The following is a 56,410-nucleotide window of genomic DNA, read 5'->3' as shown; positions in this document are numbered from 1 at the left end:
GCCAGTTGATCGGTGCCCAGGGTCGCTTCATGGCCGGCCTGGAAGTTGAAGACATTCACCAGCGCAATAAAATGTACGCCGTGGTCATCGAAGCTGTACCAGCCATTGCCTTGGGTGCCCTTGCCGTAACGCTCCAGGTAGAGTTTTCCGCCACCCTCGTCAAGGGTGTCGTGCTCGCCCGGGACGTAGTGCACGGGGGACGGCAGCCCCTTGAGCAGTTGCGCGGCCGTGTCAAATTCCTCAGGTTTGGACAGGTGGGTGATATCGCCGGTATGCAGGATCAGCGACGGCGGTTTTGGCAGCGCGATGACCTTATCGATCGCCACCTGCAACGTCTTCACCGGTTCCGGATTGGCCTCCTTGTTGAAGCCGATATGCGAGTCGCTGATCTGCACGAAGTGGAAGGTGCTGGCCAGTGCCTTGGGGTCCGAGACGTTGCCCGACGCATCCAGGGCAAAGGCCCGGGGAATACCGCCGCTCAGGGCCCAGATGACCCCCGCCCCGGCCCACGCCGAGCATTTCAACAGTGTTCGGCGGTCGGGGTTGAGCGGGCCGTCGGTACGAAGCGGGTGTCTTGATTGAATGTCCATCGGTTTTCCCTCGCAGGCGAACTACAGTGATGGTGCTGACACGAGGTACAACCCTGCGAGACGGGTGTTTATTCCGGGTCGGAAAAATAAATTTTTTCAGGGAATAAAAGCGAACGCAGCACAGTTATAGGGGTGGGACAGTGCGGGAACCACTATGAAGCGATTTGAGGAACTGTTTGCGCCCCACCTGGACGCGGCCTACAACCTCGCGCGCTGGCTCACGGGTAACGACAGCGCCGCACGCGATGTCGTTCAGGAAAGCGCCCTGCGCGCCTTCAGATTTTTACACCGCTTCGCCGACGGCAACGCCAAGGCCTGGTTTCTGACCATCGTGCGCAACGAAAGCTACACCTGGCTCAAGGCCTCGGCCGGGTACCATTGGGTTGCTATCGGCGACGAGCTGTCCGAAGAGGACGCCGCGCTGAGCCACAGCCAGACCCCCGAGCTGCTGGCCATTCACATGGAAAATGCGGCGCTCATCCAGCAAGCCCTGTGTGCTCTGCCGCCGGCGTTTCGTGAGGTGATTGTTCTGAAAGAACTCGAAGAACTGCCCTACAAGGACATCGCCCTGGTGGTCGATATTCCCATTGGCACCGTCATGTCGAGACTGGCCCGGGCGCGCGCCATGCTCAAACTCGAACTGCTGAAGTTGCACGATCATGAATGAACTCGACTGCACGGCTTGCCAGACGTTGATGCATGGCCATCTGGACAAAGAACTTGACCCTGCGACAGCTGCGACAGTCGCCGGGCATTTGGCTGGGTGCGCCGAGTGCTCGCGGTTACACGATCAGGCGAGGGTGCTGATGCTCAGTGTGAAGCGCCAGGCGCCGTATTACACGGCCCCGGCGTCGTTGACGGCCAGTGTGTTCGCCGCTGCTACCCCGCCCTCAAGCATTGTCGAGCGTTGGCGAAAATGGTTAGCCCCGGTCTTTTCATCGGCGGCGCTGGCCTTGGCGTTGGTGCTTTATGTGGCAACGCCTGCCAGCGAGCAGCCATTAATGGAAGAGGCGGTCTCCAGTCACGTCCGCTCGTTGATGGGCGAGCATTTGAATGATGTGGTGTCGTCCGACCGCCACACCGTTAAGCCTTGGTTCACCGGCAAACTCGACTTCTCGCCACCGGTCGTCGATTACTCGGCACAAGGGTTTGTGCTGTTGGGGGGGCGGTTGGATTACTTGCAACACCAGGCCACGGCGGCCCTGAGTTATGGGCGGGCCAAGCACATTATCAACGTATTTATCCTGCCCGCGCCGGAGGCGGACAAGCCGCAACAGAGCCAGACGATTCGTGGCTTTAACGTGGTGTCCTGGCAAGCGAATCACATGCGATTTGTGCTGGTTTCCGATCTGGAAAAAGGCGAGCTGGAGGCGTTCAGCCAGTTGCTCAAGCCGTAGAACACACAAAATCTTGTGGGAGCGAGCCTGCTCGCTCCCACAAGGGAAAGCGTTCATTCAGTCAGATCTCACGCATGCTGCTTGCGGTACTCGCCCGGCGCTATACCAAACCGCGATTTGAACGCGGTGGAAAAGTAGCTCGAATCGGAAAAACCCCAGGAGTAACCCAGCACCGACAATTTCTGCTCGGTACGCGATTGGCGCAGGGACTCGGCGCACAAGTCCAGCCGACGATTTTTGATGTATTTCGCCACCACCAAACCCTTCTTGGCAAAAATCCGGTACAGCCCCCGCACCGACATGCCGACTTCCCGTGCCAGCCATTCCGGGCACAAGTCTTCAGAGCGAATGTGCGCGTCAATGCATTCGAGCGTCTTGCGAAAGATACGCTCGTGCAAATCGTTGCTGTCTTCGGCTTGACTGATGGCCGGGCGCAGCAGGCTGACAATTGCTTCCAGCGTCGCTTCGCTTTCCGGCAGGCTCAGGGTGTTTTGCTGCGCAGCATCGAGAATCAGGCGGTGAGAGAGCATTGCCATCGGCGACGTCGCAGCGATGCGGTGACCGCACCGGACCTGGTTGAAACGCAAGGATTGCTCAATCAACGGCGAGGGCAGAATCAGCGACAACTGCCGTGAGTTTTCACTGTAGGTGAAGTCGCTGGGGCGCGAAGCGTCGATCAGGGTGATGTCACCGGCGCAGAGCAACACCTTGTTGTCGCCCTGGGCCATGCCCGCCGTGCCGTCGAGTTGGAACACCGCAAAATATTTGCCGTCCTCGCCCGCAGCGACTTCCGCTGGCGTGCGGTACAGTCGCGCCTGGCAGGCGTCGACAAAACTGAGTTTCAACGCACCGCTGCGGTGCTCCCGGATCCGCCCGGAAAACCCGGTGCCCAGGGTTTGCCCATTGAAGGCGCCACAAATCTGGTTGATCTGATGGATCCACTGATCAAATCCATCACCGCGCTGTGCATTTGCAAAAATCATGTTGGGCCTCATGCAGGCTTATTTTTATTATCTACACCAATTCCCAGGTTCTCCCTAACCACTCCACTCCCACAACAATGGCGAATTACTTCAACCCGCCAAACCGTCGATAGAAACTTTCACCCACGTCCGGCAGTGGACCGTCGGCGGTTTCCAGCGCACTGTTCAACCATTCCTCGGCTTTGGCGTAGATCAGCCGGTAAATGTTGCGACACAACTGGCGTGCTGCCCGACCTTCCCAGTCGCCGGGCAGCAATTCGTCCGGCAGTTGCGGGTCGCGCAGCAGCAATTTTCGGTATTCATGAATAAGCAGGACCCGTGCCAGGAAGCAGTCGCACGGTTGCAGGTTCTCCTGCTCGCGAAGCGCTTGCCAGAGCGGTCGGAACAGCTTGATGAATTCGCTGTAGTGAGTTGCCAGCTCTTCGATGTTCCAGCTTTCCTTCACCTGCAAACGCAGCGCCTTGGACGCCAGGACGTCCTGCGCCGTGGTTTCGAAGACGATGGTCTCTTCCTGGACGCCGAGGTCGAGCAGGGTCGCGTTGAGGTCGTTGCGATCGCTACGTGGACACGCCAGCACTGCCGGCGAAATCGCACCAAAACCTTGCCACTCCAGTTCTTCGCGCACTTGTTTGCGCTTGTCCTGTGTCAGCTGCGTGAGCATTACCAGGCACCAGGAACCGTCCCACGCAGGCACGGTGGAGCTGTAGACGCGCTTGAACGCCTTGTCGAAACGCCGGCGACCGGTACCGGTCAGGCTGTAATAGCTACGACGCCCGACTTTCTCTGCGGTCAGCCAGCCTTCCTTCGTCAGGCGGAAAATCGACGTGCGAATCAGCCGCTCGTTGATGCCGATGGGCTCGAGCAATTGAATCAGGCTGCCCAGCCAGACTGTCCCGCCGTGGGGTTCGATGGCATCGCCATACAGCGTGATGATCAGCGAACTGGCGCGGATCGGCGTCTGTTCCTGGAAGCGGGTAATCAGTTGGTTCAAGGGTGTCAGGGACGACATGAGCGTACCGGGCTGAAAAAAGAAAAGGAATATACCGAATGCACGCCGCCCTGTGGGAGTGAGCCTGCTCGCGATAGCGGTATGTCAGTCACCATTGATGTTGAATGTCAGACCGCTTTCGCGGGCAAGCCCGCTCCTACAGGAGATCAGTGTTCAATGGGCGCTGCCTTTGGGGCGAAAGCCGCTGTCGCTGATGCGAGGGCGATCCGCTTCCGGCTCGGTCAACGGCTCGCAGACTTGCATCTGTTCAAGGCAACGCTTGGCCAGTTGTTGATATTCGCGGGTGCCTGCTTGCTTCCACGACACTTCTTCATCGCTGAGGCCGCGCTTGACGCTGGCAGGTGCGCCCATCACCAGTGACTGTTCAGGGCATTCGAACCCTGCCTTGACGAAGGCCGTCGCCGACACGAATGAGCGCGGGCCAATGCGTGCGTTGTCCATCACCACGGCGTTCATGCCCACCAGCGCGTCCGCGCCGATTCGGCAACCGTGCAACACCGCGCCATGCCCGATGTGGCCATTGCGCTCGACCACTGTGTCACTGTCCGGAAAACCGTGCATCACGCAGGTGTCCTGCAGATTGGCGCCCTCCTCCAGCACGATCCGCCCGAAGTCCCCGCGCAAACTCGCCAGTGGCCCGACGTAGCAATGGGGGCCGACGATCACGTCGCCGATCAGCACCGCGGACGGATGAACATAAGCAGTGGGATCAACCACCGGGGTCAAGCCATCGAGGCTGTAACAAGTCATGGGACTGTCCTTTAAACGCATTCGTAAAGCGATGCCGATACAGGGCCATTTTGTATCACATCGCTTTTGCCAGCACAAAGACAAAAATCCGTATCACTTAGCTCCGATTATGACGGGAGGCCTCGCGACACCTGTAAATCCGCCACAAAACCCAATAAAACCAGCGACTACTCAGTCACCTGTCTCTTATAGACACCTCTCTATTCAGATCAGCCGCCTGTCAATAAGACACATTAAATACGCTTTACTATTGTATTTACGTATCACGTTGTAGGTATACTCAGGCAAAACCGGCCCACCGCGCCGATCCAATAATGAGCCGGCATTGCAGCCGAGCACACACTGTGAGGGCATCCGCCATGCCTCTAACCCTTGCTGTCGAAATCATCGAGCCTGGCGTTCGCCTGATTACCCTGCAACGCCCTCAGGCATTGAATGCCTTGACCACCGAACTGCTCGGTGAGCTAGCCGATGAACTGAACGCCGCGCAAGCCGATCCCGACACCCGCGTCGTGGTCCTGACCGGCAGCCGCAAGGCCTTTGCAGCTGGCGCCGACATAAAGGAAATGGCCGAGCGCAATCTGGTCGGCATCCTCGACGACCCGCGCCAGGCATCGTGGCAAACCATCACCCGCTTCAACAAGCCGCTGATCGCCGCCGTCAACGGCTTCGCCTTGGGCGGTGGCTGCGAACTGGCGATGCACGCCGACATCATCATTGCGGGTGAAGACGCTCGTTTCGGTCAGCCGGAAATCAATCTCGGGATCATGCCCGGCGCCGGTGGCACCCAACGCCTGCTGCGTGCTGTCGGCAAATCCATGGCCATGCAAATGGTCCTGACCGGCGAGTCGATCGACGCCCGCCAGGCGCAGCGCGCCGGCCTGGTCAGCGAAGTGACCCAGCCAGAATTCACCGTCGAACGCGCTTTGCAAATCGCCCGCAGCATTGCCGGCAAAGCACCGCTGGCCGTGCGCCTGGCCAAAGAAGCGCTGCTCAAGGCCATGGACACCGACCTCGCTAGCGGCCTGCGCTTCGAGCGCCATGCTTTCACCGTGCTGGCCGGCACTCGCGACCGCGATGAAGGTATTCAAGCCTTCCAGGAAAAACGCACGCCGACCTTCATTGGCCAGTAATCACCCCGCCCTTTTTTAAAAAAAGCGAACCCTCCCAGAGAGCGCCATGACCATGAACTTCGAACACATCCTGTTTTCCATCGAGGCCGGCGTCGCCCTGATCAGCCTCAATCGTCCGGACCAGCTCAATAGCTTCAACGCGCAGATGCACGGTGAAGTAAAGGAAGCCCTGAAACAGGTCCGGCAGAACCCGGACGTGCGTGTGTTGCTGCTGACCGGTGAAGGTCGCGGCTTCTGCGCCGGGCAAGACCTCAGCGACCGCAATGTGGCGCCGGGCAGCGCTGTGCCGGATCTGGGCGAGTCCATCGAGAAATTCTACAACCCGCTGATCCGCCAGTTGCGCGACCTGCCGCTGCCGGTGATCTGCGCGGTCAACGGCGTGGCCGCCGGCGCTGGCGCCAACATCCCGCTGGCTTGCGACCTGGTGCTGGCGGCGCGTTCGGCAAGTTTTATTCAAGCTTTCTGCAAAATCGGCCTGATCCCCGATTCCGGCGGCACCTGGACTTTACCGCGCCTGGTCGGTATGGCCCGCGCCAAGGCATTGGCCTTGCTCGGCAATCGCTTGAGCGCTGAACAAGCCGAGCAATGGGGCTTGATCTACCGCTGTGTGGAGGACGCCGAACTGCGCGATGAAGCGCTGAAACTCGCCCAACACCTGGCCACCCAACCGACCTACGGCCTGGCCCTGATCAAGCGCAGCCTGAACGCCAGTCTGAGCAACACCTTTGATGAGCAGCTGGAGCTGGAAAAAGACCTGCAGCGCCTGGCTGGGCGCAGCGAGGACTACCGTGAAGGCGTCGGCGCCTTCATGGAAAAACGCAGCCCAAGCTTCAAGGGGCGCTGAGTCATGACTGCACTGAACATCAATGCTCGCATCGCCGTGATCGGCGCCGGGGCCATGGGCGCCGGGATCGCGCAAGTCGCGGCGCAGGCCGGCCACAGCGTGCTGCTGCTGGACAATCGCCCCGGCGCGGCGGCGCAAGCCATTGAAGGCATTGCCCGACAACTGGGCAAACGCGTCGACAACGGCAAGCTCTCGGCCGAATCGCGCTCGTCCACCCTCGCCCGGTTGCTGGCGGTGGAAGCCATCGAAGCGCTGGCCGATTGCGAGCTGGTGATCGAAGCCATCGTCGAGAACCTTGAGGTCAAACGCGCCCTCTTCCGCCAACTGGAAGAGATCTGCGGTGAGCGCTGCATTCTGGCCAGTAACACCTCGTCGCTGTCGATCACCAGCATCGCCGCGCAACTGAATCACCCACAACGCTTGCTCGGCCTGCACTTCTTCAACCCGGCGCCGGTCATGGCGCTGGTGGAAATCGTCTCGGGCCTGGCCAGCGATCCAGCCTTGGCCGCCTGCCTGTACGACACCGCCAAGGCCTGGGGCAAAAAACCGGTACACACCCGTTCGACACCGGGCTTCATCGTCAACCGCGTGGCCCGACCGTTCTACGCCGAGAGCCTGCGCCTGCTTCAGGAAGGCGCTGCCGACTGCCCGACCCTGGATGCGCTGATGCGCGATGCCGGTGGCTTCGCGATGGGAGCTTTCGAACTGACTGACCTGATCGGCCATGACGTCAACTATGCAGTGACCTGTTCGGTGTTCGACGCCTACTACGGCGACACGCGCTTCTTGCCTTCATTGATCCAGAAAGACCTGGTGGACGCCGGGCGTCTGGGGCGCAAAAACGGTCATGGCTTTTATAGCTACGCCGAAGGTGCCGAGCGGCCGCAGCCGACCACCCTCAGCAGCGAACAGAGCGTTAAAACCTGCGTCGTCGAAGGTGATCTGGGCATTGCCAATGCGCTGATCACGCGCCTGTGTGAACACAATATCGAAGTCATTCAGCGCGACGGCCAAGGCCTGCTGCGAGTCGGTGACGCGGTCATGGCGCTGAGCGATGGGCGCATGGCCTGTCAGCGCGCCAAGGAAGACGGGCTGCGCAATCTGATCTTGCTCGACCTCGCATTCGATTACGGCAACGCCAGCCGCATCGCGATCAGCTACGCGGCCGACATCGAGCCATCCGCGCTCGATCACGGCGTCGCGTTGCTGCAACGGGCCGGGTTCACCGTCAGCGCACTCAGTGACAGCCCGGCCCTCGCCGTGTTGCGCACCGTCGCCATGCTCGCCAACGAAGCCGCCGACGCCGTGCTGCAAGGCGTGGCATCGGCCGCCGACATCGATCTGGCAATGCGCGCCGGGGTGAACTACCCGCAAGGCCCGCTGGCTTGGGCGGATGCCGTTGGCCTGCCGCACGTGCTCAAGGTGCTGGACAACCTGCAAGCCGGTTACGGCGAAGAACGCTATCGGCCATCACTGCTGTTGCGCCGCCGGGTCGCCGAAGGGAGGACGTTCCATGACTAACCATGAGGCGATGAACCTGGCCAGCGATTGCGCAAACGCCCTGTTCAGCCGCGACACCGCCAGCCAGGCGATGGGCATGCGCTTGCTCGGGGCAACACCCGGCTGCGCCCGCGTAGAAATGGGCGTGCGCGCCGACATGCTTCAGGGCCACGGCACCTGCCACGGCGGCTACCTGTTTGCGCTGGCCGACTCGGCGTTCGCCTTTGCCTGCAACAGCTACAACGACGCCACAGTGGCCATCGGTTGCAGCATCGACTACATCGCCCCGGCACGCCTGGGCGACACCTTGACTGCCGAGTGCACCGAGCAAAGCCGTTCCGGCCGCACCGGCAACTACGACGTACGTATCGAAAACCAACAGGGTCAGTTGATCGCCCTGTTCCATGGCAAATCCTACAAAGTGCGCGGCTCGGTGCTGGCGCAGGAGACCCCGAATGAATGACGCCTTGATCATCGACGCGGTGCGGACCCCGATCGGTCGCTACGCCGGAGCCTTGAGCAACGTACGTGCCGACGACCTCGGCGCGGTGCCCCTGCGTGAACTGCTGCGTCGCCACCCGCAGGTCGACTGGACTGCCGTGGATGACGTGATCTACGGCTGCGCCAACCAGGCCGGCGAAGACAACCGCAACGTCGCACGCATGTCGGCGCTGCTAGCCGGATTGCCGGTCAGCGTACCCGGCACCACCCTAAACCGCTTGTGCGGTTCCGGGCTGGATGCCATCGGCACCGCGGCACGAGCGATTCGTTGTGGCGAGGCCGGGCTGATGCTGGTCGGCGGCGTCGAATCGATGTCCCGCGCGCCGCTGGTGATGGGCAAGGCCGAACAGGCGTTTTCCCGTGACGCACAGATTTACGACACCACCATCGGCTGGCGCTTCGTCAATCCGCTGATGAAGAAAACCTTCGGCATCGACTCCATGCCGGAGACGGCTGAAAACGTCGCCGAGCAGTTCAACATCTCCCGCGCCGACCAGGACGCCTTCGCCCTGCGCAGCCAGCAACGCGCCGGCGCGGCCCAGGCCAGCGGCCGTTTGGCTAAAGAAATCGTCGCGGTGGAAATCCCTCAGCGCAAAGGCCCGGCCAAAGTCGTCGAGCATGATGAGCACCCTCGCGGTGACACCACGCTGGAACAATTGCAAAAACTCGGCACGCCGTTCCGCGAAGGCGGCAGCATCACCGCCGGCAATGCGTCCGGAGTCAACGACGGTGCCTGTGCGCTGCTGCTGGCCAGCCCCGAAGTCGCCAAACGCCACGGCCTGAAGGCGCGCGGCCGGGTGGTCGCCATGGCCACCGCGGGCGTCGAGCCGCGCATCATGGGCATCGGCCCGGTGCCGGCGACCCGCAAAGTGCTGGAACTGGCCAACCTGAGCCTGGCCGACATGGACGTGATCGAACTCAACGAAGCGTTTGCCGCGCAAGGTTTGGCGGTGCTGCGCGAGTTGGGCCTGGGCGATTCCGACCCGCGCGTCAACCCGAACGGCGGCGCGATTGCCCTCGGTCATCCGTTGGGCATGAGCGGCGCACGGCTGGTGACCACCGCCCTGCATGAACTGGAAGACCGTCAAGGCCGCTACGCCCTGTGCACCATGTGCATCGGCGTCGGCCAAGGCATTGCGCTGATCATCGAGCGCCTATCCGACTAAAGAATCGCGATTCCCAAGGAGCCGAGAGGTATCCTTGGGGCATGCACTCAAAGCCCTGCCACGGCGGGACTGGAACACAAAAATAATTCGAGTGAAGTTATGAACATGCCAATAGCCAAAGCCATGCTTGATCCTGTGCTGGACCCACTGGAAACCGCCAGCATCGACGAGTTGCGTCAACACCAACTGGATCGCCTGCGCTGGAGCCTGAACCACGCCTACAACAATGTGCCGCTGTACCGTCAGCGCTTCGATGCTCTGGGCGTACACCCGGATGACATCAAATCGCTGGAAGACCTGGCGAAATTCCCGTTCACCACAAAAAACGACCTGCGCGATAACTACCCCTACGGCATGTTCGCCGTGCCGATGAACGAAGTCGTGCGCCTGCACGCCTCCAGCGGCACCACCGGCAAACCAACCGTCGTCGGTTACACCCAGAACGACATCGACACCTGGGCCAACGTGGTTGCCCGTTCGATTCGCGCGGCCGGCGGTCGTCGTGGCGACAAGGTGCATATTTCCTATGGCTACGGCCTGTTCACCGGTGGCCTCGGCGCCCACTACGGTGCTGAACGCCTGGGCTGCACGGTGATTCCGATGTCCGGCGGCCAGACCGAGAAACAGGTGCAGCTGATCAAGGATTTCCAGCCGGACATCATCATGGTCACGCCGTCCTACATGCTCAACATCGCCGATGAAATCGAGCGCCAGGGCATCGACCCGCATAAACTGGCTCTGCGCCTGGGCATCTTCGGTGCCGAGCCGTGGACCGGTGAACTGCGCAGCGCCATCGAGAATCGCCTGGGCATTACCGCGCTGGATATCTATGGCCTGTCGGAAATCATGGGACCAGGCGTCGCCATGGAATGCGCCGAAACCAAGGACGGTCCGACGATCTGGGAAGACCACTTTTACCCGGAAATCATCGACCCGATCACCGGCGAAGTGCTGCCGGACGGCCAGATGGGTGAACTGGTGTTCACCTCGCTGAGCAAAGAAGCCTTGCCGATGATCCGCTACCGCACCCGCGACCTGACGCGCCTGCTGCCGGGAACCGCGCGACCGATGCGACGGATCGACAAAATCACCGGGCGCAGCGATGACATGCTGATCATTCGTGGGGTTAACGTGTTCCCGACGCAGATCGAGGAACAAGTCCTGAAAATAAAACAACTTTCAGAAGCTTATGAGATCCATCTGTATCGCAATGGCAACCTGGACAGTGTGGATGTGCATGTGGAGCTCAAGGCCGAACATCAGCATTTGAGCGATGAACAGCAGAAGGCTGTTTGTGGCGAGTTGAGTCGGCATATCAAGACGTATATCGGGATCAGTACGCGGATTGTTTTGCAGCCGATGCATTCGATCAAGCGTTCTGAGGGCAAGGCTTGTCACGTGATGGACAAGCGCCCGAAAGCATGACTGCTGCACCTTTATGGCCCCGCTTATGCGGGGTTTTTTTTGCCTGAACACACGCCCCCTGTAGGAGCTGGCTTGCCAGCGAAGACGGCCAGACAGCCATCCAGTCTCTTTGCGGATGTACCCGGCCCCCGTGTAGGAGCTGGCTTGCCAGCGAAAGCGGCCTGGCAGCCGACCATTTTCTATCGGGTGTACATATCCATCTCTGCGGTAACGGCTGCTGGCGGTTTCGCTCTTACAGCGAGTCCCTTTTCCAAACGCCGAAAAGGAACCAAAAGGCTTTGCCCCTCCATTCGGTGCCTCGCTTAGGCTCGGCATGCCCTCACTCCGGCATTGCTCCGGGGGCCCGCCGCCATCGGCCATCCATGGCCGGGGGCGGCTACCGCGGCATCCTTGCCGCGGTGCCCCCTCTGCAACGCCTGCGTTCGGCCTCTGGGAAAGGGGCAACAGATCAAGATCAAGATCAAAAGCCGAAGCAACGGCAACGGCAACGGCAAGATCAACAGCTTCGCGAGCAAGCCTGCTCCCACAGTTGGGCAGGGTAAATCCCTGAGAGATTGGTCGGCTGCCAGGCCGCCTTCGCTGGCAGGCCTGCCCCCACAAGGGATCGGCGTACGGCTTTGCTTCTCACCACTCATCAGGCCGAGCGTTAGCTCGCCTTCAGCTTTTGATTTTGACGCACCGCCCCCTCGAGAGGCCGAGCGCAGGTTCTGCGCAGTGGGCAACCCGGCATGGATGCCGGGTTAGCCGCCCCCGGCCATGGATGGCCGATGGCGGCGGGCCCACGGAGCAGGACCGGAGCGAGGGCATGCCGAGCCTGGGCGAGGCACCGAACGAAAGGGGCAGAAGCGCTTTGGTTACTTTCGCGCTTTTCGAAAGTGACCCGCTGTAAGAGCGGAACCATAAGTGGCCGTTACCGAAGAAACGGATATACACCCAAAACGACCACTCATCCCAAAGCGATACAAAAACACATACGACACCGTATTTTATGTTTGATATTAAATTCTGTATCGCTTATAAAGTTCTCCATGCCTTCAAACAGATTCAAGGCGGGAGACCCCCATGTACGCACAGCTCGTAGAAACCGGCGTAAAGCGCATCAAAGACCTGTCGGAGATGTCCGAACAGGAACGCGCATTCCAGGAAAAAATCGATTCAGAAATCAAGATCGAAGCCAAGAACTGGATGCCAGATGCCTATCGCCAGACCCTGATCCGGCAGATCTCCCAGCACGCCCACTCCGAAATCGTCGGCATGCTGCCCGAAGGCAACTGGGTCACCCGCGCGCCAACGCTCAAACGCAAACTGCAATTGATGGCCAAGATTCAGGACGAAGCCGGTCACGGCCTGTACCTCTACAGCGCCATGGAAACCCTGGGTGCCGACCGCGATGAAGAGATCGCCAAGCTGCACAGTGGCAAGGCCAAGTACTCGAGCATCTTCAATTACCCGACGCTGAACTGGGCCGACATGGGCGCAGTGGGCTGGCTGGTAGACGGTGCCGCCATCGTCAATCAGGTGGTGTTGCAGCGCACGTCGTACGGCCCCTATTCCCGGGCCATGGTGCGGATCTGCAAGGAAGAAAGTTTCCACCAGCGCCAGGGCTACGAAATCCTCCTGACCATGATGCGCCACGGTAATCAGGCGCAAAAAGACATGGTCCAGGACGCGATCAACCGCCTGTGGTGGCCGTCGCTGATGATGTTTGGCCCAAGCGACGAACACTCGCCGAACAGCGCACAGTCCATGGCCTGGAAAATCAAGCGCCAGAGCAACGACGAGCTGCGCCAGCGCTTCATCGACCAGACCATCCCTCAACTGGAGCTGCTGGGCTGTACCTGCCCTGACCCGGACCTGAAGTGGAACGCCGAAACCGGCCACTACGACTTCGGCGAGATCCAGTGGAGCGAATTCTACGAAGTGCTCAAGGGCAACGGCCCGTGCAACCAGGAACGCGTCGCCACCCGCCGCAAGGCGATTGAAGATGGCGCCTGGGTTCGCGAAGCCGCCGTCGCCCACGCCCGCAAAAAACAGAACAAGAACGCCGCCTGATCGGCCACCTGATGTGGAGTCATTGAAATGTCTGAATGGACCCTTTTTGAAGTCTTCGTGCGCAGCAAGCACGGCCTCAACCACAAGCATGTTGGCAGTGTGCACGCCGCCGACACCACCATGGCCATCGAAAACGCTCGCGAGTTGTACACCCGGCGCAGTGAAGGCGTAAGCCTGTGGGTTGTGCCTTCGGCGCTGATCACTGCTTCGTCGCCGGATGAAAAAGACCCGCTCTTCGATCCGTCGGACGACAAGGTCTACCGCCACGCCAGCTTCTACGAGCTGCCGGCCGAAGTCGGGCACATGTGAGGTCGACCATGAACAACCAGACTGATTTGATCGAATACCTGCTGCGCCTCGGCGACAGCGCCCTGATCCAGGGCCAGCGCCTGTGCCAATGGTGCGGCAAGGCCCCGGCGCTGGAAGAAGAACTGGCGTTGATGAACGTCGGCCTCGACCTGGTGGGTCAGGCGCGCAACTGGCTGGAATACGCCGCCGAACTGTTGAACGACGGCCGCAATGCTGATGACCTGGCCTTCCGCCGTGACGAACGCGCCTACCGCAACTTGTTGCTGGTAGAGCAACCGAACGGCGATTACGCGGTGACCATCCTCAAGCAGTTCCTCTATGACGCCTGGCACCTGCCAGTGCTCAGCGGCCTGAGCCAGTCCAGCGACGAACGCATCGCCGGGATTGCCGCCAAAGCTGTCAAGGAAGTCACCTATCACCTGCGCCGCTCCAGCGAGTGGGTAGAACGTCTGGGTGACGGCACCGAGGAAAGCCACAAGCGCATGCTCGCGGCCATTCCTGAGGTTTGGCGCTTCACCGTCGAACTGATCAGTGCTGATGAAAGCGAACAACGCCTGTGCGACGCCGGCATCACCCCGGACACCGCGCAAGTCGCCGCTGCCTGGCAAGCCAAGGTCAGCGAGATTTTCGCCAGCGCCACCCTGCCCGTACCGAACGCGCCCAGCTATTTTTACCTGAATGCACGCAAGGGCCTGCACACCGAACACCTCGGCATTCTGCTGGCCGAAATGCAGTTCCTGCCACGAGCGTACCCCGATGCGACCTGGTGAGCTGATCGCCAGCGATCTCGGCGCCCGGCCGGCACAACCGACCGACCTGGCCGCCGCGTGGGCGATCCTGGCGCAGGTCATGGACCCGGAAGTGCCGGTGGTCAGTGTGGTCGACCTCGGCATCGTGCGCGATCTCGACTGGCAGGCCGGGCACCTGCACGTGGTGGTCACGCCGACCTACTCCGGCTGCCCCGCCACCGAAGTGATCGAAAGTGATATCCGCGACGCGCTGGTGCTGGCCGGGTTCGAAGCCCCGCAACTGGAACGCAAATTGACCCCGGCGTGGACCACCGACTGGATCAGCGCCAGCGGTCGTGAACGCCTGCGCGCCTATGGCATCGCCCCGCCGGAGGGCAGCACCAGCAAGCGCAGCCTGCTCGGCGAAAGCCCGGTGATTGTCTGCCCGCAGTGCGGCAGCGCGCACACCGAAGTGCTCAGCGAATTCGGTTCCACCGCGTGCAAGGCGCTGTACCGCTGCGTCGATTGCCGGGAACCGTTCGACTATTTCAAGTGCATCTGAGCGGCAATCGGCCGTCCCAGCTGGAGAACAACAATGAGTAAATTTCACAGCCTGACCATCAAGGACGTGCGCACCGAGACCCGCGATGCGGTGTCTATCGCCTTCGAGATTCCGCAGCACCTGCAAGACAGTTTTCACTTCACCCAGGGCCAGCACCTGGTGATGCGCACGCAACTGGATGGCGAAGAAGTTCGCCGTTCCTATTCGATTTGCACCGGGGTCAACGACGGTGAACTGCGCGTCGCTATCAAGCGTGTGGCTGGCGGGCGATTTTCGGCGTTTGCCAACGAGCAATTGAAAGCCGGACAGAGCCTGGAGGTCATGCCGCCCGCCGGGCATTTCTGTGTCCAACTCGATCCGGCTCGCCATGGCAGCTACTTGGCAGTCGCGGCCGGCAGCGGTATCACGCCGATCCTGTCGATCATCAAGACCACCCTTGAAACCGAACCGCACAGCCGCGTCACCCTGCTGTACGGCAACCGCTCCAGTTCCGGTGCGTTGTTCCGCGAACAGCTGGAAGACCTGAAAAACCGCTACTTGCAGCGCTTGAATTTGATCTTCGTGTTCAGCCGCGAGCAGCAGGACGTTGACCTGTACAACGGCCGGATCAACGCCGAAAAATGCGAGCAACTGTTCAGCCGCTGGCTCGACGTCAAAGCCCTCGATGCGGCGTTCATTTGCGGCCCGCAGGAAATGACCGAAACCGTGCGCGACAGCCTCAAGGCCAAGGGCATGGCGCCGGAACGCATCCATTTTGAACTGTTTGCTGTCGCCGGTAGCCAGCAAAAACGCGAAGCCCGCGAGGCGGCCCGGCAAGTGGATGCTGCGGTCAGCCAGATCACCGTGATCAGCGACGGCCGCGCCCTGGCGTTCGACCTGCCGCGCAACAGCCAGAGCATCCTCGACGCCGGCAACGCCCAAGGCGCCGAACTGCCCTACTCGTGCAAGGCCGGCGTTTGCTCGACGTGCAAGTGCAAGGTCATCGAAGGCGAAGTGGAAATGGACAGCAACCACGCCCTGGAAGACTACGAAGTGGCCGCCGGCTATGTGCTGTCGTGCCAGGCGTTCCCGATCAGCGACAAAGTGGTGCTGGATTTCGATCAGCTCTGAACCCCATTTACAAGAACACCGCAAAACCCTGTGGGAGCGAGCCTGCTCGCGATGAGGGCAGTCCAATCAACATTAATGTTGACTGGCCCACCGCTATCGCGAGCAGGCTCGCTCCCACAGTGGTCCTGCGGCGTTTTCAAAACTTTTGAGAGTCAATGCCATGTCCCACGCCCCTACCCTGCAAAGCTTCATCGCCGGTCGCTGGATCGGCCAACAAGGTGCCCAGGTGCTGCGCAGCGCCATCGACGGCCATGAGATTGCGCGCACCCACGAAGAGCGTCCGGACTTCGCCGAAGCCGTCGAACACGGTCGCCGTCAAGGCATCAGTGGCTTGATGGCGCTGGACTTCCAGCAACGCGCCCAACGTCTCAAGGCGCTGGCCTTGTACCTGAGCGAACGCAAAGAACAGCTCTACGCGATCTCCCACCACAGCGGCGCGACCCGTGCTGACAGCTGGATCGACATCGAAGGCGGCAACAGCACCCTGTTCACCTACGCCAGCCTCGGTTCGCGGGAATTGCCATCGGGCAACATCGTCCACGAAGGCCCGGCGATGCAGCTGAGCAAACTCGGCACCTTCGCCGGCACCCATATTCTGGTGCCGCGCGGCGGCCTGGCCGTGCACATCAACGCCTTCAACTTCCCGATCTGGGGCATGTTGGAAAAGTTTGCACCGAGCTTCCTCGCCGGCATGCCATGCATCGTCAAACCCGCCAGCGCCACCAGCTACCTGACCGAAGCCGTGGTGCGCCTGATGGACGAATCCGGCTTGCTGCCAGCGGGCAGCTTGCAGTTGATCATCGGCAGCACCGGTGATTTGCTCGACCGTCTGCAAGGCCAGGACGTGGTGACCTTCACCGGTTCTGCCGACACCGCCGCCAAACTGCGGGTCAATCCGAACCTGATCCGCAACTCGGTGCCTTTCAACGCCGAAGCCGACTCGCTGAACTGCGCGATCCTCGCCCCGGACGTCACCCCGGACGATGAAGAGTTCGAGCTGTTCATCAAGGAAGTCGCACGCGAGATGACCACCAAGGCCGGGCAGAAATGCACCGCCATCCGCCGCGCCATCGTGCCGGCCAAACACATCGACGCGGTCGCTACACGCCTGCGTGATCGCCTGAAGAAAGTCGTGGTCGGCGACCCGTCGGTGGAAGGCGTGCGCATGGGTGCCTTGGCTTCCCACGACCAGCAAAAAGACGTCGCCGAACGCCTGGAAAGCCTGTTGCAGAGCAGCGACCTGCTGTTCGGCGCCCGTGACGGTTTCGAACCGCGCGGCGAGAACGTCAGCCAGGGCGCGTTCTTCGCCCCGACCCTGCTGCAAGCCCGCGACCCGCATGCCGAAGGTGGCGCCCACGACATCGAAGCGTTCGGCCCGGTCAGCACCCTGATGGCCTACGACGATCTGGACGAAGCACTGGCTCTGGCAGCGCGCGGCAAAGGCAGCCTGGTGGCGAGTCTGATCACCAAGGATCCACAGATCGCCGCTAAAGCAATCCCGGTGGCTGCGGCGTGGCACGGTCGTTTGCTGGTGCTGGATCGCGAGTCCGCCGCCGAATCCACCGGTCACGGTTCGCCATTGCCGCAACTCAAGCATGGCGGCCCGGGTCGTGCCGGTGGTGGTGAAGAACTCGGCGGTCTGCGCGCGGTGAAACATTACCTGCAACGCGCAGCCGTACAAGGTTCGCCAACCATGTTGGCGGCCGTTACCGGTGAATACGTGCGCGGCGCCAAGGTCATCGAAACCGAAGTGCATCCGTTCCGCCGCTTCTTCCAGGATTTGCAGATTGGCGAGTCGTTGCTCACGCACCGTCGCACCGTGACCGAGGCTGATCTGGTGAACTTCGGTTGCCTGTCCGGCGACCACTTCTACATGCACTTCGACGACATCGCCGCCAAGGAATCGCAGTTCGGCAAGCGTATTGCCCACGGTTACTTCGTGCTGTCGGCCGCGGCCGGGTTGTTTGTCTCCCCGGCGCCGGGGCCGGTGTTGGCCAACTATGGCCTGGATACGTTGCGCTTTATCAATCCGGTGGGAATTGGCGACACGATTCAGGCGCGGTTGACCTGCAAGCGCAAGATCGATCAGGGCAAGAAGAGCCCGCAAGGCATCCCGCAAGGGGTGGTGGCGTGGGATGTGGAAGTCACGAACCAACTGGGTGAGTTGGTCGCCAGTTACGACATTTTGACCCTGGTCGTTAAACGCGAGGACTGACCACAAATATTGTGGTCAACCCACCACCACTGTGGGAGCGAGCCTGCTCGCGAAGAGGGAGTGTCAGTCGACTTAAATGTTGCCTGACACACCGCTATCGCGAGCAGGCTCGCTACCACAGGGTGTTGGGGGTGGTTGTAGATTTTGGTCAGTGCTGGCGCAACCACTCGATAAACAGCGCAAACAGTTCCGACTGCGACCCGACTTCCAGCTTCAAATACAAATTCTTGCGGTGCATGCGCACCGTCTCCGGCGAGATGCTCATCTGGCTGGCCGTGAACTTCACGGAATGCCCCCTGAGCACCATGTGCGCCACTTCCCGCTCACGTTCGGTCAGCACGTCACAGCCAAATTTTTCGAAAGCCGACTGCACGCGCTGCTTCAGGTCGTCACTTCCAATGACTGCGCTGTGCGCCAGCCCACGACGGCCGAACTCGCTGATGAACTCCCGAACCAAGGGCTCCACCGCCCGTAACAGGTTCAACTGTTCCGCCCGCAAGCACTCCCCGCCAAATCCCTGAAACAGGCTCACCGACACCTGGCTGTCATGCCCCGTATCGATCAGGTAAAAACTGTCCTCCGAACACCCGGTCTTCAAGTAGTAAGTCTTGTAGTACTCGCTGTCGAAGAAGTTGTCCGGGGCGATTTCCTCCAGGTGATAAAACCCTTCGGCCAGCCCCTGCTCCACCGCCAGGCAAAACGGGTCGAGCAAGTAACCACCGGAAAAATAGCGGTCGATGATCGAGTCCCGATACTCCTCCGGTATACCGCGCTGGTACAGCAACTGCGGCGCACGGTCCTTGTGTTCGAGGCTGATCATCACTGATTCGATGGACACCAGATGCCCGAACGCCGACGCCAGGTAGTGCAGCGCATCAGGCGCGTCGACATGGGCGAATGCCTCGCGCATGTCGCCGTGCCATTTGTGCAAGGCCCCGAAGGGCAATGCGATCAGCGTATCGTCGTTGGGTTTGCTCATGCCCCGCAGTCTAGCGGGAGAACCGACGCCGGGTAACCGCCGATTGACCGAACTCATTGCCCGACGTACTGGCCGCTTTTCTCAAGCTCGGCCGCCACTTCAAGAATGCACACCCGCAGGATCTCGACGATTTCATCGACCTGGGCGCAGGTCAGGATCAGCGGCGGCGACATCACGTTGAGGTGCATGATCGGCCGTACCAGCAACCCTCGGGCCTGGGCCCGGGAGTGAATCATCTCGCCAATGTTGACCTCATCGCCGAACAACGCCTTGGTGCGTTTGTCGGCCACGAACTCCACGCAGGCCATGAACTTCTGGCAGCGCACATCGCCCACCAGTGGCAAGTCGCTGAGGGTTGCCAGCCGTTCTTCGAGATAGGCGCCGACCACCTCGACATGCTCCAGCAGGTTTTCCCGTTCGATGATCTCGATGTTCTTCAGCGCCGCCGTGCAGCACACCGGATGGCCGCTGTAAGTGAAACCGTGGGTAAAGCAGCGGCCCTTGCCGGGCTCGGCGATGACTTTCCAGATACGGTCGGAAAAGATGCACGCGCCCAGCGGTAGATACGCCGAGGTCAGGCCTTTGGCCGTGGTGATGATGTCCGGCTGCACGTCGAACAGATCATAAGAGGCGAAGAATTTGCCCAGACGCCCGAACGAGGTCACCACTTCATCGGCGACAAACAGAATGTCGTAACGCTGGCAGACTTCCCACATGCGCTTCAAGTAGCCCTTGGGCGGAATGATCACCCCGCCCGAGCCCATGATTGGCTCGGCAAAGAAGCCCGCGACCTTGTCCGCACCGATGGCCAGGATCTTGTCTTCGAACTCCTTGATCAGGAACTCGAGAAACTGCGCCTCGTCCATGCCGTCCGGTGCGCGGTACGGGTTCGGGTTGGAGACGTGGTGAATCTTGTCGTTGGCGTAATCGAATTCCGGCACACGGTCGGCGGCTTTGTTGCCAATCGACATCGTCAGCGTGGTGGAGCCGTGGTACGCGTTAAACCTTGCGATGACGTGCTTCTTCTCCGGTTTGCCACGGCAGTTCTGGTAGTACTGAATCAGCCGGTACGCGGTGTCCACGGCGGTGGAGCCGCCAGTGGTCAGGAACACATGATCGAGGTCGCCCGGCGCCAGGCTGGCGAGCTTTTCGCACAATTGAATGGCGACGTTGTTGGACATGTCGGAAAACGGATTCGAATACGCCAGTTGCCGCACCTGATCGGCAATCGCCAGGGCCATTTCTTCGCGACCCAAGCCGATGTTGGTGCACCACATGCCGCCCACCGCATCGAGAAAACGGTTGCCGTGAGCGTCGTAAATATAAGCGCCCTCACCGGCCACAATGTTGAGTGCGCCTTGTTCGGCGTGTTCGTCAAACACGTGGTAGCCGTGCATGTAGTGGGCTTTATCAGCCTTGATCAACTGGGCGTCATCAACGGCCGGCAGTGATTTCAACGTTGGAGTAGCCATACAAAAACCTCAAACCGAAGGGGTAAACGAAATGAAAGATCACTACACAACTCCTGTGGGAGCGAGCCTGCTCGCGAAGACGGAGTGTCAGTCGACATCGTTGTTGCCTGATACACCGCTTTCGCGAGCAGGCTCGCTCCCACAGGTTTAGTGTTCAGATCCCGCTCTTCACCGTGCTCCAGACGCGGGTGATGGCGCGCATTTCCTTTGCGTCCTGAGTCTTTTGCGGAAACAGCCGCTGGCGGGTTTCTTCATCGGGGTAGATCGCCGGATTGCTGCGCACATCGGCATTGAGCAATGGCGTGGCTGCCGCGTTGCTGTTGGCGTAATGGATGTAGTCGGTGACGTCCGCCATCACTTGTGGCTGCATCAAGTACTCAAGGAACTTGTGTGCGTTGGCCACGTGCGGCGCGTCGGCGGGGATGTACATGTTGTCGAACCAGATCAGCGAACCTTCCTTGGGAATGAAATAGGCCAGTTTGATCTTCAACTTGGCTTCTTCGGCGCGGGCCATGGCGGTGGCGTAGTCGCCGGACCAGGTCATGGCCATGCAGACATCGCCGTTGGGCAGACTGGTCAGATAGTTCACCGAGTCGAACTTCTTGATGTACGGCCGAACGGACAGCAACAAGTCCTGCGCGGCTTTCAAGTCTTCCGGCGATGCACTGCGCGGGTCCCGTCCCAAGTACTTCAAGGCCAGCGGAATCACTTCAGTGGGCGCATCGACCAGGGTGACGCCGCAGTCGGCGAAGCGCGAGACGATTTTCGGGTCGAAGATCATCGCCAGCGAACCAATCGGCGCGTCCGGCATACGTTCCTTGATCTTGTCGACGTTGTAGGTGATGCCGTTGCTGCCCCAGGTGTAAGGCGCTGAATACAGCGTGCCGGCATCAAAACCCTGCAAGTCCTGCAAGACTTTCGGATCCAGATTGGTCCAGCCCGGCAGCAACTTCTTGTCCAGAGGCTGGAACACTTTGGCCTTGATCAAAGGCGGCGCAAGGGAGGCATTCAACACCACCAGATCGTAACCGGAGTGCCCGGTCAGCAACTTCGCCTGGACGGTTTCGTAGGCATCAAAGGTGTCGTAGATCACCTTGATCCCGGAGGCTTTCTCAAAGTCGGCGAGGGTTTTTTCGCCGATATAGTCCGCCCAGTTATACAACCGGAGCGTATTGTTTTCGTTCACGTCGGTGGCGGCTTGAGCATTCAGTGTCAGCGGAACTAGCAACAGACTGGAAATCACCATGAGGGCCTTGCGCATAGCAAATTCACCTTATCAAGCGAAGTCGGTTCTGGATGACCGGTTGCCCCCACTATTGAGCGATTGGGCCAACGGCACCATACCCCGAATGGGTGTGTGAGCCGTTTGGCGGCCAGCGCCGCGGCAAAACATGGCAAAAAGCAGCAGTTTCGTTGACTCGTTTTGTCATAGCTCCCAAGCCGGCCGGGCGCTTAGAGTGGCTGCCGGACAAAACAAGCGGGGCATTCCATGAGCGAGCTGATCAAACAAGATCGAAACGAAGGCGTTTTGACGCTCACGCTTGACCGCCCCGACAAGCTCAACGCGCTGAATAACAGCCTGTATACGCAGTTGGCTGATCGGCTGCTGGCCGCGGATGAAGACGCCAGTATCGGCGTGATAGTCCTCACGGGCGGCACCACGTGTTTCACCAGCGGCAATGATCTGGCAGATTTTCTCGAGCATCCGCCGACGCATCTGGACAGCCCTGCGTTTCGCCTGATGAACGTCGTCATTCACTTGCAGACACCGTTGATCGCCGCCGTGTGCGGAGCGGCCATCGGCATTGGCACCACCCTGCTGCTGCATTGTGATCAGGTGCTGGTCACGAAAAACGCCAAGCTGCGCGCGCCGTTTGTGAACCTGGGCCTGTGCCCGGAGTTCGGCGCGAGCCTGTTGTTGCCGCGCCTGCTTGGCCATGCCCGCGCCGCACGTCTGCTGCTGTGGGGCGACAGCCTCGACGGCACAGCGGCGGTGGCGTGCGGACTGGCCAACGAACTGTTCGACGACGGGCAACAATGCCTCGACGCCGCACAGCACTTGGCTCGACGGCTGTTGGCATTGCCGCAGGATTCCGTGCGTCAGACCCGGCAGTTGCTCAAACAGGCGGTGTTGCCGGAGTTAAAAGCCACTATTCGTCAGGAAAACCTGTTGTTCATCGAGCGCCTCAAGACACCTGAAGCGCAAACAGCGTTGACCGCCCTCCTTATTCGCAGTACAGAAAAGCATTCACCAAGAGGAAAGCCGTAATGAACACCCCGGATATTTTTGTTGTCAGCGCCGCACGTACCGCCATTGGCACCTTTGGTGGTTCGCTCAAAGACGTTCCGCTGGTCGACCTGGCGACCACGGCTGTCAAGGCCGCCCTGCAACGCTCCGGCGTAGACCCGGCGCAAGTTGGCCATCTGGTGATGGGCAGCGTAATCCCGACCGAAACCCGCGACGCGTACATCTCCCGGGTCGCCGCGATGAACGCCGGCATCCCGAAAGAGACCCCGGCCTACAACGTCAACCGCCTCTGCGGTTCCGGCCTGCAAGCGATCATCAATGCCGCGCAAACGCTGATGCTGGGCGATGCCGACATTGCCATCGGTGCCGGTGCCGAATCCATGAGCAGTGGCCCGTACCTGATGCCTGCCGCCCGTTGGGGTGCGCGCATGGGTAATATCCAGGCTATCGACTACATGCTGGGCATCCTGCATGACCCGTTCCATGGCATCCACATGGGCATCACCGCCGAGAACGTCGCCGCACGCAACGGCATCACCCGCGAGATGCAAGACGCCCTGGCCCTGGAAGATCAGAAGCGCGCCGCGTTCGCCATCGCCAACGGCTACTTCAGCGAGCAAATCGCTGCAGTGGAAATCCGTGATCGCAAGGAAACCAAGCTGTTCAGCGTCGACGAACATCCTCGCGCCACCTCCCTGGAACAACTGGCGGGCATGAAGCCAGCGTTCAAGAAAGACGGCACGGTGACTGCCGGCAACGCATCCGGCCTGAACGACGGCGCCGCTGCGCTGGTCATGGCCACCGGCGCTGCCGTACAAGCCAACAACCTGCGCCCGATGGCCCGTCTGGTCAGCTACGCCCACGCCGGTGTTGAACCGGAACTGATGGGGCTCGGCCCGATTCCTGCCACACGCCTGGCACTCAAGCGTGCCGGCCTGACCGTCGCCGACATGGACGTGATCGAAGCCAACATCGCTTTCGCCGCCCAAGCCTGTGCAGTCAGCCAGGAACTGGACCTCGACCCAGCCAAGGTCAACCCGAACGGTTCGGGTATTTCCCTGGGTCACCCGGTCGGCGCGACTGGCGCGATCATCGCCACCAAAGCGATCCACGAACTGCACCGCACCAACGGCCGTTATGCGCTGGTGACCATGTGCATCGGTGGTGGTCAGGGTATTGCGGCGATTTTCGAACGCGCTTAAGTGTCAGCGCGATGCCCGGTGCAATGCCGGGCATCGCAGCCGCTTGATGATTTCCTTCATCAACTGGTCGCAATTCATCAATCCCGCCCCTTCCTAGCGCCATAAATTAACTCCCAGAGCCAGTTGCCGTGCCGTGCGGCCAGCCCCTGTGGAGATCGCCCCCATGCAAAACTTCCAAGCCCGCAAAGAGCAAAGCCCCGTCGAGGGTTGGGATCATCAGGACCCGGAAGAAGCCTTCACCCTGCCCTCGCGTTATTTCTACGACGAGACCTTGTTCAAGGCCGAGCGCGACAACATTTTCATGCACGCCTGGCACGTCGCCGGACACGTCAGTGAATTCGCCGAGCCGGGCCAGTACGTGGTAACGGATCTGTTCGATCAGAGTGTGGTGGTGGCGAAGAACCGTCAGGGGCAGATCCACGCGTTCCATAACGTTTGCCAGCATCGTGGCAACCGCTTGCTCGAAGAGCGTCGCGGCACCACTGGCGGCGTGGTGCGTTGCGCCTATCACTCGTGGTGCTATGAAATGGACGGCAGCCTGCGCAGCGCACCGCGTTGCGAAAAGATGAAGAACTTCGAGTTGCAGCAGTTCAACATCCCGCAGATCCGTACCGAAGAAATGGGCGGCTTCATTTACTTCAACCTCGACCCGGCGGCACCGTCGTTGCGCGACTTGTTCCCGGGTGCCGATGAGGAAATGCATCGGGTATTTCCAGACCTCGCCAACATGCGCCTGATCGAGGAGCAGGACGTGATCGTGCCGGCCAACTGGAAGGTGATCATGGACAACTCCATCGAGGGTTATCACTTCAAGTTGTCCGGGCCGTGCCACATCGACCTCGCCAAGTTGATCGACTTCAAGGGCTATCAGTTGACCAAACGCGACAACTGGTGGACCTACATCGCCCCGGCCAACCTCTCGGTGACCGAAGCCTATGGCGTGCCGCTGAAACCCGACGTCAACCCGGACGAATGCTTCTTCAACATCGGCCTGTGGCCGAACAACACCTTCTACACCTTCCCGTTCTCGGAGTTTCTGGGCTCGTTCATCATGATCCCGCTGGACGCCGAGCGCTCGCTGCTGCGTTTTGGCTACTACACCAACAACGCAGAAACGGCTGCGGTCAGTGAGTCCTGCATGAAATGGATGAACGAGGACCTGGGACCGGAAGACATCGCGTTGAACATCTCGGTGCAAAAGGGCTTGCGTTCACTTGGCTACGACCAGGGCCGCTACATGATCGATGCCCAACGCAGTAATGAAAGCGAGCATTTGGTGCATCACTTTCATCGGCTGGTGTTCAACGGCATACACGGCCCATCCGCCGCCTGAGCCAACGCAACAACCCCTGTAGGAGCCGAGCTTGCTCGCGATGGCGGAGTGTCAGCTGACACATGTGTTGCCTGATACACCGCCATCGCGAGCAAGCTCGGCTCCTACAGGGATTGTGGGGTGATCTTTAATTTATGGAGTACAGCGAACCATGGCCGATCATGCGTTTGACTACCTGATTGTGGGCGCAGGGTCTGCGGGCTGCGTGTTGGCCAACCGCCTGGGCGAAGACTCGAGCGTGCGGATTCTGTTGCTGGAAGCCGGCCCGGCGGACAAGAGCTGGACCATCGATATGCCCTCGGCCGTCGGCATTGTGGTCGGTGGTACGCGCTACAACTGGAGCTATACCTCCGAGCCGGAACCGTATCTGGACGGTCGTCAGATTGGCACGCCGCGAGGCCGGACGCTGGGCGGTTCGTCGTCGATCAACGGCATGGTCTACATCCGCGGCCATGCCCGCGATTACGACGGTTGGGCCGAAAAAGGCTGTGATGGATGGAGCTATCAGCAGGTGCTGCCGTACTTCAAACGGGCGCAAACCCATGCTGATGGCGCGGACGATTACCGAGGGGGGGCGGGGCATCTGCACGTCACACCGGGCAATACCGAAACGCCGTTGTGCGCGGCATTTCTCGCAGCGGGCGCCGAGGCCGGGTATGGCTTGAGCAACGATTTGAATGGCTATCGTCAGGAGGCCTTCGGGCCGGTGGATCGCACCACGCGCAACGGACGACGCTGGAGCACGTCGCGGGGTTATCTGAGTGAGGCTCTGGCGCGCGGCAATGTGCGGGTGGTCACTGACGCGCTGGCGTTGCGCATTTTGTTCGATGGAAAACGCGCCATCGGAGTTGAGTACGAACAGAGCGGCAAGACTCATCACGCCCACGCCCGGCGAGAAGTTGTGCTGACGGCTGGAGCGATCAATTCGCCACAGCTGTTGTTGTTATCGGGCATCGGCCCGGCGGCTGAATTGCGTGACCTGGGGATCACCGTTAAACACGACCTGCCCGGCGTCGGCAAACGACTCAACGATCACCCCGACACGGTGGTGCAGTACCTGTGCAAGCGGCCGGTGTCGCTTTATCCGTGGACCACCGCGCCGGGCAAGTGGTGGATTGGCGCGCGCTGGTTCGCCACCCATGACGGGCTGGCGGCGAGTAACCATTTCGAGGCCGGCGCGTTTATCCGCTCGCGAGCCGGGGTCGAACACCCCGATTTGCAGCTGACCTTTATGCCGCTGGCGGTCAAACCCGGCAGCGTCGATCTGGTGCCGGGGCACGCCTTTCAGGTCCACATCGACCTGATGCGCCCCACCAGCCTGGGCAGCGTGACCCTGAACAGCGCCGACCCTCGACAGCCGCCGCGCATCCTGTTCAATTACCTGAAAACCGAGCAGGATCGAGCCGACATGCGTGCCGGTGCACGACTGGTGCGCGAGATCATCGGGCAACCGGCGATGGCCGCGTTCAAAGGCGAAGAACTGGTGCCCGGCCCCGCCGCGCAAAGTGACGAAGCGCTGGACGCTTGGGCCAGACAGGTCACGGAAACCGGCTACCATGCCAGCGGCACCTGCAAGATGGGCCCGGCCGGCGACCCGCAAGCGGTGGTCGATCCGCAACTGCGTGTACACGGTCTCGATGGACTGCGCGTGGTGGACGCGTCGATCATGCCGGTGATCGTCAGCGGCAATACCAACGCACCGACGGTGATGATTGCGGAAAAGGCCAGCGATATGATTCGCGGACTGCAACCACTGCCGCCCATGGAGGCGCCGGTGTGGATTCATCCGCAATGGCAAACACGGCAACGATGATGTTTGAACCCAGAGATCCCCCATGAGCAATCAGCCGTCCGACAGCACAATGCCCCCTGAAACCCGTTTCACTTGGCGGCGAGGCGATCGTGCGCCGTTGCGGGTCGCGGTGTTGCTGTTGCCGTCGTTTTCCAATTTCGGCCTGGCCGCCGTGCTGGAGCCTCTGGCCATCGCCAATTGGCTGACGCAACGACCGATTTTCGAATGGACGCTATTGTCGCTGGACGGCGAACCGGTGCAGGCCAGTAACGGCTTGATTACCGTGGCGAACCACGGCCTGCGCGCCGATCAGGGGTTTGACGTGTGCCTGGTGATCGCCAGTTTCGATGTACACAAACACAGCCGCAACCTGGCGCTCAAGAGCTGGCTGCGCAAACAGGCGCTGTTCGGCGCGGTGTTGATGGGCGTGGAAACCGGCACTGAACTGCTCGCCGCCGCTGGCGTGCTCGATGGCTATGAAGCGGCGGTGCACTGGGACAATCTTCAGGGTTTTCAGGAAAGTTATCCGCGGGTACTCGCCAAGCCGCAGCTCTACACCCTGGAGCGTCAGCGCATGACCTGCGCCGGCGCGACGACCACGCTGGACATGCTGCTGAGCTGGATCGGGCAAAGCGTCGACAGCGATCTGGCCCGGGAGATCGGCATGCACCTGCTGATGGGGCAGGTGCGTGCACCGGCAGACAATCAACTCGACAGCGGCCTGACTAACTCCGGGATGCAGGGCAGCAAGATTCGCCGCGCGGTGCAGTTGATGGAAAAGGCCTTGGAAGAACCGCTCGATTGCGAAGCGATTGCCAACCAGGTCGGCCTTTCGCGCCGGCAGCTGGAGCGCCAGTTCAAGCATCAGACTGGCCTGTCGCCGCTCAAGTACTACATCACGTTGCGCCTGGCCAAGGCCCACAGCCTGTTGCAACAAACACGCTTGAGCGTGGCGCAAGTGGCGGCATGTTCCGGGTTCGGTTCGCTGGAGCATTTCTCACGCACCTATCGCGCCCGTTTCGGCTGCCCGCCCAGCGAAGACCGCAGCCAGGTCTGGACCGCGCCGGTGATGCGCCAGCCGTTAAGCAAGGCGCATCGCCCGGTCGAGGCTGACTGAATTTACAGGCGATACTCGGCCTCCTCTGCGTCCAGAATCCCCATCAATGCGTTGAAATGCTTGTCGGCAAAGCCCGGATAGTCGAGCCATTGCCGGCAGGTTTTTCGCGCAATCTCATCGCTGGCGATGCGCAACTCTCGGCCGGTTGAAAGCGCGGTGATGTAAGTCTCGCAAGCGCGTTCGAAGTAATACAGATCATCGAACGCCTGGGCGATGGTTGGCGCCGCGACCAGCACGCCATGGTTGCCCATCAACAGAATCGGTTTGTCCCCCAGCAGATGGCTGACACGCTCGGCCTCATCCCCAAGGCCCATGCCGTCGAAGCCGTCGTCGATGGCCACCCGCTCGAAAAAGCGCATCGAATTTTGCTCAATCGGTGGCAACCGTGAATCCGCCAGGCACGCCAGCGCCGTCGCGTATTTCGAGTGGGTGTGCAAAATGCAGCGGGCGTGCGGCTGGTTGCGATGCAAGGCGCTGTGCAAGGCCCAGGCGGTAATGTCCGGCGCATCCGGGCGGTCGAGGCTGGCTGGGTCGTCAGCGTTCACCAGCAGCAGGTCGCTGGCCTTGATCGTGGAGAAATGCCTGCCGTAAGGGTTGATCAAAAACTCGCGACCGTCCCCCGACACCGCCACGCTGAAGTGATTGGCGATGGATTCGTGCAGGTTCAAACGCGCAGCCCAGCGAAAGGCGCAGGCCAGGCGGATTCTCAGTGGCTCGACAGCTTGATTCATCGCATCCCCTCTCGGCTCGTTTAGCGGTTGCTGGCAGTGTAGAGAGACGTGCTGCGCGCACTTGACGGGAAGCGACACGAGTTGCCGTTATGACACGAACGCACAACAGTGGGAAAACGGCACGCTTATGCCGCGTTTGATCAAGAGCACCACCAGCGGCACCGCCATAGTGACGACCACGACTCACTGGGCAGGAGACGCAGATGCAGCAGATTCCGTTGTTTATAGCCGGTGTTTGGCAAGCGCCGCAGGCGGCGCGATACCGTGATGTGATCAATCCGGCCACCGAGGATGTACTGGCGCAGGTGGCCGTCGCCGGCCCCGTGGATGCGCAACGGGCGATCAGCGCCGCACGGGAAGCGTTCGATAGCGGGCCGTGGTCGACGATGGCGGTGACGGAGCGGGCGCAATGGATGCAACGGATCGCCGACTTGATCGAACGGGACGCCTCGAATCTGGCACGTCTGGAAACCCTTAACGCCGGCAAGACCTTGGGCGAAAGCCTCGGCGATATCGGCAACGTAGTCGCCACGTTTCGCTACTACGCAGCCTTGCTTGAAACCGAAAGTGCCAGCGTCAACAGCCATGCCCCGGCCCATGTCATCAGCTTCAACCAGCGCGAACCGGTGGGCGTGTGCGCCTTGATCGCGCCATGGAATTATCCGTTGCTGCAAGCCGTCTGGAAAATCGCCCCGGCCTTGGCCGCTGGCAACACCGTGGTGTTCAAACCCAGCAGCCTGACGCCGCTGACGGCGCATCGGTTGACTGAATTATTGGTTGAAGCAGGCCTGCCGGACGGCGTGTTCAATTTACTCTGCGGTCCCGGTGACGTCGGCGAACTGCTCGCCGCCAGCCCTGACGTAGACCTGGTCTCGCTGACCGGCGGCGCCGGTGCCGGCGGCAAGGTGATGCGCGCGGCCTCGGGCAATTTCAAACGGGTGGCGCTGGAGTTGGGCGGCAAAAATCCGAACATCGTGTTCGCCGACGCCGACTTCGAGGTGGCGCTGGACCAAGCACTCAACGCCGTGTTTTTCAATGCAGGGCAGATCTGTTCCGCCGGTTCCCGATTGCTGGTGGAAGACGGCATTCACGAGCGTTTTGTCGACGCCTTGCAGCAACGCATCCAGAAGATTCGCCTGGGCGATGGCCTGGATCAGCTGACGCAAATGGGCCCGCTGATTTCTGCCAACCAGCGCGATCAGATCCTGACGATGATTGCCGGTGCCGTGGAGCAAGGCGCTAGGTTGAGGGCCGGCGGCACGATACCCGGACAGTTCGAACGCGGCTTCTGGCTGTGCCCGACTTTGCTCGATAACGTGACGTCCGAGATGCAAATCGCCCGGGAAGAAATCTTCGGCCCGGTCATCACCGTCGAGCGTTTCAGCGGTGAGGCACAAGCGCTGCAATTGGCCAATGACACGCCATATGGCCTGGCAGCCGGCGTCTGGACCCGGGATATCGGCAAGGCTTACCGCATGGCCAAACGGCTGCGGGTCGGCACTTTGTGGATCAACGACTACAACGCCGCATTCCCGCAGGCGCCGTGGGGTGGCTACAAGTCCAGCGGCATCGGGCGCGAACTGTCCCGGGCTGGGCTGGATGAGTTCACCGAGCTCAAGCACATCTACCTCAACACCGAACCCGCGCCGCTGAACTGGTTCGGTGTCTGACGTTTACCCTCGAGGAGTCGCCCCCATGAAAGCCTTGCTCTTGCTTGCATCGATCACCCTGCCCCTGCTGGCCCACGCGGCGGAACCGGAGTCCTGCGCCACGGTGCGTTTTTCCGATGTCGGCTGGACCGACATCAGCGTCACCACCGCCATCGCCAGCGAAGTGCTGGAATCGCTCGGCTACAAAACCAAAACCACCCTGCTGTCGATTCCCGTGACCTATCGCGCCCTGTCCTCCGGCAAAGAGCTGGACGTGTTCCTGGGTAACTGGATGCCCACCACAGAAAACGACATCAAGCCCTTCCGCGACGCCGGCACTGTGGAAACCGTGCGCGCCAACCTGCACGGTGCCAAATACACCTTGGCCGTGCCCGACTACGTCTACGACGCCGGGCTGCATGACTTCGCCGACATCGCCAAATTCAAGGACAAACTCAAAGGCCAACTCTATGGCATCGAACCGGGTAACGACGGCAATCGCCTGATCCAGAGCATGATCGACAAAGACGCCTTCGGCCTGAAGGATTTCAAAGTCGTGGAGTCCAGCGAAGCGGCGATGCTTTCACAACTCAAACGCTCAACGCGAAAGAACGAGTGGATGGTATTCCTCGGCTGGGAACCGCACCCGATGAACACCCGCAACAAGATGAAGTACCTCAGCGGCGGCGACGAGTACTTCGGCCCGAACTACGGCCAGGCCACGGTCTACACCAACGTGCGCAAGGACTACCTGAAGGAATGCAGCAACGTCGGAAAACTGCTGCAGAACATGGAATTCTCACTGGCCATGGAAAACCAGTTGATGGACGCGGTGTTGAATCAGAACCAGAAACCAAGGGCGGCGGCAAAGGCATGGTTGAAGGCTAATCCGGCGGTGTTGGAGGCGTGGCTGACAGGGGTGAGCAGTCGGGATGGGCAGGATGGGGTTAAGGTTGCCAGTGCGCGATTGGCTCCTTAACAGCTGCTATTTTTTGACTTACAAGTGCCTGCCCAATAGCGGCAGGCGCTGTTTTTCATGTGCTGGATCCTCACAAATCCTCATTAAGCCTCTTCCCACACAAATGCAAGGCGCATTCTGGCGCTCACATTTCTTAAACAATTGATTCCCTCTTCCTTCCGCTGGGGTGACCTGACGATCGGCAGCAAAAATCAATTGCCAGAAAATATTACCTACGTCATATTACATTCGTAATAAACAGCCGTCTCCACAGGTAGATCTCCATGACCAGCATGACCAACCTCGAATCCGACCTTGCTGTCCCGGTGAGCACACCCAAGCCTCCCCTGCTCAAACGGTTGATCCTGCTGACGGCGGTTATCGCTGCCCTGGGGTCCGCCGGGTTGTATGCGACTCACTGGTGGACGGCCGGTCGTTTCATCGAGGAAACCGACGATGCCTACATCGGCGGCGATGTCACGGTAATAGGACCAAAAGTCGCCGGGTACATCGAAGAAGTGCTGGTCACCGACAACCAGACAGTGAAGGCCGGTGATGTGTTGATTCGCCTGGACGCTCGTGACTACCGCGCGAATCTCGCCAAGGCCGAAGGCGCAGTCGCCGCCGAAGAAGCCTTGTTGGCCAACCTCGACGCCACTGAACAATTGCAGTACGCGGTGATCGGCCAGGCCCGCGCAGGGATCGATGCCGCTGGCGCGGAAACCGCCCGTTCCCGGGATGACAATGCCCGCTACAAAAAACTGGTGAGCACCAATGCGGTCTCGGTGGAAAGCGCTCAGCGCGCTGATGCTACGTTCAAAACCGCTCAGGCGATCAGCTCGCGGGCCCAGGCCGAATTGCTGGCCGCCCAACGTCAGCTGAACGTGATCGAAACCCAGAAACAGCAAGCCCGCGCCGCGCTGATGCAGGCTCGGGCCGAACGGGATCTGGCGCAATTGAATGTCGGCTACACCGAACTCAAGGCCCCGGTGGATGGCGTGATCGGCAATCGCCGGGCGCGGGTCGGCGCGTATGCGCAAGCCGGTTCGCAGTTGCTGTCGGTGGTGCCGTCCAGTGGTTTGTGGGTGGATGCCAACTTCAAGGAAGATCAGCTGGCGCGGATGATTCCGGGGCAACGCGTGGTCATTCATGCTGATGTGCTTTCGGGGCAGGAATTCCACGGCCATCTGGGCAGCCTGGCGCCAGCCAGCGGCTCGCAGTTCAGCGTGTTGCCACCGGAAAACGCCACGGGCAACTTCACCAAGATTGTCCAGCGGGTGCCGGTACGCGTCATCCTCGATCCGGCCGACGGTGTGCTCGGTCACTTGCGTCCGGGCCTGTCGGTGACGGCTGAAGTCGACACCCGCAAAAGCGCTGAAACTCCAGCCGTGGCCAGCGCACCATGAGCCGCACCCTCGCCGTCCCTGCGCAACCGTTCAATGCCGCCGACATGGCGACGGCGACCAAGGTGTTCGCCTTCGCCAGCATGTGCATCGGCATGTTCATTGCGCTGCTGGATATTCAGATCGTTTCCGCCTCATTGCGTGACATTGGCGGCGGACTCTCGGCCGGCACCGACGAAACGGCGTGGGTGCAGACCAGTTACCTGATCGCCGAAATCATCGTGATTCCACTCTCGGGCTGGTTGTCGCGGGTGTTTTCGACTCGCTGGTTGTTCTGCGCTTCGGCGGTAGGTTTTACCTTGGCCAGCCTGTTGTGCGGCGTGGCCTGGAACATCCAGAGCATGATCGCCTTCCGCGCGTTGCAAGGCTTTCTCGGCGGTTCGATGATCCCGCTGGTGTTCACCACGGCGTTCTTTTTCTTCACCGGCAAACAACGAGTGATCGCGGCTGCAACCATTGGTGCGGTGGCTTCGCTGGCACCGACGCTGGGGCCAGTGATTGGCGGCTGGATTACCGACATTTCGTCCTGGCACTGGCTGTTCTATATCAATCTGGTGCCGGGGATTTTCGTCGCCGTGGCGGTGCCGATGCTGGTGAAAATAGATCAGCCAGAACTGTCGCTGCTCAAAGGCGCCGACTACCTGAGCATGGTGTTCATGGCGCTGTTTCTCGGCTGCCTGGAATACACCCTGGAAGAAGGCCCGCGCTGGAACTGGTTCAGCGACAGCACCATTCTCACCACTGCATGGATCAGCGGCCTCGCCGGCCTGGCGTTCATCGGCCGGACCTTGCACGTGGCCAATCCGATCGTCGATTTGCGCGCCCTGAAAGACCGCAACTTCGCGCTCGGCTGTTTCTTCTCGTTCGTCACCGGGATCGGCTTGTTCGCCACCATTTACCTGACGCCGCTGTTTCTCGGCCGAGTGCGGGGCTACAGCGCGCTGGACATTGGTCTGGCGGTTTTCTCCACCGGGGTGTTCCAGATCATGGCGATTCCGCTGTACGCCTTTCTGGCCAACCGCGTCGATTTGCGCTGGATCATGATGACCGGCCTGGGTCTGTTCGCGTTGTCGATGTGGGATTTCAGCCCGATCACCCATGACTGGGGGGCTAGAGAGTTGATGCTGCCGCAAGCATTGCGCGGGATTGCCCAGCAACTGGCGGTGCCGCCAGCCGTGACCTTGACCTTGGGCGGTCTGGCGCCGGCACGGCTCAAACATGCGTCGGGGTTGTTCAATCTGATGCGTAACCTGGGAGGCGCCATTGGCATCGCCGCCTGCGCAACCATCCTCAACGACCGCACCAACCTGCATTTCACAAGGTTGGCGGAACACCTGAACAGCACCAACGAAGCGCTGAACCAGTGGCTGTCCCAGGTCGGCAACAACTTCACTGCCCTCGGCCACAGCGGTGACACTGGCATCACCGCCAGCCTGCACCAGCTATGGCTGTTGACCTACCGCGAAGCCCAGACACAAACCTATGGCGACGCGTTTTTAATGATCATGGTCTGCTTCATCATCGCCACGGCGATGGTGCCCTTGATGCGCAAGGTGCAACCACCGGCCGCGCCGTCAGCGGATGCTCACTGATCAGGCTTGAGGCATTTTGCGGAAACCAATGGCCAGACGGTTCCAGGCATTGATCGTGGTAATGGCCACGGTCAGGTCGACCATTTCCTTCGGGCTGAACTCGGACGTTGCCAGCTCGTAGTCCTCATCAGGCGCGTGGGTCTGGCTCACCAGCGTCAAGGATTCGGTCCAGGCCAGTGCTGCGCGTTCACGCGGAGTGAAGAATGGCGTTTCACGCCAGGCCGACAGCGTGTACAGACGACGCTCCTCTTCACCGCCCTTGCGGGCATCGGCGCTGTGCATGTCGAGGCAGAAGGCGCAGCCATTGATTTGCGAAGTGCGCAGCTTGACCAGTTCGATCAGGGTCTTTTCCAGCGGCAGCTTCGAAACAGCGGTTTCCAGGGCGATCATGGCTTTGAGCGCATCCGGGGAAGCGGTGTAGAAATCGATACGAGGTTTCATGGTGGGCTCCGATAGCAAGTAGGGGTGGAGCTAAGTTAGCCCCGCCTGCCCTTTGGACAAATAGCCAATATTCCAGAAGTCGAGGAGGCCATTGGAGACCAATGAGAAATCAGCCGGGTCTGAAATGGCCATCGGGAGCAGCGGCCATCCTCCGCCGATCACTAAGCCCTGTTACGCAACCATTGCAAAAAACCCTTCCTCACCACAGCCTTCGGCACTTCCTGAGTCAGCGTCTGCGCTTTGTTCAAGCGGAAATCCAGCAGCGCCTTCATCGACTCGCCAATGTCATGCCGCGCATCCAGGCAGGGCTTGAGGTAGTCCTTCTCGATCCGGTACAAGCTGCAGGCAGTTTTCGCGATGAAGTCTGCCGGCATCGCGGCATCCAGTAAAATCCCGCCCTCGCCGATCACCTCGCCCGGCCCCATGCGTCCCGGCTCGAACTTGACCCCGCCACGGCTCATCTCCACCGAAACCACTCCGGATTCGATGATGAACAAATGATCGCTGACCTCCCCCGCCGGAAGAATCACGTCCCTGGCACGAAAGTTTTGCAGGGTCATGTGCTGGCTGAAAGTTTCTTTCTCATCCTGGCGCAGGGTCGAAAAAATGCTCGAGCTGTCCAGCAAAGCGCGTGCCCGCGACGGGTTCGCCGGCGCATTGGGCTCAACGCTCGACAACAGGTTGATACCCGACGCCTGCAAATGCCGGTAGGCCAGGTCATACAGCAGATTGCGCACCATGCGTTTCTGATCCATCGAGACCACGAAACCACTGATTTCGTATTCCACGCCAGTGACGCTGGAGCCTTTGAGGGCAACGCACGGTGCCGGATGACTCAAAAAATAACGACAGCCCTGCATCGCTCGTTCCAGCGCGTCGATTACCGTTTGCGGACGCGCGTGGGGACTCAGTTGCAGGCTGATTGATACGCCAAAAATGTCGCTCGGCCGACTGAAGTTGATGATCTTGGCCTTGGCCGCCAGCGAGTTGGGAATCACCGCCATGCTGCCTTGGGCGGTTTGCAGGCGCGTGGCGCGCCAATCGATGTCGGTGACCCGGCCTTCGGTGCCGTCTATCGAGATCCAGTCATCCACTAGATACGGTTTGGTGGTGTTGAGGACAATCCCGGAGAACACGTCGCTAAGAGTACTTTGCAAGGCCAGGCCGACGATGATCGCAACGGCGCCGGAGGTTGCCAGCACGCCTTTGACGGGCAGATCGAGCACGTACGCCAGCGCCGCGATAATCGCGATCAGGAAGATCACCGCACCGAGCAGATCCTGGAGCAAACGCCCGGTGTGCCCGACCCGCTGCATCATCACCGAGCCGATCAGCACCGTCAGGGTCCGCGCGCCGAACAGCCACCACGCAATCTGCAAACCGGTGGCTGCCAGGTGCAACGGCACGTTGTCGGCCCAAGGGGCAACCTCCAGCGGGTTCAAGCCTTCGTTGAACAGCAGGACGCTGAACAACGAGAAAATCACCAGCCTGACCAGCAATTTCCAGTTGCTGCCATTAGCGCTGATCAAACGCCACAGACCCAGATCGATCAAGATCAGGACCAGTGCGCAGACCAACGGATGATCGGTGAAAAAAGATTGCATCGAGCAACTCCAGCGAAGGCCAATGGCGCGAAGATCTCACACATTGGGCACAGTGTAGGAGGGTTTCATGCAAAACAAATGTGGGAGCGAGCCTGCTCGTGATAGCGGTGTGATAGTCACTGAATAGGTGTCTGTTATACCGCTATCGCGAGCAAGCTCGCTCCCAAAGGGGATCTAAGGTGTCAGCCGTTATTTGCTATTGGTCAGGGTGTTGTAGCTGGTCATCAGGTTGCGATAGTCCGGGATGTGGTTGGAGAACAAGGTGCCCAGCCCTTCCACATCGTTGCGCCAGTCGCGATGCAATTCACAAGCGAGGCCGAACCATGTCATCAACTGCGCGCCGGAGGCTGACATGCGGTCCCAGGCCGATTGTCGGGTCAGCTCGTTGAAGGTGCCGGAAGCGTCAGTCACCACGAACACCTCGAAGCCTTCGGCCAGCGCCGAGAGTGCCGGGAACGCCACGCAAACTTCCGTCACTACGCCAGCGATGATCAGCTGTTTCTTGCCGGTCGCCTTGATTGCCTTGACGAAGTCTTCGTTGTCCCAGGCATTGATCTGGCCAGGGCGGGCGATGTAAGGCGCATCCGGAAACAGCGCTTTAAGCTCAGGCATCAGCGGACCGTTGGGGCCGTTTTCGAAACTGGTGGTGAGGATGGTTGGCAACTTGAAATACTTGGCCAGGTCGGCCAGGGCCAGCACATTGTTCTTGAAACGGTCCGGTTCGATGTCGCGCACCAGAGACAGCAGACCCGCCTGGTGATCAACCATCAAAACCGCAGCGTTGTCCTTGTCGAGACGTTTGTAGGAAGTTGTCATTGCAGTAGTCCTCGCGTGTTGTCGATGCCGAGTGGATATCGGCGTGGGGGAGTCGTTTAGCGCTGGGAGTCCAGCACTTCGTGTTCATTCGCCACTTGCTGAGCCTTGAGGTAGCTTTCGATCAACAATTGATAATGCGGCATGGCCTGGGCGTAGACCGCGGCCCACTGCTCGGCATCCGGACGGTTCCACGAGCCTTGCAGTTCAGAGAGCGTGGCCATGATGTCGATCGGCACGACTCCGGCCTGTGCCAAACGGGCGATGGTCAGATCAGTAGCCAGTTTTGAGTGGTTGCCGGAGGCGTCGACCACCGCAAACACTTTGTAGCCCTCATGCACCGCCGCGATGGACGGAAACGCGAGGCAAACGCTGGTCAGCGTGCCGGCGATGACCAGCGTTTTCTTGCCGGTGGCTTTTACTGCCGCGTGAAACTCGGCGTTGTCCCAGGCATTGATTTCGCCTTTGCGTGCCACGTATCGGGCATGCGGAGCGGCTTCGTGGATCTCCGGAATCAACGGTCCATTCGGCCCTTGCGGGACGGAAGCGGTGGTAATAACCGGCATGTTCAGCAAGGTCGCGGCTTTGGCCAGGGCAATCGCGTTGGCGCGTAGTTGTGGCACGTCCATGTCCTTGACAATCTGGAACAGCCCGCTCTGGTGGTCGATCAACAGCATGGCGCTGTCGTTGGGATCGATGGTCGGTTTTTGGCCATTGAAGTTGGCCGCATTGACGGTATTCATGTGCGTTTCCTCTTTCTTTCAGGCAATAGCCATCCCTGGCCTGCGAACCGGCCTACGCGTCCTGTGCAGAGCGGGTTGTTGACCTGTTACGGGCTAACCGTGCATCCGGCCGAAGCGACCGGACTGGAAGTCGGCGAAGGCCTGGTGAATCTCTTGCTCAGTGTTCATCACGAACGGGCCGTGACCGACAATCGGCTCGTCGATCGGCTCCCCGCTGAGCAACAGCACCACCGCGTCCTGGCTGGCTTCAAGGGTCAACTGATCGCCGTCGCGTTCGAACAAGGCCAACTGACCTTCGCGCACCGGCTCCTGACCATTGACCTGAACCGTGCCGTGCAACACAACCAATGCCGTGTTGCGACCTTCGTGCAGGTCCAGAGTCAGCAATTTGCCGCCCTTGAGACGCAGGTCCCAGACGTCAATCGGTGTGAAGGTGCGCGCCGGACCGGTGTGGCCGTCGAACTCACCGGCGATCAAGCGCAGGCTGCCGGTCTGGTTCTTGAGCGGGATGTTCGGGATATCGCCATCGAGGATCGTCTGGTAACCGGCGTCGGCCATTTTGTCCTTGGCCGGCAGGTTGACCCATAGCTGCACCATTTCCAGAGTGCCGCCGGATTTGGCGAAACCTTCGGAGTGAAACTCCTCATGCAGGATCCCGGAAGCAGCAGTCATCCACTGCACATCGCCAGGGCCGATCGTGCCGCCGCTGCCGGTGGAGTCACGGTGTTCCAGTTCACCCTTATAAACGATAGTCACGGTTTCAAAACCACGGTGCGGATGCTGACCAACGCCACGTCGTTCGGTAGTCGCGGCGAATTCGGCAGGAGCGGCATGATCCAGCAGCAGGAATGGGCTGATGTGCTTGCCCAGGGTGTCATAGGAAAACAGCGTACGAACCGGAAAACCGTCGCCGACCCAATGGGGGCGTGGACTGGTGTAGATACCGATGATGTTTTTCATGGTGTCTCCTGATGAGGTGAGTGAAGCCATGGACAAAGCTTAAAACCCGAACATTTGGTGCGCTAGACTGCAAAAAACAGCCTTTGCGTTCTATTTGGGGAACGATAATGGAAGACCTCAACACCCTTTACTACTTCACTCAAGTGGTGGAACACGGCGGTTTCGCCCCGGCTGGTCGGGCGTTGGACATGCCTAAATCGAAGCTCAGCCGACGCATCGCCGAGCTTGAAGAACGCCTCGGTGTCCGCCTGCTGCATCGCACCAGTCGCCATTGTTCGTTGACGGAAATCGGCCAGGCCTACTACCAGCGTTGCCTGGCCATGCGCGTAGAAGCAGAAAGTGCCGCCGAACTGATCGAGCGCAATCGCTCCGAGCCTCAAGGCCTGGTGCGCATCAGTTGCCCGACGGCGCTGCTCAACTCCTGGGTCGGGCCCATGCTGACGCGCTACATGCTCAAGTACCCGCTGGTGGAATTATTTATCGAGAGCACCAATCGCCGGGTCGACCTGATCCACGAAGGGTTCGACATCGCCCTGCGCGTGCGCTTTCCGCCATTGGAAAACACCGACATGGTGATGAAGGTTCTAGGCAACAGCACCCAGTGCGTGGTGGGCAGCCCGGCCTGGGCCGAGCGCCTGTCGTCCCCCGTCTCCCCCGCCAACCTGAGCGGTTTGCCGAGCCTGCATTGGGGGGCGGCCCAGCGTGAATATCAGTGGGAATTGTTCGGTGCCGAAGGCGCCAGCGCACTGATTCGACATACGCCACGCATGGTCACGGATGATTTGCTCGCGTTGCGTCACGCAGTGGTTGCGGGTATTGGCATTGCGCACCTGCCGAGCGTAGTGGTGCGTGATGACATGGCGGCCGGTCGGTTGGTCAACCTGGTGCCGGGTTGGGCACCGAAATGCGGAATCATTCATGCAATCTTTCCCTCTCGCCGAGGACTGCTGCCGTCGGTGCGCACATTGATCGACTTTCTAGGAGAGGAGTTCAACCACGCTGACATCGCTTGATGTCACGCGACACACGGCGCTGGCGGAGTTTTTATTTCGGACATAATATCGACATGAATTACAGTCATAATATTCTTTCCGCACGAGGACATGTCTATGCAAAGCCCCACCCGCGAAGCCACGCTCGCTCAGTGGATCGCCCAGGAACACGCCATGCGCGCCCGCCTTGCCGGCCCTGGTAGCTTGTCCATGGCCGACGTCAGTGCGCTGTCGCCCGCCGAATTCTTCGAAGGCATCGGCAACGGTGAGCTGCCGTCGCCGCCAATTGGCGCGCTGATGGATTTCATCCCCATCGAATGGTCAGCCGGGCTGTTTATCTTTCAGGGCACCCCGGACGCACGGCATTACAACCCGTTGGGCAGCGTGCATGGCGGCTATGCAGCGACCTTGCTGGACTCATGCATGGGCTGTGCGGTTCATACACAGCTGAAGAAGGGTCAGGGCTATACGACGCTGGATCTGCGCATCAGCTATGTGCGTGCACTGACGGGTGCCAGCGGGCCGGTGCGCGCCGAAGGCAAGATCATTCACCTGGGACGTTCGACCGCACTGGCCGAGGGGCGGATTTATGATGTGGATGGGCGGTTGTATGCGACAGGGTCGACGACTTGCATGATTCTTGAGGCTCGCGGGTAAGGCTTGGGACTGAGTCGTGGAGAGCGGCTGGGCAGTCCTGAAGGCACCGCATCGCACCGGGATTAAGCATTAGTCACGTTTGAGGTGCTGCCCGAGACTTTTCATGGCGCGCTGCAATTGATCAACGGCTTCATCGATGAGTGCCGTGCGCCCCTCGGCGCAGGCTCGCTCCAGATCCTCGCAACACTCAATCAAACGTGCTGCGCGGACCACCCGCGCACTGCCCTTGATGCGGTGCGCCAGTTCCTGAAGAAGCGGACGATTATCGCCAACGTGCGCTTGCAGCAAATGAATACGGTCATCGCGGTTGGTCTCGGCCAATTCGCGCAACAATTGATTGATCAGCGTGCGGTCTTCACCGACGTAAAGCTCCAGGCCGGACAAGTCCATCTCTCGGGCGGCTCGAGCGTCGACCGGGATCGGCGGCTCACTGGAAAATCGTGCTGCCAGCCATACGCTCAAATCCGCCAGCAGGATGGGCTTGAACAAACAGTCGTCCATGCCTGCTTCCAGGCATCGAATCTTTTCCTCAGGCTGCGCATTGGCGGTAAACCCCAGAATCAGGGTGGGCGGCAATCCATAGGCGCGCTCTTCATCACGAATCGCGCTCGCTAATTCATAACCGCTGAGCCCAGGCATATTGCAGTCGCTGATGACGATATCGAACTCATGCATGCGCCATTGTTCAAACCCTTGCTCGCCATCCTCGGCCTCTATGACACGGTGCCCCAGATAGCTCAGCTGAAGGTTCAGCAACAAGCGATTTGCCGGGTAGTCATCGACCACCAAAATTGTCAGCGGTCGGGTGTATAGCGCTAATCCACCGCCCACCGTGTCACAAGGGGGCAAGGCTTTCAATGCCACCAGCGACAGACTGATGTCGGCCTGAGTACCCTTCCCAAGAAGACTGCCGAGCACCAGCCGCCCTCCCATCATTTCGCACAGGGTGCGACTGATTACCAGCCCCAGACCGGAACCCTTGCGCCCCGACTGTGGGCTGTTTCCGGCCTGGACGAACGGGCTGAACAAGCGCTGCTGATCATCCGCGCTGATGCCTATACCACTGTCTTCGATATGTACGTTTACCGCCAGATGACCTGAATTCCCCGGCACCACCCGTAGTCTGAGGCTCACCTCACCGGCATGGGTAAACTTGATCGCATTGCTCAGCAGATTGGACAGCACCTGCTTGAAACGCGTTGGGTCGATCAACACGTCACGATCACTGCGCGCGTCCAGGTCAACTCGCCAGGCGAGGTCTTTCTCCCGAGCCAGGCCTTCGAACACCCGGCACACCGATGCCACCAGCGCATGCAAATTGACACGCTCAGGCGTCAGGGACAAATGGCCGGATTCGATGCGGGCAATGTCCAGGATGTCGCCGATCAATTCCAGTAACTGTTGCGCGGCAGTGGACGCGACCTCCAGGGCACAACGATCGGCGATGCCCTCTTTCGCCCGCAACCCGGCCAATTCGAGCATGCCGATCAGGGCATTCATCGGCGTACGGATTTCATGACTCATGGTCGCCAGAAACGTGGTTTTCGCGCGATTGGCGTCGTCGGCGGCGTCCTTGGCGTCCTGCAATTGTTGCAACCAGCGTTGACGTTGGCGGATCTGTCGGCGCTGCCAGGCGATCCAGCCCAAAGCCAGCAAGAGCAATGCGGCGGCGGCGGCAAACGCCTGCAAGATGGCTGGGCGATGACGCAACCAATAGCTGTCATCCACCACCACATCATTGCCCCAGCGGGCGATCAGGCCGTCCATTTCTTCGGGCGAGATGCTCAACAACGCCTTGTTCAAGATCGATTGCAATTCCAGATCACCGCCGTTCATAGCCATGGCGATGCGCGCCGGTTCTTCACCTACCGTGCTGCTGATCCGTAAACGTCCCTGGTAATAGCGGGCAATCAGGTAACGGGTCATGAACAACGAACTGACTGCCGCGTCGGCCTGTCCGTTCATGACCAACTCCAGACCTTGCGCCGGGTTTTCAACATCCACCATGCGCACGCCCGGCACCCGCGCCTGAATAAATGCGCGTACCGGGTGATTGTGATAAATCGCCAACCGTTTACCGGCCAAGTCATCCAGCGTCTTAGGGCTATCGGGCGCGTTTACACTGACCAGCGTGTACGGATAAGTCACATAGGGGCTGGTAAAGTGCAGATCCGAGATACCTTCGGTGGTCGGAATGATGGCGGGTATGACGTCGATCTCGCCAGCCTTGAGTCGCTGAATCTGTTGATCAATGGACCGCCCCCGTAGCACGTTGAAGTTCAACCCGCTGCGTTGGCTGATCAGCGTCAGCAATTGCGCGGTCAGCCCGCTGAATTGCCCCTCGGCATTAAAGAATGACAGCGGCGCAAAGTTCTCCACTACCCCGACATTCACCTGTGGGTGACGGTCCAGCCAGTACTGTTCACTGGCGCTCAAATTGACTCGCGCCTGACTCAACCTGTTGACCCTGCCGGCGCTCCAGCGCTGATCGATAGCCGCCCGTTGATCCATAGGGATCGCCGCCAACGTCTTGTCGATGATGTCCTTTAGAGGCAGGTTGTCCTTGGCCATGGCAAAGCCGAACGGGTTGGCGTCGAGCCCGGATGGCCCCATCAGCTGAATGTCATTGAGGTAGTTATTGTTGATCAGGTAACTGGCGCTGATGAGGTCCCCCAGATACAGGTCATCTTGCCCATACGCCACCGCCCCGAGCGCATCAAGCGCTGATGGATACCGTTGCAGGCTGGCCTCGGGATAAAAAGCCTGGACGGTCTGCGCCGGCAGATAGTCATTGACCATAGCAATGCGTTTACCCGCCAGATCCTCGGGCATGCGCTCGCCCAGTCTGGTGACCAGCATCGGCTGATCTTCTGCATAGGAGCTGGACAGGATCAACTCGGGGTCGGACGCCTCGAAATTGTTCGAGGTCCCGAGTAGATCAAGTGCATCGAATTTCAGCGCCTCCATGGCCGCTTCCCGCGTGCCATAACGCTGAACTTGAATCGGAATGTCCAACAGTTGCGCAATCAATTGGGCGTAATCGGCGGTGATACCTTCCAGCTCATCGTGATTGCGCGTGACTTCAAAGGGTGGGTAGTCTGGCCCGCTCACTCCAAGGCGAAGGACACGCTTGCTGCGCAGCCATTGCCGGTCCTTCTCATCCAATTGGACTTCATAACCCTCCACCGTGGAACGCCCCAGCAGCTGCAAAGACTTTGGCGCGCCATCCTGGGCGGCCCACGTCAGCGGCACAAGGCATAGCATCAAGACGCACAACAAAATACGCATGTACAGGCGCCCTCAGATCAAGTGATTGCGTCTGGCGAAATCGCGTAAATGCACTGACGCCTTCACGCCGAGCTTTTCGATCAAACGGGTCTTGTAGGTGCTGACCGTCTTGTGGCTCAGGTACATCGCTTCGGCGATGGCTTTGTTTGAGGTCCCCCGGGCCAGGTACTGGAGGATGGTCAGCTCGCGGTTGGAGAGTTTATCGATCATTTGTTTTTCGCTTTGCTGCAGCGCGTCCATTGATGCACTGGGCAGCTGCGCGAAATAGGTGTACCCGGCCATCAACGCGTGTATGGCCTTGTGCAATTGACTGAGGTCGTTGGTCTTGGCGACATAGGCCAAGGCCCCGGCGCGCATGCAACGTTCCTGGAAAAACAGCGGGTCAAGTGAAGTGAATACCAGCACTACACACGACAATCTGCTGGCTTTGATTCGCTCCAGAACGTCCAGCCCGTTACCGCCGGGCATCACCAGGTCCAGAATCACCAGATTGACTTTGTGCTCACGGAGTATCACCGATGCCTCACCAACACAGGAGGATTCATGAATCCGTTTGAAACCTTCCCGCTCAAGTACCAGTTTGACTGCGGCGCGAACCACCGGATGATCGTCCACAATCAGCACTGACTTCATGGCAACTCCCTGTGCAAAAAATCGACGATGAGGCCACGAATGCCCGCCGGAAATCTCCGGAATGCACGCAGCATCTGCGCGAAAACTCTTACATGGCGAGGAGATGAAAACCACCTGTCAAAAATGACAGTTCAGACGAGCGGTCACCTCGGTTCAACTCGCCATTTGCCGGTATCGCGCCGTCTGGCGATGTTGCGTACGAATCGACGTTCGACATCAGGCGCTTAACGCACATCAGATCAGGAAGCGCCACAGGACTCACCTGAATCGACTGTTTTAGGCAGAAAGGCATCGTCGCCAACTGGACAGTCGGGTCGTTGAAAATCAGGGCATGACGCACCTGGCAGCTATCGAGGAAGAACCCGCGCAGGTCCAGTAATCCAACCGCTAGAGAGGCATTGATGACTACCAGGTCAAACGGTTCGCAACCGTATTCGACCAAGGACAATAATTCTTCAAGGCTTTTAACCGGTGCCACCCGGTAGTAGCCCAAATGGTTGAACAGGCGCTCGACCTTCATCCGGTGAAAGTGTTGCTCGTCGGCAATCAGGATTCGTAATGCTTTGGTCGTCAAAGTGAGGTCCGCTGGGTATCGATGTGGTGCGCAAGACTACGGAAGCCTGATACCGGTTTATGTAGGACTTTTCCTGATTATTCGGTCTTCCTTTCTGATTTCAACGAGGGTTCAAGGCTGGATCTGTGATTCGTCGCGCGTTTGCAGCCAGCGCAAAAAACCCTCGCCACTCATGGGTCTCGCCTACCTAAAACGCTAAGCGGCATGATGGGAATGACATGACGCGGCGTTTTTTTGTTGCAAGTTCCCTTTCCACCAAAAGGGAATTGCAACCGGACGATTTACTGCCAGCCAAACCGGCGGATGTAGAACCCCTTCACCGCCTGCGTCAACGCCATGTACGCCAGCAAAATCACCGGCAGAAACACAAAGTACAACGATGGTAGCGCCTGCAGTTTGAAGTAGTGCGCCAGCGGCCCCATTGGCAGAAAAATGCCCACGGCCATGATAATCCCGGTCATGACCATCAACGGCATCGCCGCGCGGCTTTGCAGGAACGGGATTTTCGGGGTGCGGATCATGTGCACGATCAGCGTCTGGGTCAGCAGCCCGACCACGAACCAGCCGGACTGGAACAACGTCTGGTGGTCCGGAGTATTGGCGTCGAACACGAACCACATCAGTGCAAACGTGGTGATGTCGAAGATCGAGCTGATCGGGCCGAAGAACAGCATGAAGCGCCCGACATCCGCAGGTTGCCAGCGCTGTGGTTGCTTGAGCATTTCTTCGTCGACGTTATCGAACGGGATGGCGATCTGCGAAATATCGTAGAGCAGGTTCTGCACCAGCAGGTGCATCGGCAGCATCGGCAGGAACGGGATGAATGCGCTGGCCACCAGCACCGAGAACACGTTGCCGAAGTTCGAACTGGCGGTCATCTTGATGTACTTGAGCATGTTGGCGAAGGTACGGCGCCCTTCGAGCACGCCCTCCTCCAGCACCATCAGGCTTTTTTCCAATAAGATAATGTCGGCCGCTTCCTTGGCGATGTCGACGGCGCTGTCCACCGAAATACCGATGTCGGCGGTGCGCAGTGCCGGGGCGTCGTTGATGCCGTCGCCCATGAACCCGACCACGTGGCCGTTGCCCTTGAGCAAGCGCACGATGCGCTCCTTGTGCGACGGCGTGAGTTTGGCGAAGACGTTGGTGGTCTCCACCGCCACGGCCAGCTGGGCGTCGCTCATGCGCTCGATGTCGTTGCCCATCAGCAGGCCCTGCTGCTCCAGACCGACTTCGCGGCAGATTTTCGCGGTGACCAGTTCGTTGTCGCCGGTCAGCACTTTCACCGCTACGCCATGAGCCGCCAGTGCTTTGAGGGCCGGCGCGGTGCTTTCCTTGGGTGGGTCGAGGAACGCCACGTAACCGATCAGCGTCAGTTCCTGTTCATCGGCCAGGCTGTACGTGTCGCGCCCTTCTATCATCGGCCGCGCAGCCACCGCGACGACTCGCAGACCTTCGGCATTGAACGTCGCTGTTACTTGGCGAATCCGTGCCAGCAGTTCATCGCTCAGCGCTTCATCCACCACGCCGTGACGCACCCGTGTGCACACTGCCAGCACTTCTTCCACCGCGCCTTTGCAGATCAGCAGATGAGCATGCTCGCGCTCGGCGACCACCACCGACATGCGCCGGCGGGTGAAATCGAACGGGATCTCGTCGATCTTGCGAAACGCTGTGCCGACCTTGAGTTCACGGTGGATTTCCACGTGTTCCAGCACGGCCACGTCCAGCAGGTTTTTCAGACCTGTCTGGTAATAGCTGTTGAGGTAGGCCATTTCCAACACGTCGTCGGAGTCGTTGCCCCAGACGTCGACGTTGCGGGCCAGGAAGATTTTGTCCTGGGTCAGGGTGCCGGTCTTGTCGGTGCACAGCACGTCCATGGCACCGAAGTTCTGGATTGCATCCAGGCGTTTGACGATGACTTTTTTACGCGACAAGAACACCGCGCCTTTGGCCAGGGTCGAGGTGACGATCATGGGCAGCATTTCCGGGGTCAGGCCCACGGCAATCGACAACGCGAACAGCAGCGCCTGGGTCCAGTCGCCTTTGGTGAAACCGTTGATGAACAGCACCAGCGGCGCCATCACGAACATGAAGCGGATCAGCAGCCAGCTGACTTTGTTGACCCCGGTCTGAAACGACGTCGGCGCACGATCTGTGGCTCCGACCCGTTGCGCCAGGGCACCGAAATAAGTGTCGTTGCCCGTGGCGAGAATCACCGCCATCGCTGTGCCGGAGACCACGTTGGTCCCCATGAACAGGATATTGTCGAGGTCCAGCGGGTTGTGGGTGTCGTTGTCTTGCTGGCGCGGAAATTTTTCCACCGGCATCGATTCGCCGGTCATTGCTGCCTGGCTAACGAACAGGTCTTTGGCATTCAGTACCCGGCAATCAGCGGGAATCATGTCGCCGGCCGACAACACAATCAGGTCGCCCGGCACCAAGAGCTTGATCGGCAACTCGGTGCGCAGTGCGTCGCGGCGCAGGACTGTCGCGGTGTTGCTCACCATCGCCTTCAGCGCGTCGGCGGCCTGGTTGGATTTGGTCTCCTGCCAGAACCGCAGCAACGTCGAGAGCACCACCATGGAGAAAATCACGATGGCGGCTTTCATGTCCTCAGTCAGCCAGGAGATGACCGCGAGTAACGTCAGCAGCAGGTTGAACGGGTTTTTGTAGCAGTGCCACAGGTGGGTCCACCAGGGCAGTGGCTGTTCATGCTCGACCTCGTTGAGGCCAAAGCGCTCGCGCAGGGCGTCGGCTTCTTCTTCGCTCAGGCCATCGGTGTGGGTGCCGAGTTTGTCCAGCAGTTGACCGGTGTCGCTGTTGGCGGCACCCACCAGGGTTTGCGCCAGCGTCGGCGGTACTTCACGGCTGACCGTGGTGTCGGTGAAGGTTTCCAGCAGCGCCAGGCGACGGAAGTGCCGGGCGATGTGGCGGGTGCGCAGGAATCCGGCGAAGAATTCCTTGAGCAGGGTCAGGTTCATGGCGTTGCCCCCCAGGGTCAGCCGGGAAACCGTCGAGCAGGCGTGTCGAGTCGCTGCGATGACAACCAGGCAGGTGCCATCACACGAAAGTGTGTCGATGAGAGGACATCGGGATCGCGCCAGGACTGGCTCGACCGGGAGGCCGCTGCTCGCTGTACGGCGAGACAACGGCACAATAAAGCTGCGCGTTATCTTGCCGAGAAGGTGCCGGTTACTGAAACCGGCCGACTACTGTCACTCGAACAAGTACCCACTGTGGGTCTCCGCTATTGATGAAAACGCGCGATGCTTACGCCGCGATTTATGCAGAGTAAACGAAGGAACGGCGTGCGGTGGGGGAATCGCGGGGTTCTTCAGGAAGGGTTCAGCTTGCGCCATTGGCGCTGTTCTTCAGGGCCTCATTGCGAGCCAGGACTGTGAAATAAAATTCAAAGGAAAAGGATCAATGAGCGTCCCACTGGTGCATCCGCCCCCGGCAGTGCTTCATCGCATTGACGATGTGCTTTTCTACCAGGGCCCGCGAAATACCCAAGCGTTCGGCGATCTGTGGGGGCGAAAGAAACGCCCGGGGCTGTTCGATGCTGAAATTAAAAATGCCCGTGTCGTGAGAGGCGGGGGTTTTTTGGCTGGAATATTTGTGTTGAATGTCTGGCCGCCTTTATTCCGGCAAATGAACTCCAGGCCACTCAAACCAGTCAGCTAGTTAGGCCCTCACCACTATGCGCTAACTTTCATGCAGATCGCCCTCGACCCGCTCCATCCCGAACGACAAAGCGCCATCGACGCCCACGGCATCATCGGCGATATGCGCAGCGCGGCACTGGTCAATGACAAGGGCAGCGTGGACTTTTTCTGCTGGCCGGAATTCGACAGCCCTTCAATTTTCTGTTCGCTGCTGGATACGCCTGAGGCCGGTATTTTCCAGTTGTCGCCGGACATGCCCGACGCCCGTCGTGAGCAAATTTACCTGCCGGACACCAACGTGCTGCAAACCCGCTGGCTCAGTGAGCGCGCGGTGGTCGAGGTCACCGATCTTTTGCCTATCGGCGACAGTGAGGACGATCTGCCGCTATTGATGCGAAGGGTTCGCGTGGTCAGCGGTGAAGCGACGTTTCACATGCGCTGCGCCGTGCGTCATGACTACGCTCGCGCCAAGACTTGCGCACAAATGGATAAAAAAGACGTCACGTTCGTGGCCGCCGACCAGCTGCCCATGCGCCTGTCATCGGATCAGGTTTTGCGGATTGATGGCAATGCTGCAGTCGCCGAATTCACCCTCAAACAGGATCAGAGCGCACAACTCCTGCTGGGTGGCCTCGACGACCCGCGCTTCAAGGACGGTGCCGCCGCCATTTGCCTGGAACGCACCTTAAAGTTCTGGCGCGACTGGATCGGTCAGTCCAACTATCGCGGTCGCTGGCGGGAAATGGTCAACCGCTCGGCCCTCGCCCTGAAGCTACTGACCTCGCGTAAACACGGCGCCATTCTCGCCGCCGCCACGTTCGGCCTGCCGGAAACACCCGGCGGCGAACGCAATTGGGATTATCGCTACACGTGGATCCGTGATGCTTCGTTTACCGTTTATGCGTTCATGCGCCTGGGCTTTGTCCAGGAAGCCAACGATTACATGCGCTGGTTGCGCGGTCGGGTCAGTGACAGCCATGGAAAATCGATGAAACTCAACATTCTCTACGCCATGGACGGTCGCCAGCAGCTGCCGGAAGTCGAACTGCCACACCTGTCGGGCCATGGCGGCGCCAAGCCGGTGCGCGTCGGCAACGGCGCATACGATCAGGTCCAGCTCGACATCTTCGGTGAGCTGATGGATGCGATCTACCTGGTGAACAAGTATGGCGATGCCATCTCCCATGAAGGCTGGAAACACACGGTGGAAGTGGTCGATCAAGTGTGCGAAACCTGGCAGCAGAAAGACGTTGGCATCTGGGAAATGCGCGGCGAGCAGCATCACTTCCTGCACTCACGGCTGATGTGCTGGGTCGCACTGGATCGGGCCATTCGCCTCGCCTCCAAACGCTCACTCCCCGCCCCGTTCGCCCGCTGGGACCAGATGCGCCAGGCCATTTATGCCGATATCTGGGACAACTTCTGGAACGAAGAACACGGGCATTTCGTCCAGCACATCGGTGGCACCGCTCTAGACGGCTCGATGTTGCTGATGCCGCTGGTGCGCTTCGTCAGTGCTAAAGACCCCCGCTGGCTCGCCACCCTCCAAGCCATCGAAAAAACCCTGGTGCGCGACGGGATGGTCTACCGCTATCGCAACGAAGACACCCGAATCGACGGCCTCGACGGCACCGAAGGCGCCTTCGCCGCGTGCTCATTCTGGTACGTCGAATGCCTGGCCCGCGCCGGTCAGGTGGAAAAGGCTCATCTGGAGTTTGAACAGTTGCTGAGGTATGCCAACCCGTTGGGCTTGTATGCCGAAGAGCTGGACAGCCATGCGCGGCATCTTGGGAACACACCGCAAGCGCTGACGCATTTGGCGTTGATCAGCGCGGCGTGTTTTCTGGATCGGAAACTGAGTGGGGAGAAGAGTTTCTGGCAGCCTTGAGACCATGGCGCCCCCATCGCGAGCAGGCCATCAGCCACAACACCATTCACCGACAGAGCCCGTCGGAAATTTCACGTTTTGCGCGTCCACTTGTAGGAAAAAGTTTTGTCTACAAAGGGCTTAAACACCTCCCAAAAAACATAACAGCCCCACTCCAGTGAGACTTGATGGGGTGCTGCTGCCTGGAAACCTACAAAAGCCAAACAAGCATTCCCCCTACCCCCCAGCATCGTGCATTCCTACGCCCCGAAATACCTTGTTGCCAGTCGTTACATCCCCCCCTAACATCCAACGTCAACGGGCACAGCGGAGCTGTCCAATAAAACCCGAATTCAAGGAACCAGAATGAACCAGCGCATCCACCGCAGCATCGACTCCCCCTTCCGGTCAGGCCTGAACCGCGCTGAATTATGGGAAGGCCCCGACAAAGGCTTGATCAAATGTTGGGAAATCGGCCGCCAACGCACCTACCGCTTTCCCGAACTCGCCAAACGAAGCCTTGCCGGGGAACTGCCTGTGCTGGGCTGGAAGGGAGGCGTCAGTCGCAGCCTGAAGAAACTCGAAAAATACGGATCGCTCAAATACCTGGCGCAGTGGCAGGGTTTGCGCGGGGAAGATCTGGATATTGATTTGGGTGAAGAGCGGGCGTTGGCCTGCTCCCGAACCGGCATGATGGTGACCTTTACGCCGGATCGGTCGAAGTACTTTAATCAGGTGGCGGAAGTGGAAGCGTAAGCAGTAGCACTCATGGTCGATTGACTCCGGCAACGACCTGATCAAGAAACCGTTTGTTCCGCCCACTCATTTTGATTGGCCTTATGAGCGGCGCATACCGGTAGGTATCGGTCATAACATTCCCAAGGAAGCCCGAGACGATCCTCAAAACGCTACTGGATCTACTGCAACACCGACAGAAAACCGCTCGCGATAAGCCTGCGGTGTCACCCCCATAGCCCTTAGAAAACTGCGCCGAAGCGTCTCTTCGCTGCCAAAACCGCATTGCACCGCCACCCGTTTGATCGGCACGCCGGTATCGCTGAGCAACCGTCGCGCCGTTTCGACCCGGATCAATTCAATGGCTCGCGCCGGGGTTTGCCCGGTGTCCGCGCGGTAGTGGCGCACGAAGCTGCGCTCGCTCATGCCCGCCTGCAAGGCCAGAGTTGGAATGCCGAGATCTTTGGTCAAATTTTCACCGATCCAGGCATGAAGTTCGTCGAAACGCTCACCTTCCTTCTGCAAAGACAAGGTCACGCTGAACTGAGACTGGCCACCCGGACGCTTGAGGAATACCACCAGTTGTTGGGCGACTTCCAGCGCCATGTTGCGGCCAAGGTCCTCTTCGACCATGGCCAGGGCGAGGTCGATGCCAGCCGTGACCCCGGCCGAGGTCCAGACCGGCCCGTCGTTGATAAAGATTGGATTGGGTTCGACCTGCAGCAGAGGATACTTCTGCGCTAGCTGCTCGCAACGCGTCCAGTGTGTCACCACCCGTCGGCCATCGAGCCAGCCACTGGCCGCCAGCAAAAAAGCCCCGGTACACACTGACGACACACGCCGGCAAGCCGCTGCATGTTCACGCACCCATGCCACCAGCGTCTGATCTTCTGCAGCCGCATAAACGCCCCAGCCACCGGCAATGACCAGCGTGTCACTGCCATCCTCGGGTAACGCTTCAGCCAACAGCGCCAGCCCCGCCGACGACATCACCGCCCCGCCACCACTGGCAATCACCGACGGCGCGTAAGGCGGCGGCAGCCCTTTCTGGCGGGCAATATCGTTGGCCGAAGCAAACACCTGCAAGGGCCCGGTGACGTCGAGCAGTTGCACATTGGCAAACGCGAGCACGTGAATGGTTTTCGGCATGATTGGCGTAATTCGTGGGGTGATTGGCGGATACGCCAAATCCTACGAGCCTACAGTGAAGACGTCCACCCACCTCAGGAGAAATAAGCCATGACGTTGCAGATCGGTTTTCTGTTGTTTCCTCAGGTTCAGCAACTCGACCTGACAGGCCCTTACGACGTATTGGCCTCTTTGCCAGACGTAAAGGTGCACTTGATCTGGAAAGACCTGGTGCCCGTCACCGCGAGCACGGGGCTAATGCTGAAACCGACCATGACGTTCGATGATTGCCCGGCGCTGGATGTGATCTGCATTCCCGGCGGCGGTGGCGTCGGGCCGTTGATGGAGGATGAACAAACACTGGCGTTCATTAGGGCTCAAGCCGCCAAAGCGCGGTATGTCACCTCGGTGTGCACCGGTGCGCTGGTGCTCGGCGCCGCGGGGTTGCTCAAGGGCAAACGGGCGACGACCCACTGGGCCTATCACGAGTTGCTCAAACCACTGGGCGCGATCCCGGTGAAGGACCGAGTCGTGCGCGATGGCAATCTGCTGACCGGTGGAGGGATTACCGCAGGGATCGATTTTGCCCTGACCCTGGCGGCTGAACTGTTCGACAAAGACACGGCGCAACTGGTGCAGTTGCAACTGGAATATGCCCCGGCACCACCGTTCCAGTCGGGCAGCCCTGAAACAGCGCCGCAAAGTGTTCTGGACGAAGCACATCGCCGTGCAGCTGCCTCGCTTGAGCAACGGACGCAGATCACCGAACGGGCAGCGGCCAGACTCTAAGCACCGCCAGACTTTTCGACAGGCGAAAAAAAACCCGCCGAAGCGGGTTTTCCCAAGACCATTGTCGACTCCCTGTCGGTAGCCAATCCTTGCTGATGGTCGATCATCCGTGATCCTGAAGCGCTTCCTGTGCTTCAGTTGATGGGGCTAGATTACGTGTCGGATCCAATGTGCAATAGACGACATAGCTACCACCGCGTGTAAGACATTCGCTATAAGCACCCTTCCGTAAACCCTTAGACACCTAAGGGATCCGGCCTGGAGGCCCCGAGTTTAGCGACCTGTAACCTCAACCACCCTCACGTTCGTGAGCTTTGGCGCTTTCAATCAAAAACTGTTCGATGTTGTTCATCTGCTCTTCCCAACCACGGCTGTCCATGCGAAACGCTTTTTCGCGACGCGCCTGGGGAACGTGGTCGAAACCGGATTCAGACACCTTGAGCAGCGTGCCGTTGTCCATGTCTTCGAGCTCGAACTTCACCAGCGTGGTCGGCTCCTGGGAGTAGTCGACTTCCGGGTTGATGGCGTAAGGGTGCCAGCGAAACGAAAACAATCGCTCCGGCTCGACCCGCTCCACCAGCACATTCCACAGCAAGTGCTCATACCCGGGATAGGTGATCTGCCCCTGGGTCCACTCACCGGCGACGAAACGCTTGCCTTCCAGTGCCACGCCAAACCATTGCCCGAACGCCTCGGCATTGGCCAGCACGCGCCAGACGTGTGAACGCTTCGCCTTGAGCAGGATTTTCCTTTCGATGCGATCTGATGCTGGGTTCATAAGTCACCTCCTGTACTGAACAGTAGGTCAGTAACAACCACAAGACCAACCCTAAAAATGTACCAATCGCTTGTCGCGATCAACCATGCCCGCAATATTCGGCCGCATTTGCGCGCATAAGTTCGGCTTTGCAGACGAGACAGTTGACTGGCAGCGCTCTACAGCGCAGGTCACCCTCGGTCGACGAATCGCTACACTGCTCCCCAATTTCCCCTTGTCACAGCGAATTACCTCCATGAACTCACGCTTTCTCCTGGCGCTGGCGCCTGTGATGTTTACCTCAATGGCTGTCGCCGCGGACTGCGAAAACGCCAGCGACCAGGTCACGATGAACCAGTGCGCGGCGCAGCAGCATGCCGCGGCCGACAAGGACTTGAATGCGTTGTATCAGCAAATCACCACGCGTCTGAAAGGCGAGCCCGATCGCAAGAAATTGTTGGTGGGGGCGCAACGGGCGTGGGTTGCGTTTCGGGATGCCGAGTGCACGTTTTCGGCTTCGGGGGTGGAAGGGGGCAGCGTGTATCCATTGATTTACAGCAGGTGCACCACTGACTTGACCAGGGCGCGGGTTCAGACGTTCAGGAATTATCTGAAGTGCCAGGAAGGGGATGTGGGTTGCCCGGTGCCAGGGGTTTGATATTGGGGTGTTTGGGAGGGCCTCATCGCGAGCAGGCTCGCTCCCACATTGGTCCTGCGTTCACAGTTCCAGTGTAGGAGCGGGCTTGCCCGCGAAGGCGTCCGATCAGGTAACACCGATTACCGGACAAACACCTGCGCCGTAGTAATCGCCATATCCCCACCCGGCATTTTGATGCTGCCGATCTGCTTCAAGCTGTCGGCATCAAAAATCGCCACGTCGTTAAACGTCCCGGCCAGGTAGATCTTGCTGCCATCCTTGTTGAAGGAAATGCAGTAGTAAGAATGATCCAGCGTCGCCGACTGGAGCATTTTCTTTTCCTTGATGTCGTACTTGGCCAAGCGGTTCAGCACCCCGAACATCAGGTTCGGATCCTTTGGCGAGCGCATGCCGCTGAAGTAGATTTCCGTCAGGGGGCCGAAGTCGGTGGTTTCGGTCTTGCCGGTTTTCAGGTCGATGCTGAACAACCCGTAGAGGTATTCGGCGGTCAACGGGTCCTGCTTCTTGTCCTTGAATTTCGCGGTGGTGTAGAGCAGCGAGAAATCATGGCGATAAGTCTGCTGGTTCCACACGTAGAGCACGTCCGGCGCGCTGTAGTTCGGGCGTTTCCAGTGACGGCTGGGGATCAGCACGTCGAACTTGCCGGTGTTTACATTGACCTTGTAGACGTCCGCCCCGGCCACGTACAACGTGCCGTCATCGCCGCTTTGCATGATGGTCAGTTGCCGCGGCGCCGGGAAACTGCGCACGGGTTTGGCGTCCATGCCGGCGTCAGTCTTGTACACATCGAGCCGCGGCTGCTGCACTTCGTAGCGGTCATTGAGCATCAAAGTCGGGTTGGCAATGGCAAACAGTTCCTTACCGTCGTGGCTGAGGGTGAAGGCAAACATTGACCGCGCTTTCTCCCCCGGCTTCTGGGTGATGCTGGCGTGGAATACCTGCTTGCAGTTGTCCAGTTCGACGCCATAAACATCGGCGTAGTGGTTGTTCAGCACATAGGCAATCTTGCGATCCGGCGACAGTTGCACGGTGCCGGGGCCGAAGGCGTCGGGCATCTTACAGGTCTTGAACAGGGTGTCAGTGGCCAGGTCGATGACATGCAGGTTGTTCGGGTAATTGGTGGTCACCATGTACTCGTGACCGTCTTGCAGTGCAGTGTTTTCATCGGCCAGAACAGTGAACGAACAAGTGCTCAGGACGGCGAATGCGGCCAGGCCGCAGGCTTTGATGCTGTGCATGCTGGAATCCTTCTTATTATCTGATCACTTGTCTTTGGGGAAGACAGTGCCGAGGTTGCGCCAGTTTTCGTTGGACGCCTGGGCATCCTTGTTCCAGTCCGGGTAGGTGCTCATC

Annotated in this window: 50 protein-coding genes and 1 pseudogene (2 of these 51 running past the window's edge); 29 read left to right on the top strand and 22 right to left on the bottom strand. The window is 59.8% G+C overall.

The annotated features are described in order from the left end of the window. Window positions 1–590, bottom strand: the 5' portion of a protein-coding gene (locus AC3ISI_RS08775) for a metallophosphoesterase family protein (protein WP_489336458.1). 379 nt of this gene lie to the left of the window's left edge; the window shows 590 of its 969 coding nt (coding positions 1–590); its start codon is at window positions 588–590; the stop codon falls past the left edge of the window. A 154-nt stretch (window positions 591–744) separates the two neighbouring features. On the opposite strand from AC3ISI_RS08775, the gene AC3ISI_RS08770 reads away from it, so the two are divergent. Further along, entirely contained in the window at window positions 745–1,257 is a 513-nt protein-coding gene (locus tag AC3ISI_RS08770) for a sigma-70 family RNA polymerase sigma factor (protein ID WP_489336457.1), read from the top strand. After that, a complete protein-coding gene (locus AC3ISI_RS08765) occupies window positions 1,250–1,987 on the top strand; it encodes an anti-sigma factor family protein (protein ID WP_489336455.1) in 738 nt (245 codons plus the stop codon). Before AC3ISI_RS08770 ends, AC3ISI_RS08765 begins: the two co-directional genes overlap by 8 nt. Window positions 1,988–2,055: 68 nt before the next feature. Here AC3ISI_RS08765 and feaR read toward each other — a convergent pair whose 3' ends face one another. The 3 genes from feaR to paaY form a co-directional block, all read right to left on the bottom strand. Further along, window positions 2,056–2,970 (bottom strand): transcriptional regulator FeaR, encoded by a 915-nt coding sequence (gene feaR / locus AC3ISI_RS08760; protein ID WP_489336454.1) that lies wholly within the window; start codon window positions 2,968–2,970, stop codon window positions 2,056–2,058. An 85-nt stretch (window positions 2,971–3,055) separates the two neighbouring features. Beyond that, a complete protein-coding gene (paaX, locus tag AC3ISI_RS08755) occupies window positions 3,056–3,979 on the bottom strand; it encodes a phenylacetic acid degradation operon negative regulatory protein PaaX (protein ID WP_489336453.1) in 924 nt (307 codons plus the stop codon). 153 nt (window positions 3,980–4,132) lie between these two features. Next, a complete protein-coding gene (gene paaY / locus AC3ISI_RS08750) occupies window positions 4,133–4,729 on the bottom strand; it encodes a phenylacetic acid degradation protein PaaY (protein WP_489336452.1) in 597 nt (198 codons plus the stop codon). A gap of 359 nt (window positions 4,730–5,088) precedes the next feature. On the opposite strand from paaY, the gene paaF reads away from it, so the two are divergent. The 12 genes from paaF (at window position 5,089) to paaZ (ending at window position 18,274) form a co-directional block, all read left to right on the top strand. Then, window positions 5,089–5,862 carry a 2,3-dehydroadipyl-CoA hydratase PaaF gene (paaF, locus tag AC3ISI_RS08745; protein ID WP_489336450.1) on the top strand — a complete coding sequence of 258 codons (774 nt, stop codon included), beginning with the start codon at window positions 5,089–5,091 and terminating at the stop codon, window positions 5,860–5,862. Between the two features lie 52 nt (window positions 5,863–5,914). Next, window positions 5,915–6,706, top strand: coding sequence for a 2-(1,2-epoxy-1,2-dihydrophenyl)acetyl-CoA isomerase PaaG (paaG, locus tag AC3ISI_RS08740; RefSeq protein WP_489337672.1), 792 nt, complete (start codon window positions 5,915–5,917; stop codon window positions 6,704–6,706). Window positions 6,707–6,709: 3 nt separating this feature from the next. Continuing rightward, window positions 6,710–8,227, top strand: coding sequence for a 3-hydroxyacyl-CoA dehydrogenase PaaH (gene paaH, locus AC3ISI_RS08735; RefSeq protein WP_489336449.1), 1,518 nt, complete (start codon window positions 6,710–6,712; stop codon window positions 8,225–8,227). After that, window positions 8,220–8,669 (top strand): hydroxyphenylacetyl-CoA thioesterase PaaI, encoded by a 450-nt coding sequence (paaI, locus tag AC3ISI_RS08730; protein WP_489336447.1) that lies wholly within the window; start codon window positions 8,220–8,222, stop codon window positions 8,667–8,669. Before paaH ends, paaI begins: the two co-directional genes overlap by 8 nt. Continuing rightward, a complete protein-coding gene (gene pcaF, locus AC3ISI_RS08725) occupies window positions 8,662–9,873 on the top strand; it encodes a 3-oxoadipyl-CoA thiolase (RefSeq protein ID WP_489336446.1) in 1,212 nt (403 codons plus the stop codon). Before paaI ends, pcaF begins: the two co-directional genes overlap by 8 nt. 99 nt (window positions 9,874–9,972) lie before the next feature. Continuing rightward, entirely contained in the window at window positions 9,973–11,298 is a 1,326-nt protein-coding gene (paaK, locus tag AC3ISI_RS08720) for a phenylacetate--CoA ligase PaaK (RefSeq protein WP_489336445.1), read from the top strand. A 1,062-nt stretch (window positions 11,299–12,360) separates the two neighbouring features. After that, window positions 12,361–13,350 (top strand): 1,2-phenylacetyl-CoA epoxidase subunit PaaA, encoded by a 990-nt coding sequence (gene paaA / locus AC3ISI_RS08715; RefSeq protein WP_489336444.1) that lies wholly within the window; start codon window positions 12,361–12,363, stop codon window positions 13,348–13,350. 27 nt (window positions 13,351–13,377) lie between these two features. Further along, on the top strand, window positions 13,378–13,659 hold the full coding sequence (gene paaB / locus AC3ISI_RS08710) for a 1,2-phenylacetyl-CoA epoxidase subunit PaaB (protein ID WP_007943393.1): 282 nt from the start codon (window positions 13,378–13,380) through the stop codon (window positions 13,657–13,659). Window positions 13,660–13,667: 8 nt separating this feature from the next. Next, on the top strand, window positions 13,668–14,429 hold the full coding sequence (paaC, locus tag AC3ISI_RS08705) for a 1,2-phenylacetyl-CoA epoxidase subunit PaaC (RefSeq protein ID WP_489336442.1): 762 nt from the start codon (window positions 13,668–13,670) through the stop codon (window positions 14,427–14,429). Next, window positions 14,416–14,949, top strand: a complete 534-nt coding sequence (gene paaD, locus AC3ISI_RS08700; protein WP_489336441.1) for a 1,2-phenylacetyl-CoA epoxidase subunit PaaD — start codon at window positions 14,416–14,418, stop codon at window positions 14,947–14,949. Before paaC ends, paaD begins: the two co-directional genes overlap by 14 nt. Window positions 14,950–14,982: 33 nt before the next feature. Further along, the gene (gene paaE, locus AC3ISI_RS08695) at window positions 14,983–16,059 is read left to right on the top strand and encodes a 1,2-phenylacetyl-CoA epoxidase subunit PaaE (RefSeq protein ID WP_489336439.1); all 1,077 of its coding nucleotides are present in this window, start codon (window positions 14,983–14,985) and stop codon (window positions 16,057–16,059) included. A 160-nt stretch (window positions 16,060–16,219) separates the two neighbouring features. After that, window positions 16,220–18,274: a phenylacetic acid degradation bifunctional protein PaaZ gene (paaZ, locus tag AC3ISI_RS08690; RefSeq protein WP_489336437.1), complete on the top strand. Its 2,055-nt coding sequence runs from the start codon at window positions 16,220–16,222 to the stop codon at window positions 18,272–18,274. Between the two features lie 148 nt (window positions 18,275–18,422). On the opposite strand, the gene AC3ISI_RS08685 is transcribed toward paaZ, so the two are convergent. From AC3ISI_RS08685 to AC3ISI_RS08675, 3 genes are all read right to left on the bottom strand, one after another. Beyond that, window positions 18,423–19,310, bottom strand: coding sequence for a helix-turn-helix transcriptional regulator (locus AC3ISI_RS08685; protein WP_489336435.1), 888 nt, complete (start codon window positions 19,308–19,310; stop codon window positions 18,423–18,425). Continuing rightward, on the bottom strand, window positions 19,307–20,725 hold the full coding sequence (locus tag AC3ISI_RS08680; RefSeq protein ID WP_489336433.1) for an aminotransferase: 1,419 nt from the start codon (window positions 20,723–20,725) through the stop codon (window positions 19,307–19,309). The genes AC3ISI_RS08685 and AC3ISI_RS08680 overlap by 4 nt, the downstream gene beginning before the upstream one ends. Before the next feature lie 154 nt (window positions 20,726–20,879). Then, window positions 20,880–21,986: a polyamine ABC transporter substrate-binding protein gene (locus tag AC3ISI_RS08675; protein ID WP_489336431.1), complete on the bottom strand. Its 1,107-nt coding sequence runs from the start codon at window positions 21,984–21,986 to the stop codon at window positions 20,880–20,882. A 228-nt stretch (window positions 21,987–22,214) separates the two neighbouring features. Between AC3ISI_RS08675 and AC3ISI_RS08670 the strand changes: the two genes are divergently transcribed. From AC3ISI_RS08670 to AC3ISI_RS08650, 5 genes are all read left to right on the top strand, one after another. After that, the gene (locus AC3ISI_RS08670; protein ID WP_489336430.1) at window positions 22,215–22,994 is read left to right on the top strand and encodes an enoyl-CoA hydratase-related protein; all 780 of its coding nucleotides are present in this window, start codon (window positions 22,215–22,217) and stop codon (window positions 22,992–22,994) included. Then, entirely contained in the window at window positions 22,994–24,175 is a 1,182-nt protein-coding gene (locus AC3ISI_RS08665) for an acetyl-CoA C-acyltransferase family protein (protein ID WP_150778139.1), read from the top strand. Before AC3ISI_RS08670 ends, AC3ISI_RS08665 begins: the two co-directional genes overlap by 1 nt. Before the next feature lie 163 nt (window positions 24,176–24,338). Next, window positions 24,339–25,508, top strand: a complete 1,170-nt coding sequence (locus AC3ISI_RS08660; protein WP_489336428.1) for an aromatic ring-hydroxylating oxygenase subunit alpha — start codon at window positions 24,339–24,341, stop codon at window positions 25,506–25,508. Window positions 25,509–25,659: 151 nt separating this feature from the next. Beyond that, window positions 25,660–27,321: a choline dehydrogenase gene (locus tag AC3ISI_RS08655; RefSeq protein ID WP_489336426.1), complete on the top strand. Its 1,662-nt coding sequence runs from the start codon at window positions 25,660–25,662 to the stop codon at window positions 27,319–27,321. Between the two features lie 22 nt (window positions 27,322–27,343). Further along, a complete protein-coding gene (locus AC3ISI_RS08650) occupies window positions 27,344–28,417 on the top strand; it encodes a GlxA family transcriptional regulator (protein WP_489336424.1) in 1,074 nt (357 codons plus the stop codon). 2 nt (window positions 28,418–28,419) lie between these two features. On the opposite strand, the gene AC3ISI_RS08645 is transcribed toward AC3ISI_RS08650, so the two are convergent. Continuing rightward, a complete protein-coding gene (locus AC3ISI_RS08645; protein WP_489336422.1) occupies window positions 28,420–29,148 on the bottom strand; it encodes a class II aldolase and adducin N-terminal domain-containing protein in 729 nt (242 codons plus the stop codon). Window positions 29,149–29,351: 203 nt separating this feature from the next. Here AC3ISI_RS08645 and AC3ISI_RS08640 point away from each other — a divergent pair, with 203 nt between their 5' ends. The 4 genes from AC3ISI_RS08640 to AC3ISI_RS08625 all read left to right on the top strand — a co-directional run bounded on the left by AC3ISI_RS08640 (window position 29,352) and on the right by AC3ISI_RS08625 (window position 34,750). After that, window positions 29,352–30,818 (top strand): aldehyde dehydrogenase family protein, encoded by a 1,467-nt coding sequence (locus AC3ISI_RS08640; RefSeq protein WP_489336420.1) that lies wholly within the window; start codon window positions 29,352–29,354, stop codon window positions 30,816–30,818. Between the two features lie 25 nt (window positions 30,819–30,843). After that, window positions 30,844–31,776 carry a choline ABC transporter substrate-binding protein gene (locus tag AC3ISI_RS08635; RefSeq protein WP_489336418.1) on the top strand — a complete coding sequence of 311 codons (933 nt, stop codon included), beginning with the start codon at window positions 30,844–30,846 and terminating at the stop codon, window positions 31,774–31,776. Between the two features lie 263 nt (window positions 31,777–32,039). Beyond that, window positions 32,040–33,161, top strand: a complete 1,122-nt coding sequence (locus tag AC3ISI_RS08630) for an HlyD family secretion protein (protein ID WP_489336416.1) — start codon at window positions 32,040–32,042, stop codon at window positions 33,159–33,161. After that, window positions 33,158–34,750 carry a DHA2 family efflux MFS transporter permease subunit gene (locus AC3ISI_RS08625; RefSeq protein WP_489336414.1) on the top strand — a complete coding sequence of 531 codons (1,593 nt, stop codon included), beginning with the start codon at window positions 33,158–33,160 and terminating at the stop codon, window positions 34,748–34,750. Before AC3ISI_RS08630 ends, AC3ISI_RS08625 begins: the two co-directional genes overlap by 4 nt. Here the strand turns inward: AC3ISI_RS08625 and AC3ISI_RS08620 are convergent, their stop codons facing one another. From AC3ISI_RS08620 to AC3ISI_RS08600, 5 genes are all read right to left on the bottom strand, one after another. Beyond that, window positions 34,751–35,191: a carboxymuconolactone decarboxylase family protein gene (locus AC3ISI_RS08620; protein WP_489336412.1), complete on the bottom strand. Its 441-nt coding sequence runs from the start codon at window positions 35,189–35,191 to the stop codon at window positions 34,751–34,753. Between the two features lie 161 nt (window positions 35,192–35,352). Continuing rightward, window positions 35,353–36,795, bottom strand: a complete 1,443-nt coding sequence (locus AC3ISI_RS08615) for a mechanosensitive ion channel domain-containing protein (RefSeq protein ID WP_489336410.1) — start codon at window positions 36,793–36,795, stop codon at window positions 35,353–35,355. A gap of 189 nt (window positions 36,796–36,984) precedes the next feature. Then, a complete protein-coding gene (gene ycaC / locus AC3ISI_RS08610) occupies window positions 36,985–37,611 on the bottom strand; it encodes an isochorismate family cysteine hydrolase YcaC (RefSeq protein WP_489336409.1) in 627 nt (208 codons plus the stop codon). Between the two features lie 56 nt (window positions 37,612–37,667). Then, window positions 37,668–38,351 carry an isochorismatase family protein gene (locus tag AC3ISI_RS08605; protein ID WP_489336407.1) on the bottom strand — a complete coding sequence of 228 codons (684 nt, stop codon included), beginning with the start codon at window positions 38,349–38,351 and terminating at the stop codon, window positions 37,668–37,670. A gap of 93 nt (window positions 38,352–38,444) precedes the next feature. Continuing rightward, window positions 38,445–39,311, bottom strand: a complete 867-nt coding sequence (locus tag AC3ISI_RS08600; RefSeq protein ID WP_489336406.1) for a pirin family protein — start codon at window positions 39,309–39,311, stop codon at window positions 38,445–38,447. A gap of 107 nt (window positions 39,312–39,418) precedes the next feature. On the opposite strand from AC3ISI_RS08600, the gene AC3ISI_RS08595 reads away from it, so the two are divergent. Then, a complete protein-coding gene (locus AC3ISI_RS08595) occupies window positions 39,419–40,324 on the top strand; it encodes a LysR substrate-binding domain-containing protein (protein WP_489336405.1) in 906 nt (301 codons plus the stop codon). Between the two features lie 96 nt (window positions 40,325–40,420). Then, window positions 40,421–40,960 (top strand): PaaI family thioesterase, encoded by a 540-nt coding sequence (locus tag AC3ISI_RS08590; RefSeq protein ID WP_489336404.1) that lies wholly within the window; start codon window positions 40,421–40,423, stop codon window positions 40,958–40,960. Between the two features lie 69 nt (window positions 40,961–41,029). Here AC3ISI_RS08590 and AC3ISI_RS08585 read toward each other — a convergent pair whose 3' ends face one another. From AC3ISI_RS08585 to AC3ISI_RS08565, 5 genes and pseudogenes are all read right to left on the bottom strand, one after another. After that, window positions 41,030–44,248, bottom strand: a complete 3,219-nt coding sequence (locus tag AC3ISI_RS08585; protein ID WP_489336403.1) for a transporter substrate-binding domain-containing protein — start codon at window positions 44,246–44,248, stop codon at window positions 41,030–41,032. A gap of 12 nt (window positions 44,249–44,260) precedes the next feature. After that, window positions 44,261–44,881 carry a response regulator gene (locus AC3ISI_RS08580; protein WP_489336402.1) on the bottom strand — a complete coding sequence of 207 codons (621 nt, stop codon included), beginning with the start codon at window positions 44,879–44,881 and terminating at the stop codon, window positions 44,261–44,263. 88 nt (window positions 44,882–44,969) lie between these two features. Then, window positions 44,970–45,455: a response regulator gene (locus AC3ISI_RS08575; RefSeq protein ID WP_489336401.1), complete on the bottom strand. Its 486-nt coding sequence runs from the start codon at window positions 45,453–45,455 to the stop codon at window positions 44,970–44,972. Window positions 45,456–45,736: 281 nt separating this feature from the next. Continuing rightward, window positions 45,737–48,439, bottom strand: a complete 2,703-nt coding sequence (gene mgtA, locus AC3ISI_RS08570) for a magnesium-translocating P-type ATPase (RefSeq protein ID WP_489336399.1) — start codon at window positions 48,437–48,439, stop codon at window positions 45,737–45,739. Window positions 48,440–48,881: 442 nt separating this feature from the next. Then, window positions 48,882–48,998: pseudogene (locus tag AC3ISI_RS08565) on the bottom strand (sigma factor-like helix-turn-helix DNA-binding protein); the annotation flags it as partial. A gap of 174 nt (window positions 48,999–49,172) precedes the next feature. Between AC3ISI_RS08565 and AC3ISI_RS08560 the strand changes: the two are divergent. Both AC3ISI_RS08560 and AC3ISI_RS08555 read left to right on the top strand, forming a co-directional pair. Further along, window positions 49,173–51,011 carry a glycoside hydrolase family 15 protein gene (locus AC3ISI_RS08560; protein ID WP_489336398.1) on the top strand — a complete coding sequence of 613 codons (1,839 nt, stop codon included), beginning with the start codon at window positions 49,173–49,175 and terminating at the stop codon, window positions 51,009–51,011. A 345-nt stretch (window positions 51,012–51,356) separates the two neighbouring features. Then, a complete protein-coding gene (locus tag AC3ISI_RS08555; RefSeq protein ID WP_489336397.1) occupies window positions 51,357–51,746 on the top strand; it encodes a hypothetical protein in 390 nt (129 codons plus the stop codon). A 144-nt stretch (window positions 51,747–51,890) separates the two neighbouring features. On the opposite strand, the gene AC3ISI_RS08550 is transcribed toward AC3ISI_RS08555, so the two are convergent. Beyond that, window positions 51,891–52,874, bottom strand: coding sequence for a GlxA family transcriptional regulator (locus AC3ISI_RS08550; protein WP_489336396.1), 984 nt, complete (start codon window positions 52,872–52,874; stop codon window positions 51,891–51,893). Window positions 52,875–52,964: 90 nt separating this feature from the next. Here AC3ISI_RS08550 and inhA point away from each other — a divergent pair, with 90 nt between their 5' ends. Then, window positions 52,965–53,642: an isonitrile hydratase gene (gene inhA / locus AC3ISI_RS08545; protein ID WP_489336395.1), complete on the top strand. Its 678-nt coding sequence runs from the start codon at window positions 52,965–52,967 to the stop codon at window positions 53,640–53,642. Between the two features lie 289 nt (window positions 53,643–53,931). Here inhA and AC3ISI_RS08540 read toward each other — a convergent pair whose 3' ends face one another. Further along, the gene (locus tag AC3ISI_RS08540) at window positions 53,932–54,420 is read right to left on the bottom strand and encodes an SRPBCC family protein (protein ID WP_489336394.1); all 489 of its coding nucleotides are present in this window, start codon (window positions 54,418–54,420) and stop codon (window positions 53,932–53,934) included. A gap of 235 nt (window positions 54,421–54,655) precedes the next feature. On the opposite strand from AC3ISI_RS08540, the gene AC3ISI_RS08535 reads away from it, so the two are divergent. Further along, on the top strand, window positions 54,656–55,057 hold the full coding sequence (locus tag AC3ISI_RS08535) for a lysozyme inhibitor LprI family protein (RefSeq protein WP_489336392.1): 402 nt from the start codon (window positions 54,656–54,658) through the stop codon (window positions 55,055–55,057). Between the two features lie 119 nt (window positions 55,058–55,176). Here the strand turns inward: AC3ISI_RS08535 and peaD are convergent, their stop codons facing one another. Beyond that, the gene (peaD, locus tag AC3ISI_RS08530; protein WP_489336391.1) at window positions 55,177–56,295 is read right to left on the bottom strand and encodes a quinohemoprotein amine dehydrogenase subunit beta; all 1,119 of its coding nucleotides are present in this window, start codon (window positions 56,293–56,295) and stop codon (window positions 55,177–55,179) included. Between the two features lie 24 nt (window positions 56,296–56,319). Continuing rightward, a protein-coding gene (gene qhpC, locus AC3ISI_RS08525) for a quinohemoprotein amine dehydrogenase subunit gamma (RefSeq protein WP_008145336.1) crosses the window boundary here: on the bottom strand, window positions 56,320–56,410 show its final stretch. The gene runs 233 nt beyond the window's last position; 91 of the gene's 324 nt are visible here — the last part of the coding sequence; the start codon falls outside the window, past its right edge; its stop codon occupies window positions 56,320–56,322.

This window comes from Pseudomonas sp. GL_139_B (assembly GCF_057834475.1).
Note: the sequence above shows the minus strand (reverse complement) of the source record. Positions and strands in the feature narration are given on the sequence as shown.

What these genes read in the sequence shown, in the direction of transcription:
- AC3ISI_RS08765 (WP_489336455.1), top strand. Translation starts at nt 1,250, where the DNA reads ATGAATGAACTCGACTGCACGGCTTGCCAGACGTTGATGCATGGCCAT.
- AC3ISI_RS08630 (WP_489336416.1), top strand. Translation starts at nt 32,040, where the DNA reads ATGACCAGCATGACCAACCTCGAATCCGACCTTGCTGTCCCGGTGAGC.
- AC3ISI_RS08675 (WP_489336431.1), bottom strand. Translation starts at nt 21,986, where the DNA reads ATGCGCAAGGCCCTCATGGTGATTTCCAGTCTGTTGCTAGTTCCGCTG.
- mgtA (WP_489336399.1), bottom strand. Translation starts at nt 48,439, where the DNA reads ATGAACCTGACCCTGCTCAAGGAATTCTTCGCCGGATTCCTGCGCACC.
- AC3ISI_RS08640 (WP_489336420.1), top strand. Translation starts at nt 29,352, where the DNA reads ATGCAGCAGATTCCGTTGTTTATAGCCGGTGTTTGGCAAGCGCCGCAG.
- AC3ISI_RS08680 (WP_489336433.1), bottom strand. Translation starts at nt 20,725, where the DNA reads ATGGCTACTCCAACGTTGAAATCACTGCCGGCCGTTGATGACGCCCAG.
- AC3ISI_RS08615 (WP_489336410.1), bottom strand. Translation starts at nt 36,795, where the DNA reads ATGCAATCTTTTTTCACCGATCATCCGTTGGTCTGCGCACTGGTCCTG.
- inhA (WP_489336395.1), top strand. Translation starts at nt 52,965, where the DNA reads ATGACGTTGCAGATCGGTTTTCTGTTGTTTCCTCAGGTTCAGCAACTC.
- AC3ISI_RS08600 (WP_489336406.1), bottom strand. Translation starts at nt 39,311, where the DNA reads ATGAAAAACATCATCGGTATCTACACCAGTCCACGCCCCCATTGGGTC.
- peaD (WP_489336391.1), bottom strand. Translation starts at nt 56,295, where the DNA reads ATGCACAGCATCAAAGCCTGCGGCCTGGCCGCATTCGCCGTCCTGAGC.
- AC3ISI_RS08685 (WP_489336435.1), bottom strand. Translation starts at nt 19,310, where the DNA reads ATGAGTTCGGTCAATCGGCGGTTACCCGGCGTCGGTTCTCCCGCTAGA.
- paaX (WP_489336453.1), bottom strand. Translation starts at nt 3,979, where the DNA reads ATGTCGTCCCTGACACCCTTGAACCAACTGATTACCCGCTTCCAGGAA.
- AC3ISI_RS08560 (WP_489336398.1), top strand. Translation starts at nt 49,173, where the DNA reads ATGCAGATCGCCCTCGACCCGCTCCATCCCGAACGACAAAGCGCCATC.
- paaZ (WP_489336437.1), top strand. Translation starts at nt 16,220, where the DNA reads ATGTCCCACGCCCCTACCCTGCAAAGCTTCATCGCCGGTCGCTGGATC.
- AC3ISI_RS08670 (WP_489336430.1), top strand. Translation starts at nt 22,215, where the DNA reads ATGAGCGAGCTGATCAAACAAGATCGAAACGAAGGCGTTTTGACGCTC.
- AC3ISI_RS08620 (WP_489336412.1), bottom strand. Translation starts at nt 35,191, where the DNA reads ATGAAACCTCGTATCGATTTCTACACCGCTTCCCCGGATGCGCTCAAA.
- paaA (WP_489336444.1), top strand. Translation starts at nt 12,361, where the DNA reads ATGTACGCACAGCTCGTAGAAACCGGCGTAAAGCGCATCAAAGACCTG.
- AC3ISI_RS08655 (WP_489336426.1), top strand. Translation starts at nt 25,660, where the DNA reads ATGGCCGATCATGCGTTTGACTACCTGATTGTGGGCGCAGGGTCTGCG.
- AC3ISI_RS08540 (WP_489336394.1), bottom strand. Translation starts at nt 54,420, where the DNA reads ATGAACCCAGCATCAGATCGCATCGAAAGGAAAATCCTGCTCAAGGCG.
- AC3ISI_RS08770 (WP_489336457.1), top strand. Translation starts at nt 745, where the DNA reads ATGAAGCGATTTGAGGAACTGTTTGCGCCCCACCTGGACGCGGCCTAC.
- AC3ISI_RS08585 (WP_489336403.1), bottom strand. Translation starts at nt 44,248, where the DNA reads ATGCGTATTTTGTTGTGCGTCTTGATGCTATGCCTTGTGCCGCTGACG.
- AC3ISI_RS08645 (WP_489336422.1), bottom strand. Translation starts at nt 29,148, where the DNA reads ATGAATCAAGCTGTCGAGCCACTGAGAATCCGCCTGGCCTGCGCCTTT.
- paaH (WP_489336449.1), top strand. Translation starts at nt 6,710, where the DNA reads ATGACTGCACTGAACATCAATGCTCGCATCGCCGTGATCGGCGCCGGG.
- AC3ISI_RS08660 (WP_489336428.1), top strand. Translation starts at nt 24,339, where the DNA reads ATGCAAAACTTCCAAGCCCGCAAAGAGCAAAGCCCCGTCGAGGGTTGG.
- paaY (WP_489336452.1), bottom strand. Translation starts at nt 4,729, where the DNA reads ATGACTTGTTACAGCCTCGATGGCTTGACCCCGGTGGTTGATCCCACT.
- paaI (WP_489336447.1), top strand. Translation starts at nt 8,220, where the DNA reads ATGACTAACCATGAGGCGATGAACCTGGCCAGCGATTGCGCAAACGCC.
- AC3ISI_RS08580 (WP_489336402.1), bottom strand. Translation starts at nt 44,881, where the DNA reads ATGAAGTCAGTGCTGATTGTGGACGATCATCCGGTGGTTCGCGCCGCA.
- paaE (WP_489336439.1), top strand. Translation starts at nt 14,983, where the DNA reads ATGAGTAAATTTCACAGCCTGACCATCAAGGACGTGCGCACCGAGACC.
- AC3ISI_RS08625 (WP_489336414.1), top strand. Translation starts at nt 33,158, where the DNA reads ATGAGCCGCACCCTCGCCGTCCCTGCGCAACCGTTCAATGCCGCCGAC.
- AC3ISI_RS08650 (WP_489336424.1), top strand. Translation starts at nt 27,344, where the DNA reads ATGAGCAATCAGCCGTCCGACAGCACAATGCCCCCTGAAACCCGTTTC.
- ycaC (WP_489336409.1), bottom strand. Translation starts at nt 37,611, where the DNA reads ATGACAACTTCCTACAAACGTCTCGACAAGGACAACGCTGCGGTTTTG.
- paaG (WP_489337672.1), top strand. Translation starts at nt 5,915, where the DNA reads ATGAACTTCGAACACATCCTGTTTTCCATCGAGGCCGGCGTCGCCCTG.
- paaB (WP_007943393.1), top strand. Translation starts at nt 13,378, where the DNA reads ATGTCTGAATGGACCCTTTTTGAAGTCTTCGTGCGCAGCAAGCACGGC.
- AC3ISI_RS08635 (WP_489336418.1), top strand. Translation starts at nt 30,844, where the DNA reads ATGAAAGCCTTGCTCTTGCTTGCATCGATCACCCTGCCCCTGCTGGCC.
- pcaF (WP_489336446.1), top strand. Translation starts at nt 8,662, where the DNA reads ATGAATGACGCCTTGATCATCGACGCGGTGCGGACCCCGATCGGTCGC.
- AC3ISI_RS08550 (WP_489336396.1), bottom strand. Translation starts at nt 52,874, where the DNA reads ATGCCGAAAACCATTCACGTGCTCGCGTTTGCCAATGTGCAACTGCTC.
- AC3ISI_RS08535 (WP_489336392.1), top strand. Translation starts at nt 54,656, where the DNA reads ATGAACTCACGCTTTCTCCTGGCGCTGGCGCCTGTGATGTTTACCTCA.
- AC3ISI_RS08590 (WP_489336404.1), top strand. Translation starts at nt 40,421, where the DNA reads ATGCAAAGCCCCACCCGCGAAGCCACGCTCGCTCAGTGGATCGCCCAG.
- paaD (WP_489336441.1), top strand. Translation starts at nt 14,416, where the DNA reads ATGCGACCTGGTGAGCTGATCGCCAGCGATCTCGGCGCCCGGCCGGCA.
- paaF (WP_489336450.1), top strand. Translation starts at nt 5,089, where the DNA reads ATGCCTCTAACCCTTGCTGTCGAAATCATCGAGCCTGGCGTTCGCCTG.
- feaR (WP_489336454.1), bottom strand. Translation starts at nt 2,970, where the DNA reads ATGATTTTTGCAAATGCACAGCGCGGTGATGGATTTGATCAGTGGATC.
- AC3ISI_RS08595 (WP_489336405.1), top strand. Translation starts at nt 39,419, where the DNA reads ATGGAAGACCTCAACACCCTTTACTACTTCACTCAAGTGGTGGAACAC.
- AC3ISI_RS08665 (WP_150778139.1), top strand. Translation starts at nt 22,994, where the DNA reads ATGAACACCCCGGATATTTTTGTTGTCAGCGCCGCACGTACCGCCATT.
- paaC (WP_489336442.1), top strand. Translation starts at nt 13,668, where the DNA reads ATGAACAACCAGACTGATTTGATCGAATACCTGCTGCGCCTCGGCGAC.
- AC3ISI_RS08555 (WP_489336397.1), top strand. Translation starts at nt 51,357, where the DNA reads ATGAACCAGCGCATCCACCGCAGCATCGACTCCCCCTTCCGGTCAGGC.
- paaK (WP_489336445.1), top strand. Translation starts at nt 9,973, where the DNA reads ATGAACATGCCAATAGCCAAAGCCATGCTTGATCCTGTGCTGGACCCA.
- AC3ISI_RS08605 (WP_489336407.1), bottom strand. Translation starts at nt 38,351, where the DNA reads ATGAATACCGTCAATGCGGCCAACTTCAATGGCCAAAAACCGACCATC.